This is a genomic window from Bartonella sp. AP20NXHL, from assembly GCF_042196165.1.
In the GTDB taxonomy this organism is placed as follows: domain Bacteria; phylum Pseudomonadota; class Alphaproteobacteria; order Rhizobiales; family Rhizobiaceae; genus Bartonella.
Genome location: NZ_JBHIPV010000002.1, coordinates 1 through 57,671, shown reverse-complemented (window position 1 = coordinate 57,671; position 57,671 = coordinate 1). Strand labels below are relative to the sequence as shown.

Annotated in this window: 47 protein-coding genes, 1 tRNA gene and 4 pseudogenes (1 of these 52 running past the window's edge); 22 read left to right on the top strand and 30 right to left on the bottom strand. The window is 36.5% G+C overall.

Annotation, left to right across the window (positions count from 1 at the left end; translation table 11 throughout):
• Window positions 1-1,061 carry the 3' portion of an HlyD family type I secretion periplasmic adaptor subunit gene (locus tag ACFILL_RS01480; protein ID WP_375643141.1) on the top strand. 265 nt of this gene lie to the left of the window's left edge, so only the last 1,061 of its 1,326 coding nucleotides appear in the window; the start codon falls outside the window, past its left edge; it ends in the stop codon at window positions 1,059-1,061.
• Window positions 1,061-1,456, top strand: a complete 396-nt coding sequence (locus ACFILL_RS01475) for a toxin-activating lysine-acyltransferase (protein ID WP_375643142.1) — start codon at window positions 1,061-1,063, stop codon at window positions 1,454-1,456. Before ACFILL_RS01480 ends, ACFILL_RS01475 begins: the two co-directional genes overlap by 1 nt.
• A gap of 300 nt (window positions 1,457-1,756) precedes the next feature.
• On the opposite strand, the gene ACFILL_RS01470 is transcribed toward ACFILL_RS01475, so the two are convergent.
• Window positions 1,757-1,831, bottom strand: a tRNA-Gln gene (locus tag ACFILL_RS01470).
• Between the two features lie 869 nt (window positions 1,832-2,700).
• Here ACFILL_RS01470 and ACFILL_RS01465 point away from each other — a divergent pair.
• Entirely contained in the window at window positions 2,701-3,303 is a 603-nt protein-coding gene (locus ACFILL_RS01465; protein WP_273791618.1) for a superoxide dismutase, read from the top strand.
• An 82-nt stretch (window positions 3,304-3,385) separates the two neighbouring features.
• On the opposite strand, the gene ACFILL_RS01460 is transcribed toward ACFILL_RS01465, so the two are convergent.
• The gene (locus ACFILL_RS01460) at window positions 3,386-5,479 is read right to left on the bottom strand and encodes a S9 family peptidase (protein WP_375643144.1); all 2,094 of its coding nucleotides are present in this window, start codon (window positions 5,477-5,479) and stop codon (window positions 3,386-3,388) included.
• An 853-nt stretch (window positions 5,480-6,332) separates the two neighbouring features.
• Between ACFILL_RS01460 and ACFILL_RS01455 the strand changes: the two genes are divergently transcribed.
• Complete coding sequence (locus ACFILL_RS01455) at window positions 6,333-6,770, top strand: MucR family transcriptional regulator (protein ID WP_012754848.1); 438 nt, start codon at window positions 6,333-6,335, stop codon at window positions 6,768-6,770.
• Window positions 6,771-6,868: 98 nt separating this feature from the next.
• Here the strand turns inward: ACFILL_RS01455 and ACFILL_RS01450 are convergent, their stop codons facing one another.
• Together ACFILL_RS01450 and ACFILL_RS01445 are read right to left on the bottom strand one after the other, a co-directional pair.
• The gene (locus ACFILL_RS01450; RefSeq protein WP_375637421.1) at window positions 6,869-7,279 is read right to left on the bottom strand and encodes a SufE family protein; all 411 of its coding nucleotides are present in this window, start codon (window positions 7,277-7,279) and stop codon (window positions 6,869-6,871) included.
• A gap of 108 nt (window positions 7,280-7,387) precedes the next feature.
• A pseudogene (locus ACFILL_RS01445) lies at window positions 7,388-7,763 on the bottom strand (DUF5330 domain-containing protein).
• A 1,038-nt stretch (window positions 7,764-8,801) separates the two neighbouring features.
• Here ACFILL_RS01445 and ACFILL_RS01440 point away from each other — a divergent pair.
• Window positions 8,802-9,635 (top strand): peptidoglycan-binding domain-containing protein, encoded by an 834-nt coding sequence (locus ACFILL_RS01440; RefSeq protein ID WP_375643145.1) that lies wholly within the window; start codon window positions 8,802-8,804, stop codon window positions 9,633-9,635.
• 1,741 nt (window positions 9,636-11,376) lie between these two features.
• On the opposite strand, the gene ppdK is transcribed toward ACFILL_RS01440, so the two are convergent.
• The 3 genes from ppdK to ACFILL_RS01425 form a co-directional block, all read right to left on the bottom strand.
• Complete coding sequence (ppdK, locus tag ACFILL_RS01435; RefSeq protein ID WP_375631392.1) at window positions 11,377-14,043, bottom strand: pyruvate, phosphate dikinase; 2,667 nt, start codon at window positions 14,041-14,043, stop codon at window positions 11,377-11,379.
• Window positions 14,044-14,220: 177 nt separating this feature from the next.
• Window positions 14,221-14,880 (bottom strand): DsbA family protein, encoded by a 660-nt coding sequence (locus ACFILL_RS01430; protein ID WP_273791562.1) that lies wholly within the window; start codon window positions 14,878-14,880, stop codon window positions 14,221-14,223.
• An 82-nt stretch (window positions 14,881-14,962) separates the two neighbouring features.
• On the bottom strand, window positions 14,963-15,463 hold the full coding sequence (locus ACFILL_RS01425) for a DUF721 domain-containing protein (protein WP_273791561.1): 501 nt from the start codon (window positions 15,461-15,463) through the stop codon (window positions 14,963-14,965).
• A 203-nt stretch (window positions 15,464-15,666) separates the two neighbouring features.
• Between ACFILL_RS01425 and mutY the strand changes: the two genes are divergently transcribed.
• Window positions 15,667-16,725 (top strand): A/G-specific adenine glycosylase, encoded by a 1,059-nt coding sequence (gene mutY / locus ACFILL_RS01420; protein ID WP_273791560.1) that lies wholly within the window; start codon window positions 15,667-15,669, stop codon window positions 16,723-16,725.
• 756 nt (window positions 16,726-17,481) lie between these two features.
• Here the strand turns inward: mutY and ACFILL_RS01415 are convergent.
• On the bottom strand, window positions 17,482-18,570 hold the full coding sequence (locus ACFILL_RS01415; RefSeq protein WP_375613050.1) for a site-specific DNA-methyltransferase: 1,089 nt from the start codon (window positions 18,568-18,570) through the stop codon (window positions 17,482-17,484).
• A gap of 372 nt (window positions 18,571-18,942) precedes the next feature.
• Here ACFILL_RS01415 and ACFILL_RS01410 point away from each other — a divergent pair, with 372 nt between their 5' ends.
• From ACFILL_RS01410 to ACFILL_RS01370, 9 genes are all read left to right on the top strand, one after another.
• The gene (locus ACFILL_RS01410) at window positions 18,943-19,638 is read left to right on the top strand and encodes an HAD family hydrolase (RefSeq protein WP_375643146.1); all 696 of its coding nucleotides are present in this window, start codon (window positions 18,943-18,945) and stop codon (window positions 19,636-19,638) included.
• A 430-nt stretch (window positions 19,639-20,068) separates the two neighbouring features.
• Window positions 20,069-20,242, top strand: a complete 174-nt coding sequence (locus ACFILL_RS01405; protein WP_375643148.1) for a hypothetical protein — start codon at window positions 20,069-20,071, stop codon at window positions 20,240-20,242.
• A 273-nt stretch (window positions 20,243-20,515) separates the two neighbouring features.
• Complete coding sequence (locus ACFILL_RS01400; protein WP_273791557.1) at window positions 20,516-20,749, top strand: hypothetical protein; 234 nt, start codon at window positions 20,516-20,518, stop codon at window positions 20,747-20,749.
• 896 nt (window positions 20,750-21,645) lie between these two features.
• On the top strand, window positions 21,646-22,002 hold the full coding sequence (locus tag ACFILL_RS01395) for a hypothetical protein (RefSeq protein ID WP_273791363.1): 357 nt from the start codon (window positions 21,646-21,648) through the stop codon (window positions 22,000-22,002).
• A gap of 174 nt (window positions 22,003-22,176) precedes the next feature.
• A complete protein-coding gene (locus tag ACFILL_RS01390) occupies window positions 22,177-22,539 on the top strand; it encodes a hypothetical protein (protein ID WP_375643149.1) in 363 nt (120 codons plus the stop codon).
• Between the two features lie 216 nt (window positions 22,540-22,755).
• Window positions 22,756-23,118, top strand: coding sequence for a hypothetical protein (locus ACFILL_RS01385; protein WP_273791361.1), 363 nt, complete (start codon window positions 22,756-22,758; stop codon window positions 23,116-23,118).
• A gap of 636 nt (window positions 23,119-23,754) precedes the next feature.
• Window positions 23,755-25,152, top strand: a complete 1,398-nt coding sequence (gene thrC / locus ACFILL_RS01380; protein ID WP_375643150.1) for a threonine synthase — start codon at window positions 23,755-23,757, stop codon at window positions 25,150-25,152.
• An 82-nt stretch (window positions 25,153-25,234) separates the two neighbouring features.
• Entirely contained in the window at window positions 25,235-26,509 is a 1,275-nt protein-coding gene (locus ACFILL_RS01375) for a M16 family metallopeptidase (RefSeq protein ID WP_375631389.1), read from the top strand.
• A 398-nt stretch (window positions 26,510-26,907) separates the two neighbouring features.
• The gene (locus ACFILL_RS01370; protein WP_375643152.1) at window positions 26,908-29,793 is read left to right on the top strand and encodes an EAL domain-containing protein; all 2,886 of its coding nucleotides are present in this window, start codon (window positions 26,908-26,910) and stop codon (window positions 29,791-29,793) included.
• A gap of 42 nt (window positions 29,794-29,835) precedes the next feature.
• Here ACFILL_RS01370 and ACFILL_RS01365 read toward each other — a convergent pair whose 3' ends face one another.
• Window positions 29,836-30,420 (bottom strand): YqgE/AlgH family protein, encoded by a 585-nt coding sequence (locus ACFILL_RS01365; RefSeq protein ID WP_375631387.1) that lies wholly within the window; start codon window positions 30,418-30,420, stop codon window positions 29,836-29,838.
• A 71-nt stretch (window positions 30,421-30,491) separates the two neighbouring features.
• Between ACFILL_RS01365 and ACFILL_RS01360 the strand changes: the two genes are divergently transcribed.
• Window positions 30,492-31,370: a protein-disulfide reductase DsbD domain-containing protein gene (locus tag ACFILL_RS01360; RefSeq protein ID WP_375643153.1), complete on the top strand. Its 879-nt coding sequence runs from the start codon at window positions 30,492-30,494 to the stop codon at window positions 31,368-31,370.
• Window positions 31,371-31,396: 26 nt separating this feature from the next.
• On the opposite strand, the gene rnhA is transcribed toward ACFILL_RS01360, so the two are convergent.
• The 4 genes from rnhA to cyoE all read right to left on the bottom strand — a co-directional run bounded on the left by rnhA (window position 31,397) and on the right by cyoE (window position 35,002).
• On the bottom strand, window positions 31,397-31,864 hold the full coding sequence (gene rnhA, locus ACFILL_RS01355; protein ID WP_273791355.1) for a ribonuclease HI: 468 nt from the start codon (window positions 31,862-31,864) through the stop codon (window positions 31,397-31,399).
• Window positions 31,865-31,869: 5 nt separating this feature from the next.
• Window positions 31,870-32,829: a homoserine kinase gene (locus ACFILL_RS01350; RefSeq protein WP_273791354.1), complete on the bottom strand. Its 960-nt coding sequence runs from the start codon at window positions 32,827-32,829 to the stop codon at window positions 31,870-31,872.
• Window positions 32,829-33,884 (bottom strand): 4-hydroxy-3-methylbut-2-enyl diphosphate reductase, encoded by a 1,056-nt coding sequence (gene ispH / locus ACFILL_RS01345; RefSeq protein WP_375631385.1) that lies wholly within the window; start codon window positions 33,882-33,884, stop codon window positions 32,829-32,831. Before ispH ends, ACFILL_RS01350 begins: the two co-directional genes overlap by 1 nt.
• Before the next feature lie 182 nt (window positions 33,885-34,066).
• Entirely contained in the window at window positions 34,067-35,002 is a 936-nt protein-coding gene (gene cyoE / locus ACFILL_RS01340; RefSeq protein WP_375643165.1) for a heme o synthase, read from the bottom strand.
• A 344-nt stretch (window positions 35,003-35,346) separates the two neighbouring features.
• On the opposite strand from cyoE, the gene ACFILL_RS01335 reads away from it, so the two are divergent.
• Together ACFILL_RS01335 and tldD are read left to right on the top strand one after the other, a co-directional pair.
• Window positions 35,347-35,886 carry an invasion associated locus B family protein gene (locus ACFILL_RS01335; RefSeq protein WP_273791352.1) on the top strand — a complete coding sequence of 180 codons (540 nt, stop codon included), beginning with the start codon at window positions 35,347-35,349 and terminating at the stop codon, window positions 35,884-35,886.
• 110 nt (window positions 35,887-35,996) lie between these two features.
• Window positions 35,997-37,421, top strand: coding sequence for a metalloprotease TldD (gene tldD, locus ACFILL_RS01330; RefSeq protein ID WP_273791351.1), 1,425 nt, complete (start codon window positions 35,997-35,999; stop codon window positions 37,419-37,421).
• A gap of 518 nt (window positions 37,422-37,939) precedes the next feature.
• Here the strand turns inward: tldD and ACFILL_RS01325 are convergent.
• The 8 genes from ACFILL_RS01325 to ACFILL_RS01290 all read right to left on the bottom strand — a co-directional run bounded on the left by ACFILL_RS01325 (window position 37,940) and on the right by ACFILL_RS01290 (window position 46,558).
• On the bottom strand, window positions 37,940-39,193 hold the full coding sequence (locus ACFILL_RS01325) for a class I SAM-dependent RNA methyltransferase (protein ID WP_375643154.1): 1,254 nt from the start codon (window positions 39,191-39,193) through the stop codon (window positions 37,940-37,942).
• Window positions 39,190-39,933: a TlyA family RNA methyltransferase gene (locus ACFILL_RS01320; protein WP_375643156.1), complete on the bottom strand. Its 744-nt coding sequence runs from the start codon at window positions 39,931-39,933 to the stop codon at window positions 39,190-39,192. Before ACFILL_RS01320 ends, ACFILL_RS01325 begins: the two co-directional genes overlap by 4 nt.
• Window positions 39,934-39,949: 16 nt before the next feature.
• Window positions 39,950-41,857, bottom strand: coding sequence for a 1-deoxy-D-xylulose-5-phosphate synthase (gene dxs / locus ACFILL_RS01315; protein ID WP_273791348.1), 1,908 nt, complete (start codon window positions 41,855-41,857; stop codon window positions 39,950-39,952).
• Between the two features lie 236 nt (window positions 41,858-42,093).
• Window positions 42,094-42,348, bottom strand: a complete 255-nt coding sequence (locus ACFILL_RS01310) for an exodeoxyribonuclease VII small subunit (RefSeq protein WP_273791347.1) — start codon at window positions 42,346-42,348, stop codon at window positions 42,094-42,096.
• A gap of 7 nt (window positions 42,349-42,355) precedes the next feature.
• Window positions 42,356-43,459, bottom strand: coding sequence for a 3,4-dihydroxy-2-butanone-4-phosphate synthase (gene ribB, locus ACFILL_RS01305; RefSeq protein ID WP_375631382.1), 1,104 nt, complete (start codon window positions 43,457-43,459; stop codon window positions 42,356-42,358).
• 15 nt (window positions 43,460-43,474) lie between these two features.
• Window positions 43,475-44,563, bottom strand: coding sequence for a chorismate synthase (gene aroC, locus ACFILL_RS01300; protein ID WP_375631381.1), 1,089 nt, complete (start codon window positions 44,561-44,563; stop codon window positions 43,475-43,477).
• Window positions 44,564-44,709: 146 nt separating this feature from the next.
• On the bottom strand, window positions 44,710-45,528 hold the full coding sequence (gene fabI, locus ACFILL_RS01295; protein WP_273791344.1) for an enoyl-ACP reductase FabI: 819 nt from the start codon (window positions 45,526-45,528) through the stop codon (window positions 44,710-44,712).
• A gap of 127 nt (window positions 45,529-45,655) precedes the next feature.
• The gene (locus tag ACFILL_RS01290; protein ID WP_273791343.1) at window positions 45,656-46,558 is read right to left on the bottom strand and encodes a J domain-containing protein; all 903 of its coding nucleotides are present in this window, start codon (window positions 46,556-46,558) and stop codon (window positions 45,656-45,658) included.
• A gap of 323 nt (window positions 46,559-46,881) precedes the next feature.
• Between ACFILL_RS01290 and pdxH the strand changes: the two genes are divergently transcribed.
• Entirely contained in the window at window positions 46,882-47,505 is a 624-nt protein-coding gene (gene pdxH / locus ACFILL_RS01285) for a pyridoxamine 5'-phosphate oxidase (protein WP_375643158.1), read from the top strand.
• A gap of 237 nt (window positions 47,506-47,742) precedes the next feature.
• Here the strand turns inward: pdxH and ubiA are convergent, their stop codons facing one another.
• Window positions 47,743-48,747, bottom strand: coding sequence for a 4-hydroxybenzoate octaprenyltransferase (ubiA, locus tag ACFILL_RS01280; protein ID WP_375631380.1), 1,005 nt, complete (start codon window positions 48,745-48,747; stop codon window positions 47,743-47,745).
• Window positions 48,748-48,837: 90 nt separating this feature from the next.
• Between ubiA and purD the strand changes: the two genes are divergently transcribed.
• On the top strand, window positions 48,838-50,121 hold the full coding sequence (gene purD, locus ACFILL_RS01275) for a phosphoribosylamine--glycine ligase (protein WP_375643160.1): 1,284 nt from the start codon (window positions 48,838-48,840) through the stop codon (window positions 50,119-50,121).
• Window positions 50,122-51,195: 1,074 nt separating this feature from the next.
• Here purD and ACFILL_RS01270 read toward each other — a convergent pair.
• From ACFILL_RS01270 to ACFILL_RS01260, 3 genes are all read right to left on the bottom strand, one after another.
• Window positions 51,196-51,723 (bottom strand): DUF6101 family protein, encoded by a 528-nt coding sequence (locus ACFILL_RS01270; RefSeq protein WP_012754813.1) that lies wholly within the window; start codon window positions 51,721-51,723, stop codon window positions 51,196-51,198.
• Window positions 51,724-51,867: 144 nt separating this feature from the next.
• The gene (locus ACFILL_RS01265; protein WP_375643161.1) at window positions 51,868-53,277 is read right to left on the bottom strand and encodes an FAD-binding oxidoreductase; all 1,410 of its coding nucleotides are present in this window, start codon (window positions 53,275-53,277) and stop codon (window positions 51,868-51,870) included.
• Window positions 53,278-53,279: 2 nt separating this feature from the next.
• Window positions 53,280-54,242 (bottom strand): L-threonylcarbamoyladenylate synthase, encoded by a 963-nt coding sequence (locus ACFILL_RS01260; RefSeq protein ID WP_273791338.1) that lies wholly within the window; start codon window positions 54,240-54,242, stop codon window positions 53,280-53,282.
• A 282-nt stretch (window positions 54,243-54,524) separates the two neighbouring features.
• On the opposite strand from ACFILL_RS01260, the gene ACFILL_RS01255 reads away from it, so the two are divergent.
• On the top strand, window positions 54,525-54,806 hold the full coding sequence (locus ACFILL_RS01255) for a type II toxin-antitoxin system RelB/DinJ family antitoxin (RefSeq protein ID WP_375643162.1): 282 nt from the start codon (window positions 54,525-54,527) through the stop codon (window positions 54,804-54,806).
• Window positions 54,807-54,813: 7 nt separating this feature from the next.
• Window positions 54,814-55,095, top strand: coding sequence for a type II toxin-antitoxin system YafQ family toxin (locus tag ACFILL_RS01250; protein ID WP_273791336.1), 282 nt, complete (start codon window positions 54,814-54,816; stop codon window positions 55,093-55,095).
• A 60-nt stretch (window positions 55,096-55,155) separates the two neighbouring features.
• Here ACFILL_RS01250 and ACFILL_RS01245 read toward each other — a convergent pair.
• From ACFILL_RS01245 to ACFILL_RS01225, 5 genes and pseudogenes are all read right to left on the bottom strand, one after another.
• Window positions 55,156-55,375, bottom strand: a pseudogene (locus tag ACFILL_RS01245) (hypothetical protein).
• Window positions 55,368-55,574 carry a hypothetical protein gene (locus tag ACFILL_RS01240; RefSeq protein ID WP_375643163.1) on the bottom strand — a complete coding sequence of 69 codons (207 nt, stop codon included), beginning with the start codon at window positions 55,572-55,574 and terminating at the stop codon, window positions 55,368-55,370. The pseudogene ACFILL_RS01245 and the gene ACFILL_RS01240 overlap by 8 nt, the downstream one beginning before the upstream one ends.
• The gene (locus tag ACFILL_RS01235) at window positions 55,507-55,722 is read right to left on the bottom strand and encodes a hypothetical protein (protein ID WP_375643164.1); all 216 of its coding nucleotides are present in this window, start codon (window positions 55,720-55,722) and stop codon (window positions 55,507-55,509) included. The genes ACFILL_RS01240 and ACFILL_RS01235 overlap by 68 nt, the downstream gene beginning before the upstream one ends.
• A gap of 66 nt (window positions 55,723-55,788) precedes the next feature.
• Window positions 55,789-56,076: pseudogene (locus ACFILL_RS01230) on the bottom strand (glycoside hydrolase family protein); the annotation flags it as partial.
• Window positions 56,071-57,083: pseudogene (locus tag ACFILL_RS01225) on the bottom strand (hypothetical protein); the annotation flags it as partial. The pseudogenes ACFILL_RS01230 and ACFILL_RS01225, both read right to left, overlap by 6 nt.
• Window positions 57,084-57,671: the final 588 nt, after the last annotated feature.

Below are 57,671 nucleotides of genomic sequence, written 5' to 3'. Positions count from 1 at the left end.
AAGCCCTCAATGAGTGCGCACGTGTTCAAGCAGATATCGCGCAACAAACCCTTCAAGCACAAATTGCAACAGCTATTTTAACAGCTTTGCATGAAAGTGATCCTTTGGATAAAGATTTTGTAACCAAAGGGCTTGCCTATCTGCCAGCTCCTCCTTCTGGCAACACGACTGCAAGAATAGAAGGGGAAAAACTCATTAGCGCTACCCTTCAATCTCTCCAAGATAAATTAAGAGCGCTAAAAGCACAGGCGGACCGCGTCGAGCGCAGCGGTGCAACACAACATGCGCAATTAGATAGGTTGGAAGATGATCGTCAATTAAGCCAAGGAAAATTAAAGGCTGCAAAAAGCCTGATGGAAACAAAAGTCATTAGCCAAGCCGTTTATTTAGAGCGTTTACATGATTTTAAAAATGTCGAGCATGAAATTTTAACCAATCAAAGACGTTTGGAAGAAAATGCCGCCGAAATAAACACCCTCCGCCAACAACGGAAAAGTCTCATTTCCGATGAAATCGCCCGCTATCGGCAACTTTCGCGTGAAACAGAACTGAATCTTCAAGGATTAAAAGCAAAGCTTGATAGCACTCAATACCATCTTGACCACTTATCACTCTATGCACCTGTTGATGGACGTATCGATGATTTAAGTATCCATACTTTGGGCGGCTTTGTAGAGGCTGGTAAAACTCTCATGCGCATTGTCCCTGGTGCGGGTGGTCTCATTATTGAAGCATTTTTTGATAATCGAGATATTGGTTTTTTAGAAAAGGGCCAACGTGCTTACATCAAGTTTTCTGCCTTTCCTCCTGAACGTTTCGGTGTTATCCACGGTACAGTCGTTAATGTAGGCGCTACAGCGCGCTATAATAAAGAAATTAATGGTGTCTACGCTGTTTTAATCAAAATTGACCAAGATCACATCACTTTGAATAACAAACAACTTAAATTTATCCCTGGCATGACTGTAACAACGGATGTCATTACCTCAAAACGACGTCTCATTTCTTATTTCTTTGAACCTATCACCAAAATTTTAGAACAATCTCTAAAGGAAAGATGATGTCTGTAAATGAAAATCCATCACCATCACTCATAGATCCTCTTACAGCGTTAGGAGCTATGGTTGTTTTAATGCTTACATCTCCCTTATACCGCCGCTGGCGAATCTGGGATATTGAACGCAACATAGGCCCCGCCTTACAGACTGGGCAATATAAACTCTATAAAAATGAACGTGGAGAATTTTGTGCCTTTATCACTTGGGCTTTTTTAGATGAGAAAAATCATCAATCTATGCTTGAAAAGGGAGAGCTTTTACCCGATGTCAATTGGCAGAATGGAAAATACGTATGGTTTATTGATTGTGTAGCACCCTATGGACATGCTTCTGGTATGGTACGTGACATGCAGCGACATGTGTTTCCACCAGCATTATTGCTACGCTGTTCGACGTAATGAAGATGGTGGGATACGGAAAAATTGCACGCTGGTGTTGCTATAGAGCGCAAAATCCAGCCAAATAGTTTTTCTAAAGCAAGTGCGCATAAATCATTTACCCCTCGTCTTATAGAAAAGAATCTTTTAAAAGAGTTCTTTGAGCGATAGCTATAGCAAGAGAACCTTAACATATTTAGAGCTAACCCACTATAAATAAGTGTTTCTCAACTTACCAGACTTGCTATGAATAGCAACACAGAGGTTAAGGGGGCTAATCCACTCTCAAGCTGAACTTTGATTAACTAATTTCACTAGAATTGGCTGGGGTACCTGGATTCGAACCAGGGAATGCCGGTACCAAAAACCGGTGCCTTACCGCTTGGCTATACCCCAAAAAAACACGCTTTATAGCGAATCCTGCACCTTATAGCGATTCCTGTGATTGGACGCAATATCTGAAAATCAAAGACCTTACTTTTTTATCATAAAATTTCTGAGTCTTGTATGGCATTGCATCAATACAAATTCGTAGCAGAAACTGATATACAGTTGTGCTTTTAACACAAGTAGAAACTATTTATCCACCAATTATTTTACTCTTTGTATTGATTTTTTAGGAACAGAAAATGAAAATCTTGCAGTTTACTCATTCTAATAAATTTGCATATGATTTACTTTTCTTGATATCTAAAATCTCATCTTGCTCAATTAAGATAAAAGCTGTCACCACATTGGCAACCGGTAAGTGTATGATAGTGCTGCAGTGCTCTTGCATTAAGCATAAAGATGGTAATGTCCACTAATTTTTACATTATATTATTCATGGGTAGCACCATAAAATAAAATCAAGCACATTGAAAAATATTTCCTAAAAAATAACACTTATTATTCTGTTGAAAACATTATGATACACCCATAAACTGGAAGAGTTTTGCAAAAATTAAAAACATTTTATATGGTATTTGAAAAAATAGAGATACAAAAACAAGGAATAATAGCTATTTCCATTTACTTTTTATTCAAAAGATAATGATATTTATTACCCACTCATAGATGTAAAAAATCTTCAGAAGCAATCTTTATGTAGACCAATACCCTTTTTGATTGATGAATATACATTTCCTAAAAGCTTCTTTTACAAAAAGAGAGACATTAAAACTATTTCATACAAACTAGGTATTCAACATTTGCTTTTAAATGCGGTAAATGGCAAATTAGGCTTATGAAATAAGCTTAACAATTAGAATCGAGGAGATTTTTAAATGGCTTTTGAATTGCCCCCGTTGCCTTATGATTACGATGCCCTTTCGCCTTATATGTCACGCGAAACGCTTGAATATCATCATGATAAGCATCACCTCGCTTATCTTACCAACACCAATAATTTTGTGAAAGAGTTAGGCTTAGAAAATGAAAGCCTTGAAGATATTGTTAAAAAAAGTTTTGGAAAAAATATTGGTTTGTTTAATAATGCAGCGCAGTATTACAATCATAACCACTTTTGGCTTTGGATGAAAAAAAATGGTGGTGGCCAAAAACTTCCTGAAAAGTTAGCAAAAGCTATTGACGCTGATCTAGGTGGTTACGACAAATTCCGCGCTGATTTTATTGCTGCTGCTAGTGCCCAATTTGGTTCTGGATGGGCGTGGGTTGCTGTTAAAAATGGCAAGCTTGAAATTATGAAAACGCCTAATGGTGAAAATCCCTTAGTGCACAATGCTCGACCTATTTTGGGTGTCGATGTGTGGGAACATTCCTATTACATTGATTATCGCAATACTCGACCGAAGTACCTCGAAGCCTTTGTAGACCATTTAATTAATTGGGACTATGTTTTGAAACTTTATGAAGAATGTGAATTTTAAACTGTCTCAATAATTTTTTAGTGTATGAAAGTCCCTATAATCCAATAAATTATCGGAGACTTTCATACAGAGGTATTATGGATTAGCAAAAGTCTTTTCCTGCTATCTTTAGAATATATGCATAGATATAGGCAACTTCTTCTAGCTTTGAAAAACGTCCAGCTGCACCAGCGTGCCCTGAATCCATATTAATACGTAATAAAATTGCATTATCGTCTGTTTTTAGGTCTCGTAATTTTGCCACCCATTTTGCAGGCTCCCAGTAAGTTACACGAGGATCTGTTAATCCTGCCATCACAAGTATAGGGGGATAGTTTTGAGCTTTGACATTATCGTAAGGAGAATAGGAAGCAATAAGCTTATAATCTTCTTCTGATTCAAGAGGATTCCCCCATTCGGCCCATTCTGGAGGAGTGAGTGGCAATGAAGCATCTAACATTGTCGCTAAGACATCAACAAAAGGCACATTTGCTACGATCCCAGCAAAATCCTGTGGAGCTATATTGGCAATGGCTCCCATCAACATCCCCCCTGCTGAACCACCATGAGCAATCAGCCGGTCGTGAGAAGTGAATGTATTGTTTACAAGGTAACGCCCACAAGCAATAAAATCTGTAAATGTATTGTGCTTAAAGAGATGTTTTCCTTTCTCATACCATTCTACTCCCTTTTCTTTTCCTCCGCGAATATGAGCAATAGCGTAAATAAAACCTCTGTTTACTAGAGAAAGTACATTACTATTGAAACTGGCAGGTATAGAGATCCCATAAGCACCATAACCGTAAAGCAGACAAGGCGCACCACCATCAAGGGGAGTATTTTTGTGATAAAAAAGTGAAATAGGAATCTTCTCACCATCGTCTGCTATTGCTGTAATACGTCGTGTTACATATGCATCTTTATTATACCCAGAGGGAATTATTTGCGTTTTTAAAAGCATTCGTTTACAACTTTTCATCTCATAATCAAACACTTGATCAGGTGTTGTCATAGACGAATAGGAAAAACGAATAGTTGGACTGTTATATTCTGCAACTCCTTGCAGACCTAAAGAATAAGCCTCTTCAGTAAAAGCAATGGAATTAACTTGTTTAGTGGTACGTTCCATTACTTTTATACGTGGAAGCCCCTCAAAACGTTCGATCCAGACAAGAAAATCTTGATAAGCATCATGGGATAATATTAGGCACCCAAGCTGATGTGGGACAAACTCAGACCAATTTTCTGATTGTGGAGATGTATATGGCGCTACCATAATTTTGAAATCTTTTGCATTATCTAAATTGGTCAGAATATAAAAGACATCACCACCTTCTGTAAGTGAATATTCAATACCTTTTTGTCGTTTCCGTACACATTGGGGAATAGTAAAAGGCGCCTCAGCAGGAATTAACCAGATCTCGGATGTTTCATGATCATGAATATTAATATAAATAACATCATTAAGCTTAGAACCGCTTACATCTAAGAAAAAACCTGGATTGTCTTCACGAAAAATAAGCTTATCTTGTGATTGATCTGTGTTTAATTGGTGATAATAGAGCTCTGAAGGTCGGTGGTTTTTATCCATCTTAGTATAGAAAAAACCTTCAGATCTAGCATCCCATACAATTTGACCAGATGTATCAGTAATTGTGTCCATACAGTCAGACAATGTCTCAAAATTACGAATTTTAGCTGTATAGAATTCTGATCCTTTGTCATCATAGGTCCATACCACATGTGTATGGTCAGGAGATTCTTGAACTGAACCAAATTTGAAATATTCTTTGCCTTCTGCCAAGACGTCACCATTAAGGTACACGTTTTTTTCTCCGCCATTCCTTGGTGTCCGAAAATAATGTGGTTGTTGGCCTCCGGTAACATAAGAGAATCCGTAAGCAAAAGGACCATGTTTTATAGGAACAGAACTATCATTCTCTTGGATCCTGTTTTTCATTTCGGTAAAAAGCAAATCTCGTAGTGGTTTTGTATCAGCCATTTGAGCTGATTGATAAGCATTTTCTTTTTCAAGATAATGTCGAATATTGAGATCAAGACAGTTAGGATTTTTAAAAACATCTTGCCAGTTAGACGCACGTAGCCAATGATAGGGATCATCACGAAAAATACCATGATATATTTCCTTATGAGTGATTCTAGATGCTTTGGGAGGAATTGCAAAAGTGCGAGTCATACACAATCCTATATTAAAATATGTTAACAGCTTCATTTATATGTTAGAATCACAATTATTGATGCAAGTGTACAAATCTATAAGTTCTATTCACTTGCAAAAATAGTGCCATGATAATTTTTAAACTAATACCTTTCTGTTCATTACATATCACAGCTATTGTTTTCTAGGGATATAATACCACTTTTATAATGAAAGTGACTGGTAAAACAATTAAACTATGAGAAAAAGAATTGATTTTTTTTGAAACAGTATAATCGCATAATTTTATAGAAATGAATAAATATATCATAAATATTATTATTACTTTATAAAAAATAAAAATATTCTATGTCGTTTTAATGAATAGTTTTATATTATAAACAATGCTATTGTGTCATGTTTGTAATATATATTGTTTTTTATTATTAAATTTAATAAATATAAATAATAAAAATAAATTTGAAATTTATTAAAAATAAACTTACTAAATTATAAGTATTCAAAACATAAAATAATAATTTATATATTATATTTTTATAATTAGTAATTTTATTTTTACGTTCTCAAAAAAATAAATAAATTTCATCCTATATCTTTTTATATTTGTGATGTATTATATATTATGTATGATATGTTATAGGCTAAAAATATATTTTAGCATGTAATAATTTCGTTTTTCTTATTGTATATTATGACAAAAAATGGGTATTTATTTGATTTTTTTGTGTTTTGGCAATTTTATAGAATAATTGAATTGACAAAAAAGATTTTTGTACAATATGAAACTCATGTGCATGAGATCTTTATATCATGAGTATATGCACTATATCTCGATTTTGAATTACTCAATTTTAAATTAAAGGAAACAAGAATGGAACATCGTGCAGTCTTAGAGACTGAAAGCAATTTAGTTATTACATTGGTTGCTGATATTGTTGCTGCCTACGTGAGTAATAATTCTATTCGACCGACTGAAGTGCCAAGTTTAATTGCTGATGTCCATGCTGCTTTTCGTAAAGCAGGGAATCTAGAGTTAACAGAAGTCGAAGTTGAAAAACAAAGGCCTGCCGTTAATCCAAAACGTTCAGTATTTCCTGATTATCTCATTTGCCTTGAAGATGGAAAGAAGTTTAAATCTCTAAAGCGTCATCTCATGACGCATTATGGAATGTTGCCAGAGGAATATCGTGAAAAATGGCAGTTAGATAGTTCTTATCCTATGGTGGCGCCTAATTATGCAAAAACACGATCGGCTTTGGCCAAAGAAATGGGTCTTGGACGCAAAAGCAAACGGAAAAAAACTAAATAATCTTATTTTGCGAAAAAATGGTTTCGTGTATAAAGTTGATTTTAGTATACATGTGTTGTGTGAAGCTTTTGTATATATAGCAATTTCTATCAAGGGGATTACATATAGCTTTCGTTACGAATCCGTTTAATCATTGATTTCAAACCATTTGATCGTTGTGGTGTAAGATTTTCATTTAAACCAAGTTTTTCAAAAAGCTCTTGAGCATCAGAATTGCGAATTTCAGAAGCTTTTTTGCCTGAATAAAAAGCAAGAAGTATATAAATGAGTCCACGCACAATATGAGCATCGGAATCACCTTGAAACGTCAATATTGGATCTTCTGAGTTATTACGTGAAGATAAAAGCCACACTTGGCTAACACAACCAGGAACTTTGTGAGCATCATTTCGAGCGCTTTCCGGAAAAGGTGGCAATTCATAGCCAAGCTCGATGACATAACGATAACGATCTTCCCAATTATCCAAAAGCGAAAAGTTCTCTATAATAGTACCGATTTTTTCCGCCATTATTTTAGTCCTGTTTCGTTTGAATAATCATTCTTGAATACACTTATAAAAAATAAATATTTATTCTTCCTAACATAAATAACACGAAGAACGTTAAAAATCCTTATTTCAAGATAACATTTCATGGTTTTGTAAGAACTCTTGTATTTCTATTTTGTAAGAAACATTAGGGGAAGTCTCTGATATTATTTTTGTTCCCTAATATGTTCCCTAAATATTCATAAGCAGCTCTTGCACCGTAATATGCGCGTTCGCCAAGTGAACTTAAAAAAGATTTTCCTACTTTACAGGTTTTTATATTACGGTCACAAAATGCGCCTAAATCATTTAAGGCTTCCTTAAAAGCAATAATCACATCGCTCGTTGTTGTCTCATTATTTTTGGGGCTAGAAGAATGATTACTGCTTGGATCTGCTACAAAAAATGAAATAATGACAAAAATAAAAAATAATAATAATAATAATTTGATTAAAAAACGTATCATGGATAATCAATGTAGCGCAGTGGTAAATACAATAAAAGAAGCATTTTATATACTGTTGCTTTATAAACAATTTATAAAATGTGCTTTTTATAAAATTGAGTATTCATGTATTGGGTCTATATCATTGGCTTTTTTATAAATATGGCACAATTCCGCCGTATAAAATAGGATACATTGTCTATTCAGTAAAAAATTAACATCAAAATTATACACTTACAGGCTGATCATGTTAATGAACATACTATGGTAAAAAATGAGAGATATAATTATGTCGTGTACATACTTATTTTAGATAATAGCTCACCATCTTAGCTTAGTTGAAAAAGCTAAAAAGAGTAAAATTCTGTTATTCTGACTCTAGTGTCGATAAAATATTTATATTATCTATAAAATTTTTACTAGCACATCATAAACATGATCAACATGTCGATCAAAATATTAAACAATAGATGCATCTCTTACAACTCCATCTAAAGATCTCAAGACCAGTTTTTCTATAACATTGTAAATCAATTTAATTGATACGAAGTTATTTACACTAAAATATAATTATATTAAGAGATAATTATATTTTACCAAACCGTTTATGGATAAGTAACCATCTATATGTAAATTATAAAGAATAGATAATGATTGTCATCTGTTTAGTGTTATAGGCAAATATTTTCAATTTTATTTTAAATAATAGGCAAACATATGCCCCAAAATGAAGAATAACGTGGCATTATTGTTTAGATAATTATATGTGATAATGCAGTTTGCAAACACCAAAATGATCTTGAATGCTAATCATTTGGTGCTCTCTTTATACACATTAAAGACTTGTCAAAATGAAATGAATAAAAGTTGCCAAGAACTCTTGTTGATTTATCAACTTATAAATTGATATAATGAAGCTGCTCATTTTAGGAGTTTGAAAGGAAAAATCAATAATGTCAATGCACTTCTCTCTGGCTGGAAGTAAGAACTGATTCATATTCGTTTCCTAATTTATATTTGTTTCTTTGTAAAAAATAAACGCAACTGAAAATAAAAGTAATGGCAACAAAACGAAAGACATACCGAAAAAAAACTGTAAAACACCGTAAATACTATAGTAGTATTGTTATAACACTTCTTCTTATAATTTTTCATTTTATTTTTTGGAGTGCAAAAACTCTTTATTTCTATACGCGAAAAAATACTTTATTTTTTGTTGGATCTCTTCTTTTTAGCATTAGTTTTTTATTTATTTCATTTAATGCTTTATTTTCGCAAATGACAACGCATCAAAATATTTTAACTCAAATGAAATTTTCCTCTGTTCAAAGTATAGGTAAGAGCTCTACTTTATCGGAAAAAGAAGAAAAATCACAAGAACTCTCCCGTGTAACTTCTGTACATTCTCAAAATCATAACCACACAAATTCATCTTTATCCTCTCAATCAGCAAGCATGCTGGAAAAGCAAAAAGAACTAGCAAAATTAGGCCTTTATGATGGACCCTTAGATGGATTGGAAGGACCTAAAACACGCCGAGCCATCACTTTATGGAAACAGCAAACTGCTCAGAGAATGCAAAAGAATGTTCTATCTAATCCCGCAACAGATGAAATCGCGATATTAATTAAGCAAAGCGAAATAGAAACAAACAATACAAAAAATATGACACACTTAAAAGAAGCTATTTTAGAGCCTTCTGTTGAAGATATTATACAAGTGCAAAAAGCTTTACATATTTTTGGGAATGAAGAGGTTATTGTCACAGGAATAGAAGATCAAAAGACGATAGAAGCTTTAAAACAGTTTCAAAAAATATTTGATCTTCCTGTAACAGGTAAAATTAATCACACAATTTTAATGAAAATGCGTGAAATTGGTTTATTTAATTGAAGCTAATCATCTACATTATAAAAATAATCTCTTAATTTATAATGATAATTCATCTTTCGTTTGTTTAATGCTCCCCTCAAAAATTCCTTCATCTCAAGCCCTCTTATATTCAATCAATCAGAATGGTTTTCTTACACATTACATATTGAGCCGTATAATTTGCTGCAAGAAAACCACAACCGATTGCAGAAAAAAGAAATATTGCAAAATAGAAAACGCGCTTGTTCTAGCATTTTTATTGCTTCTGATGATAAAAGGACACGAAATTTTTGTAGTATCACGTAAACCTTTCATATTATCGAACCACGAATTGTCCATATATTATCGTCAATTTGATCTTTATAAATATGATGCAAAGAATTTATGCAAACACCTGTAAGGATAAGTAGACGTAAAGCTAGTTGTGTTATGGTTGTTGTTTTGCAAAGTATCTGAAAAAAACAGCACTTCTCTCCAATCTATTGCTGGAAAATTATGTGTTTTATGACATTGTTTTCCTAAGATAGCGTGTGTGTTTAATATTGCCTATAAATCAACATCTAAATTTAACGCAGCAGTATATTTGAAACAAATGTTAAGACAGTTTAGTACTTTTCTCAGCTGTTATAGCTTTTGTATGCCAAATGGAGGCAAGAATATTGCGCATCTCTGTTTGTATAATCTCTTAAAACAGGGAGACAGCCTAATTTGGGAAGAATATGAAATTTTAAGGTAAAAACCAGTTTTCATCTTTGCCATTTCCTTTTAATTCAGCTTTACGCCTTTCAAAGACATCTAAAGCAATATCTTTAAAATAATGGAGATTACCTATTGCCTCATGCTTTTATTTATCACATGTCTTTTTGAACTCACTCCCCCCTCACGCAAAACAAAATGTCCCAAACGAAATACACTTGGATTGCCATTCACGGGCTTTCTTAAAAAAACATCTCTTAAAGCACCCAAGACCATTTCACAACAACGCCCGTGAATAATAGCAGCCCCTACTGCGCGCGCGCTATTATTTTTACACTTGTGAAAAAGCAAGCCAGCACCATTACACACTGTACCTACCTTCAATTTGTGACAACTCTTGACACTTGAGACGATTCATAAGAGGCATATCCTTGCTTTATTTTTTTATCCACAGACGCTCATCCCGCCTATAACATGCAAAAAACATGGTTTTGATTGATTCATTATAAAAGAAGTTGAAATGAGAAGATCTTATGATATTTACAGCTTTTGTTCAATATAAGAAATAAAAAAATATCATTATAAATCAACATATTGTATAACTTTGATATTCCTTCATAAAGGTAAAGATGGTAGCGTATAGTGGAGTTTATAAACTTACGGGGAGTTTACATAATCCCCATTCCACGAATGTCAATGTGAAATGGACATCCACTGAGAGATGTCTATCTCAAACAGCATGATGTGCAAAAAAAATACATTTGTTTGGAGCATTCTATTTTGCGTGAGGAGCTCATTCCCCCATAAAAAAGCAAACGCGTAAATTGACTGCACAATAACACGTTTCTCTCTATCAAGAGGTTCTTCAATAGAAAGTGTATTAATAATACATCTTTGTCTATCCTGCTTTATATTTTTTCTTATAAACTTCTAAAAAAAGCACTTTCTCGCGTAACATAACTTATCGTGCATTTTAGAAGCATTTTTATTCCCTTTATTAAAGAAAATAAAAGAATATATAAAAATTTATTTCAGTAATAACGATACAACAAAAAATATTAACCCATTACATCCTTTTTGCTATTGCGGCCTGAGCTGCTGCTAAACGAGCAATTGGTACTCGAAAAGGAGAACACGAAACATAATCTAAGTTATTTTCTTCGCATAAAGTAATAGAAGCAGGATCGCCTCCATGTTCACCGCAAATTCCCAATTTTATTTTTGCACGCTTTGAACGTCCACGCTGTGCAGCAATGGTAATAAGTTCCCCTACTCCATCACGGTCAATAGACACGAAAGGATCTTGCTCTAAAAGACCTTTTTGAAAATAGGTTGCTAAAAAAGGAGCAGCATCATCACGGGAAATCCCAAAAGTAGTTTGTGTCAAATCGTTTGTTCCAAATGAAAAAAATTCAGCAGTTTCAGCAATTTCATCTGCTCGAAGCGCCGCCCTTGGAAGTTCAATCATCGTCCCAACCATATATTGAATAGTGCTTCCCTTTTCTTTCATCACTTCTTCAGCAACCTGATCAATACGCGCTTTTACAAAATCGAGTTCAGATTTAAGCGCAACCAGTGGCACCATAATTTCAAGCATAACAGGAGATCCAGATTTTTGGGCAGCTTCTGCTGCTGCTTCAAAAATCGCCCGCGCTTGCATTTCTGCAATTTCAGGATAAGTAATAGCTAAACGGCATCCTCGTAATCCAAGCATAGGATTAAATTCGTGCAACTGCTGAGCGCGTTCAGCAAGAACTTCAGCAGAAACCCCCATAGCTGTTGCAACATCAAGAATTTCTGCTTTCGTTTTAGGCAAAAATTCATGTAATGGTGGATCTAGCAAGCGGATAGTAACAGGTAAACCACACATAATTTCAAATAATTCACTAAAATCTGAACGCTGCATTGGCAAAAGCTTATCTAGTGCTTTACGACGACCACTTTCATCATGACTTAAAATCATTTCACGCATAGCAACGATACGTTCATCAGAAAAAAACATGTGCTCCGTACGGCAAAGACCTATACCTTCAGCCCCAAAAGATCGCCCCATACGGGCATCAGATGGTGTATCAGCATTAGCGCGAACTCTTATACGTCGCATCCCATCAGCCCATTCCATTAATTTTGCAAAGTCTCCGCAAAGCTGAGGCTGCAACATTGCAACTTTCCCTTTGAAAATTTCTCCACTTCCACCATCAATTGTGATAACATCACCTTTTTTTAAGCTTTCTCCTGAGGCAAACAACGTATTTGTGTTATAATCAATCCGCACACTGCCAGCACCAGAAATACATGGTTTTCCCATCCCCCGCGCAACAACAGCAGCGTGACTTGTCATACCGCCACGCGTTGTTAAAATTCCTTCTGCAGCATGCATACCATGAATATCTTCTGGGCTTGTTTCTACACGGACCAAAATAACTTTGCGACCTTCCGCCGACACAGTTTCTGCCTCTTCTGAAGTAAAAACAATTTCACCAGTTGCGGCTCCAGGAGAAGCAGGTAAACCACGTCCTATAACAAAACGTTCTGCTTTAGGATCAAGTGTTGGATGCAAAAGTTGGTCCAGCGACTTTGCATCAATACGCATCACAGCCTCTTCACGGTTTATTAACCCCTCCTCAACCATTTCAATTGCCATCTTGAGAGCCGCACGAGCCGTGCGTTTTCCTGAACGAGTCTGAAGCATCCATAATTTACCTTTTTCAATGGTAAATTCGAGATCTTGCATATCCCGATAATGCTGCTCAAGCTTCTGCGCAATCTGACATAATTTCAAAAAAGCCTCAGGCATAATTTTTTCTAACGACGGTCTATTTGAACCAGCAACAATACGCGCACTTTCTGTAATATTTTGAGGCGTTCGAATGCCCGCCACAACATCTTCCCCTTGCGCATTAACTAAAAATTCACCATAAAGTTCTTTTTTCCCTGTCGATGGATTGCGTGTAAAAGCAACACCTGTTGCTGAATCTTCTCCCATGTTACCAAAAACCATAGCTTGCACATTAACTGCCGTTCCCCAACTTTCAGGAATGCTATGTAAACGGCGATAAGTAACTGCGCGTGCCGTCATCCAACTTGAAAAAACGGCTCCAATTGCCCCCCATAACTGTTGTTCAGGATCTTGTGGAAAAGGGGTTCCTAATTTTTCTTCAACATAGGCTTTATAAGAAATAATAACATTCTTCCAATCATCTGCTGTCATTTCTGTATCAATAGTGTAACCATTGCATGCCTTTGCTTCATCAAGAATCTCTTCAAAATACGAATGGTCTAGCCCCAAAACAACGTTAGAATACATTTGGATAAAACGCCGATAACTATCATAAGCAAAACGTTCATTATTGGCTTGTAAAGCAATGGCTTTTACAGTCTCATCATTCATGCCAAGGTTAAGCACTGTATCCATCATCCCTGGCATAGAAGCCCTAGCCCCTGAACGAACAGACAGCAAAAGTGGCTTTTGCTCACTCCCAAATTCACGTCCTGTTTGTTCACCAACACGTCTTAGTGCTTGCTTAACAGATTCCTGTAGCTCTTCTGGATATGATTTGTCATGAGCGTAATAAAAATTACAAACTTCTGTTGTCAGCGTAAATCCTGGCGGTACGGGCAAACCAAGATTACTCATTTCTGCCAAATTAGCCCCTTTACCTCCGAGAAGGTTACGCTCACTTGCACTTCCTTCTGCCTTTCCATCTCCAAAACTATAAACCCATTTTTTCACTGTACAAATCCTCCCATATCAGCATCAAAACATCATTCAACCGAGGCTCATTTAAAAGCAATGATTTGATTCAAAATTGGCTCAAAAACAATATCGCTTCATAAATGCATAATATTAATCCTTCCAAAGGAGATAATGGCCAAAAGTATCACTATCCATCTTCTGGAAGATTAAGATTCAGTTTTTAAGAAAACTATCAATCACCGAAAAAAATTCTTCTACTTTCATGGCACCTTCATATTTACTACCATTAATAAAGAAAGTAGGTGTTGCTGTGACACCAAGCTCTTTACCGCGTTCAAAAGATGCATTTACTTCATCTAAAATGGACTGATTTTTCAAACAAGCAGTAAAACTTTCATCTGTAAAACCAGCCATTAAGCCAATTTTTTTCAATGGTGTTAGAGCATTTTTTCCGAAAGCCCATTCATTTTGTTTTTGAAATAAAACTTCTATCAAAGGAAAATAGCGATCTTCTGGTGCACACCGTGCCAACATAAAACCTGCTGTTGCCCGAGGATCAAAAGCATATTCTCGGAAAATAAGTTTTACTTTTCCTGTTTTGATATATTTTTTACGAATTTGGGGAAGTATATCATTATAAAAATGCGCACAATGGGTACATGTCAACGAAGCATACTCAACAATGACGACTGGTGCATCCGCCTCTCCCTCAAAGCGATCCTTTACTTTACCCGATTGGAGAAGCTCTGCCATATCAACAGTTGTTGCCACTGGTTTGGGATCACGCGCTAAAGCAACTGTTACACTGTTTTGTACAATCGTTATGAAGAGAAAAATTATCCCGAAAGATAAAAAAGAACGATATTTTACCATAAATAATACTTTTCTGTTGTTATTAACAAATAGGAATCCAATGCTTTCTCATATATTAAAGAAAAATATATAAAATATCTTTCTATTTATTATTTTTTTCCAAGAAAATGCAACAGCCAAGTTTATAAAGTGCTTGGTGCAAGCTTTTATCTTCAATTCCTTCAAGCATTTTTTCCACGCATTTTTTGTCTTGTTCACTCAAAGGCGGTTTTAGAGGCAAGTGATTCATAAAAACCGACATACTCCTTTGCTCAATCTTGATGCGATCAATAGCAATGTAGCCAAAAAATCCGTTAATTCTATGAAGTAATTCCTCTGTTTCATGCATCAATTTTAACGCAGCAAATCCTTCACATGCGACAACAAGTGTTGCTGGCTGAAAAACTTCATCTTGATCTGCACGACGTTTCCAAATAATTTTAAGCGGCATTGTATGTTCACTGATATCATAGCCCGCAATCTGTGGCCAATGTTCTATAAGCGCTACATTAAGCCCTGTCCGTTTGCGTAAAACTGGATCAAGTATTTTGTATACCGTCTCAGAAAGAGAATAAAAGATACGTTTTTTAAGCTGTTTTCTCATTTTTAGATCATTGTTCAACCGCTTACTAAATTAAAATCATTTGTTTCATCTAGAAATTGTTGCCTCCTCAATTTATGAAATATCAACAAAATAAAAAGCCTTTTCTCACCAGAGCCTTGACAATAAAAGAGCAAAAAACATGAATTACAAAATAAATAATTTTTTCTTTTGCATTTTATATCTCCCTATGCTTGAAAGCAATCATGTATGAAATTTCTTCGCACCTCCTTGCTTGGTACGATCAAAATCACAGACATCTTCCATGGCGGATTACCCCTGAAAAGCAAAAACAAGGTATCCGTCCTGATCCTTATCAAGTTTGGCTTTCTGAAATCATGCTTCAACAAACAACCGTTGAAACAGTTAAGCCTTATTTTAAAAAATTTCTAAAACTATGGCCTGATCTTTTCTCTTTAGCAAAAGCCTCACAAGATGATATCATGAAAGCATGGGCTGGACTTGGTTATTATTCACGCGCACGTAATCTTAAAAAATGTGCGCGACAGCTTGTTGAAAACTACGCGGGACAATTTCCACAATCTGTAAAAGAATTGCGAACTCTAGCCGGTATTGGAGATTATACTGCCGCAGCCATTGCTGCGATTGCTTTTAACCACCCTGTAGCAGTGGTTGATGGTAATGTCGAACGTGTGGTAGCGCGACTTTTTGCTATCACTTCAATATTGCAAAAAGCAAAAGTTGAAATTAAAGAAAAAACACAAAAAATTACTGCTTTAAATCGTCCTGGTGACTTTGCTCAAGCAATGATGGATTTGGGAGCAACAATTTGTACTCCACGCAAACCATCTTGTTATACCTGCCCTCTTCAATGTTTATGCAAAGCAGAAAAGATGCAACAACCGGAGTCTTTTCCAGTTAAAGCCCCTAAAAAAGAACGCCCTTCAAAAACAGGTATTGCTTTTGTGGTCCTTAATAAAAAGAGACAAATTTATTTGGAAAAACGACAGACGCAAAAGCTCCTTGGTGGAATGACCCAAATTCCTAACAATATTGGCATAAACAACGAAAATGGGCTCCAAAACGCACCCTTTACTGCCAATTGGCAATTCAAGGGACAAATTACACATGTTTTTACTCACTTTTCTCTAAAACTCGATGTTTACTATACCGAAGATGTTCATGAAATGAATTGTGAAAATGGTTGGTGGTGTAACATTCAACATCTTACCGAAGAAGCATTACCTACTGTTATGAAAAAAGCCATTTCCGTAGCACTTCCCAATTCTTTCAGATTTAAATAACCTTCCCTATTCATAAAAATGTTTTCTAACAGAGACTTTTGTATCTCTAGCGATTATTTATTAATCTGCAAAAGAAAAATTAAAAAAATGAAATAACCAATTTTTTCTACAGATAAGAATTAAGGAGGGATAGAAAAGCTTAAAAATCTTAAATTTAAATTTCAGGTTCTATCCTTTTTTCGCTTATGAAGGAGTAAGTCGGCTCCATCGTTATATTTACCAGCCCCCTCAACATCCCTTGGTACGTGAAACGGTTCATAAGAGGTACTTTTAGTTCTTTCGTTAACAATTTTTATTCACACGCCAACCCCGTTTATGACATGCAAGCAAGTAATTTTCATCGATTTAATATGGAACAAGTTTGAAATGAAAAAACTTGACGATATTCCGAGGGCAATTCAATATGAGTTGCGTTAAATTATCTTTATAAATAAATACATTTTACGCACTTTACAGATGTACGTATTCAAAAAAGCACTTAATTTGGAACTTCTGAATGAACCTTTTAATTCTGATATTTCATTTTTATAAGCTTATATTGAAATTTTACTGTCTTGGAACTAAAACTAGAACATAGAGTGAAAATTTCTCATTTTAATTTCTTCTACAAGAAGCATAAAAATACTCGCTTGCCGCTTACAAGCGAGATTAGTGTGTCAATAAAAAACATCTAAGAAAGGCATAAAACGCCCTCACGTCCATCTTAATCAAGATCAGGTACATTGGTGGTCAATAGAATGAAGCGATCAGCTTAGTTCATAAAACACCCGTTTTTAACATTTGTGAACGTATGATCATTCTTAAATGATCTATGGACTTCAACCGTCCATTTTCCTCATAATACCAAAAGGTCCAACCATTACAACTCTGCGAATCTTGAGCCTTTCTTCCCATTGCGTGAATTGAACCCGCTTCACCACCATGCATAATCGTACCATCAGCTCTTACAATAGCAGATACTTGCTTCTTACGATCATAAAGAACTTCTCCAGGATAGAGTAAACCTGCTTCAAGCAAACTGTTGAATGCTACGCGCGGTTCTGCTTTTTTTCTATCCAAAATCGCTAGTTCTGGTTGCGCTAAAGGTTGAACCGCCGCAATTCTCTCACATGCTGCATCGATGTAATCTTGCTCGCGTTCAATCCCAACAAAATCACGCCCTAAAAGCTTGGCAACAGCACCTGTTGTTCCCGAACCAAAAAACGGATCGAGAATAACATCACCAGGTTTACTAGAAGCCATAATAATACGCGCTAATAACGCTTGCGGTTTTTGTGTTGGATGCAATTTACGCCCTGAATCATCCTTTAAACGTTCAGCTCCAGTGCAGAGAGGGAAAAGCCAATCTGAACGCATTTGTAGATCTTCATTTGCCGCTTTTAAGGCATCATAATTAAATGTGTACTTTTTATCTTTTTGATCTCGCACGGCCCAAATAAGCGTCTCATGAGCATTTTGAAAACGGCGCCCTCGAAAATTAGGCATCGGATTATTCTTGCGCCAAATAATATCATTAAGCATCCAAAAACCTAAATCTTGTAATGCCGTCCCAACCCGAAAAATATTATGGTAAGATCCGATAACCCAAAGTGTTCCGTTGGGTTTTAATACACGACGACAAGCAAGCAACCATGCACGGGTAAAAGCATCATAAGCAGCAAAACTCTCAAACTGATCCCATGCATCATCAACCGCATCAACAAGCGAATGATCTGGACGGTATAAAGCTCCATCCAATTGCAAATTATAGGGTGGATCTGCAAAAATCATATCAACAGAATGTTTTGGAAGTTTTTCTAGAACGGAAACACAATCTCCTTTAAAAATTTTATTGCGCCATGGCATTTGTGAGGGGATACGAAGGAAATCTTTTTGAAGCTGAATAACTGTCATGAAAAACCCAACAAAATTAACTAAATTTGCCCTATAATCAACTAAAATAGTTTATAGGCCCGCATTACCAATCCATATTTACAAAATAGCGTAAACGTATCGTTAAAATTCTACAAAATTGATAATTGTTTTTGTTTTTTTAGTAAAAAAAAACTTTCACATGAATGAAACCTTAATTTTCTTTTTTTCAATGTACTGTTCCCATATCTTTTATTTCGTAAAAGAATTAAGAATCATTTTCAAAACTTATTTTTATGAAATAAGATCCTCTCAATATCGTTTTCATGAAAGTTGTCCATCTCGTAACATGTAAAGGAATATCTTATGCCTCAGATAGATCTTATTATTTTTGATTGTGACGGAGTTCTCGTTGACTCTGAATATCTTGCAGCAAAAATTGGATCACAATTGCTCAAACAAACAGGATATGAAATATCACCCGAAGAATTGAGTGAGCGTTTTGCAGGGCTTATCTTTCGCGATATTCTTAAACACGTTGAACAGGAAACAGAAAAACCAATTTCTGCTCATCTCATAGACCAAATGACTAATATTTTTCGTACACAAATAAAAACTAAATTACGGGCTATTGATGATGTAAGAGAAGCTGTAGAAATTATTCAAACACGCTATCCCTACTGTATCTGCTCTAATGCAAAAAGCGTAGATATAAAAGAGATGCTCACCACGGTTGATCTCTATGACCTTTTTGAAGGTAAAATATTTTCAGCACCTGAAGTTGGAACAAAAAGAACGAAACCGGCCCCTGATGTTTTCCTTTTTGCCGCACAACAATTACAAGTAGAGCCCCAAAACACTATCGTTATAGAAGATTCACTTCATGGTGTACACGCAGCTATAGCAGCAGGCATGCGCGTCATCGGCTTTACGGGAGGATCACATAGCTATCATGGCCACTCTAATGCACTTGCAGAAGCTGGTGCAGAAACAGTTATCGCAAAACATGCTCATTTAGGAGAAGTTTTAGAAGCAATGGCAATATGGCGCGATCTATTATAAAAAAAATCTCTTGAATATATTAGTTTGTAAACTCTTGTAAGAAGAATTTTTACTCAAATGTCCTTCTCTTCTCGTTGCTCCTTTTATAATAACTTCAATAAATGCGTATCACGACACGGGTGAATTGCATCTCAATGTGAAGGAAAAATATAGCGCCTCATTGAAATCATAAGTCTGTTAACCATTGCACGTGCTTTAAAAAAAGCAAAAAACAGGGGTGCCAACTCATAAAAATTAAACCCTGCTTATCTATCTCAACTCCGATATCCCACTCCCAACCTCAGCAGCTCATCCTGATAAATTATTATATTTGTCAAAAAAGGAATATTACGATGCCTTGCTCGATAAGATGTGAGAATTGCTAGCCTCTTTCATCTGATCAAAAAAATCACATACTATGGTAAAATTGTAAGGGATGTGCCTATTGATCATGGAAAAAAATATTAAAATTCGCGGAATCTATGGAACACAAGAGTTTATTGAAAATGATAAAAGCGTCCTTGTTGAGTTACACGGGCTTATATTTGCTCAATCCAAATCTCGTAAACTTGTTGAAGGCTTATTTACTTTGCTGCTTAAACAGTATTTTAACAGCATCAATTAGTACAACCTCCCTAAGATTACAAAAAACAAAAAGAATACATTTTTATGAAAAATGTGCCTTTTATAAAAAACATTTCATACCAAGTAATTTACAGACAACATGTTGATTTATAATCAATAATTAATCATTATTCAAATTAAGCAAAAAAACCGAATATTGTAAGATCCTCTCATTTAAAATCTGGATATGCTGAATTAAAGAAATAAAAATTCCTTTTAATGAATTATCTCAAAAGGCAAAAATTAGTAGCAACATTAGGAGCGAGCAAAGTGTATGGCACTGCCATCTTTCTTCTTTATAAACGTCAAAAATTCTGATGTCCTAAGAATTTTATATTATGGGACTTTATCATCATATATAGCGTTGCAAAATAGGCTTGAGTACCTTGAGAACGGTTTCTTTAAAAAAGCACTTAAATATGAAACATACAATCATGTTAAACAACGTACAGAGATACCAGTAGTTGCTCAAAATTTTCCAAAAGCACTTAATAGACTTTTTAAATAAGCAATGAAATCAGATCTTTTCAAAAGTAATCCAACTTTAGGAAAAACACCCTTTCTAAAAATAAAAGCGGCTTTTCAGTTTGGAAAGAAGAAAATGTCGAAAAATATTATCCAATGCTGATCTTTCGGCACTCATAAATATGTCTGAATTGACATTCTTCTATACACTTTGCATCATAGTAATACGCCGCTCACATTGGCGAGAAAAAGATAATATCATTTATCTCTATCCAATTCGAGCTCTACTTTCCACTATGAGAGAGCTGTATATTTTTTAGTATCTATAACATATTATTATCTATAAGATAAATGTATATAATTAATAGTTAAGTAAGCAGTAGTATTATGCTATCATGATGCAATTAATAATCATTGAATAATAACTTAATAATATCTATATAACACATATTATTAAAATAATGACTATCTATAATAACTCATATAAATAATAATATTTTAGCATGTCCATTAATATTTTAATTTTTAAGAATATTTTTATAAATACATCATAATTTTTATGTTTTTATTATAATATCTATAATAAATAAATTTATATATATTTATTATGTAAAAAGTTTGATCAACTTTATTATTTATAATTGTATTAAAAAAAATAATATTAATATCATTTTATAAAAATCATACGATAACCACGTGTTGTTTTATATATAACACATAATAAGATATTTTATAAAATTTTTTAAAAAATATTTTTGTAATTATTACTGTTACTTTTTTACAATAATGTTTATAAAAAATTACAGTTATATTTTTATATGTATTTTTATTATTGACTAAAAATACATATTGAAATATATAACTTATATATAGTGTGAGATACATAAACATTATGTATATTTCTTACATATATAACTTAAAAATATTTGAGGTAAAGTTATGATAAAAATATTTAAAAATTATATCTTAAGCATTTTTATAGCGAGCACTTTTTTTATTTCACAAACTGTAAATGTTAATGCAAACTATTTGAAAAATGATACTCCAAAAGAGGAACTTTCTGTTTTCCCAATGGAACAAGTAAAATATGCGACATCCGATGTAGTTTCTACGACTGCTTTCTATGTTCCATCTGTAAATTATCAAACAGAAAATGGAACAACTGGTGAAGGAAAATTAGAAAAGGTCGTTGAGCCTATAACTATAGGAATGGGACTATTGTTTACTGGATATGCAATGAGCTTTATAGGATCGATAATAAGTTGGATAAAGGACATAGTATTGATGTTCAAATAATTCAACCTCATCTAGAACTCTAGAATATTAGCTTCATTATGTGTCTATAATTTATTGTAAATAATTACATAATGAAGCTCATCTTTCTACAAAATATAAATGTTGTAGATTATATCCAAATATCCAAAGTATAAATTTACGCATATATATAGTATAAAATATTTGAGGTAACTTATGATTAAATTATTTAAAAATCATATATTAAGTATTTTCATTATGTCTGCCTTTTCTCTTTCTCAGGTTGTAAATGTACATGCAAACTCTTTGCAAAATAGTACTCATCGTGAGAATACTTTTGTTTCTGCAATAAAGCAGAAAAGAAAGGATGTAGTCCATACCGTTTCTCTCTATAGACCCAGTCTAAATCGTGGAGTGAGTAATGAAACTACTATTGAAGGAAAATTTGAAAAGGTCGTTGAACCTCTTACAATCGGGGCTTTTGGTATGGGGATGGCACTTGGATATGCATCAAGTACGATAGGCATGTTTTTAGGATGGATAATAAGTAAAATAATATCGTGTTTTAAATCTCGTTAGAATTGAAATTTCATCAGAATAAAACCTTCTCATATGAAATATAAACTATGGATATATTCTGTGTTGATCGATTGTTGATGACAAAAAACTAATGAATTATCACACTAAGAATGAAAAAAGCTTTAAATGCTTCTGTTTCTCTCAATGTGCACTAATTCTGCCGACGAATCTATTCAATTCAGATTAAAATAAAAGTAAAAGTAGTGGTGAAAAATTATGATTAAAGTATTGAAAACTTACGTATTAAATATTTTAATAGCAGTTTCTTTTTTGCTTTCACAAGTTATAAATGTTCATGCCAATCATTTGAACAATGATACTCAATGGGAAACTGTCTCTTTAATAGAACAAGGAAAGAAAAAAGCTATCGATATAGCGGCTCTTTATGTCCCAAGTTTCACTCATAAAGCAAAAAGTGAATCTGCCTTTGAAGGAAAATTTGAGAAAGTGTTTGAACCAATTACGCTAGGAATTTTTTCTACAGTAGGAGCTTTAGGTTTTGGATTCTTGACTGGATTTGTTATGTCCATATTTAGCGGGATAATCGGATGTGCAATAGGAAAAATTAAAGGAAAATAATTCAAAGATACTCAGTATTTTTTCTATTAAAAATGAGAATACTTTACAGCCTGCTTCACATCATTTAGCAGGCTGTTGTATGTTTTCTATGGATAAACTTTAAGTTACCATACTGTATAGCATAAATATAATATCTATTATTATACAAAATGATAAATTATGCTAAAAAAAGATTATGCAAAGTATAGATTTGCGCACGAAATGCCATAAAATTACCTTATAAATCTTCCAGTGTGAATTCTGAGATGTATCATTTTAACATTCGGTTTAGCAGATGTAATTGTTACAAAGTATTAAGAGCATAAAATAACTATGAATGATTGAGTTTTATACAAAAGTTCTTCAGTAACTACCATTCTATCTATTTAATTTTATTATTTTAGAAGGTGCACAAGTGAAGATACGTTGTAAAATTTAAGTGAGTGAATAATAGAGAGGAAATTTTCGTCTGCAACAGATTTTCTGTGAACATTTGACGTTTATATCTTAAAAATAAAAATGCTTAAGACTATTTCCTTTCATTATTGAGTTAAAAAGAAGAAAAGAAGCTCTATCCATTTAATAATTTAAATATTATGAAAAACGTGAAATAAATAACTTCACCAATTTGCCAGAAATAAAAAAAGGATAAGACTTATGGAATATATCAGCACGAGAGGTGAAGCTCCTGCTTTAAGCTTTACGGAAACAATCATGACAGGGTTGGCAAATGATGGGGGACTTTATTTGCCAGATAAATTTCCTCAGCTATCATTTGATGCGTTACGAGCACTTCGTGGTCAGTCCTATACAACAATTGCTAAAACTATTCTGTGGCCCTTTGTGAATAACGAAATCGAATATACAGCTTTTGAAAATATGATCGCTGAATCTTATGCAACCTTTCACCATCCAGCAATCTGTCCGTTACGACAAACTGGAGCAGATGAATTTATCCTTGAACTCTTTCATGGTCCTACTTTAGCTTTTAAAGATGTAGCAATGCAGTTTCTTTCTCGACTGATGGATTATGTTTTGACTGAAAAAAATAGATGTGCAACGATTATTGCTGCAACATCAGGTGATACAGGTGGAGCTGCGATACAAGCTTTTGCTGGAAAAGAACACTCAGATATTTTTATTTTATTTCCTAAAGGACGTGTATCACCTGTTCAACAACGGCAAATGACAACCAATCAATGTTCAAATGTTCATGCCATTGCCATTGAAGGAAATTTTGATGATTGCCAAGCCCTTGTCAAAGCAATGTTTAATGACCACAATTTTCGTACAAAAAGAGCACTTTCAGGTGTGAATTCTATAAATTGGGCGCGTATCATGGCGCAAATTGTTTACTATTTTTCATCTGCACTTTCTTTAGGAGCTCCTGATAGAGCTGTTTCATTTACTGTTCCTACTGGAAATTTTGGTGATATTTTTGCAGGTTATGTCGCAGCCCGTATGGGATTACCCATTGCTCAACTGGTCATCGCAACGAATGATAACGACATCCTTGTACGTACATTGACCAGTGGTACTTATGAAACACAACCAATAGTCCATACAACATCACCTTCTATGGATATTCAGGTCTCTTCTAATTTTGAACGTTTGCTCTTTGAAAGTGGCAATCGTGATCCAATCTGGATTCGCAATGCAATGGAAAACTTGAAAAAAACGGGGCTCTTTACTCTTGATGAAAAGCAACTCAAAAATATTCGTTCCCTATTTTCCGCCGGGAAAAGCAACATGGCTACAACAGCTCAAACAATTGATAGTGTCTATAAGGAAAGTGGCTATCTTGTTGATCCACATACAGCGGTTGCTCTTCAAGTAGCGCGTGAAAACAAAAAACCGCATATTCCAATGATCGTTCTTGCCACGGCTCATCCAGCTAAATTTCCTGATACGATTAAAAGCGCTTGTGGCCTTCATGCTCCATGGCCATCTCATCTCAATGATGTAATGAAACACGAAGAACATTTTATAAGTCTTGCTAATGATGAAAAAATAGTAAAAGATTATATTTCTTTAAAATCGCGTGCATCTTATTAAAGTTAGCTGCATTAATTTAAATCAAGAATATTCTAATACCTTTACAATGAGGTATTTAGCTTATTAATGGAGTTGTAAATACATGGATGTAGATATATGTCGCCTTAGTAATGGTTTGACTATAGCCACACATACAATGCAACAAATTGATAGTGTTGCCCTCGGGATATGGGTTAAAGTGGGCTCACGCAATGAAACCTCCACACAGCATGGTATTGCTCATCTTCTTGAGCATATGGCTTTTAAAGGAACCGAAAACCGCACTGCTTTTCAAATTGCAACCGATATTGAAGATGTTGGCGGTGAAATAAATGCTACAACCAGTATTGAAACAACAGCTTACTTTGCACGTGTACTTAAAAGCGATATCCCTCTTGCTATAGATATTTTAGCCGATATTTTAATGCATTCAAAATTTGACGACAATGAACTAGAACGAGAAAAACAAGTAATCTTTCAGGAAATTGGTGCTGCCCATGACACTCCTGATGATATTGTTTTTGATCATTTTACAGAAACAGCCTTTCGTCATCAATCCCTTGGGCGCTCTATTTTAGGAACAGCTAAAACTATTCAATCATTTACATCTACTGATCTCCATGATTTCATCAATAAACAATATAGTGCAGATCGTATGATTGTCGTTGCAGCAGGAGCTGTAAAGCACGAAAGTTTCGTGCGAGAAGTTGAAAGTCGTCTTGGTACTTTTCGCTCCCATTCAACCGCACCTCTTACTAATCTTGCAAATTATGTCGGTGGCGACTTTCGTGAATATCGCGATTTAATGGATACACAAGTTGTTCTAGGGTTTGAAGGACGCGCTTATCACGCGCGTGATTTTTATGCGGCCCAAATTCTTTCAATCATTCTTGGTGGTGGTATGTCTTCACGTCTTTTTCAAGAGGTAAGAGAGAAACGTGGATTATGCTATTCTATTTATGCTTTTCATTGGGGATTTTCAGATACTGGACTTTTTGGTGTTCACGCTGCTACCGGACAAGAAGGGCTCAAAGAACTTATTCCTGTGATTCTTGATGAACTTTCCAAGGTCAGCAAAAATATTCACGCTAATGAACTACAACGAGCACAAACGCAATATCGTGCGAACCTGACAATGTCACAGGAAAATCCTTCTAGTCAAGCACATCTCATTGCTCGCCAAATACTCCTTTATGGTCGACCAATTCCAATATCGGAAACAATTGAACGCCTCAATCTCATTACTCCTAAAAGATTAACTGATTTAGCACATCGTCTTTTTACAAACTCCACACCAACACTAACTGCTGTCGGACCTGTAGGACCCCTCATAAATTTTGATGATTTAACGTCAACTCTTTCATACAAGCTAAAGTAAAAACTTCTTTTCAAAGCAGCATCACAATAACATCACATATTTTATCATAAAATTTACCACAAAAGCTCTTCTCATTAAATAAGTTTTGGAAATATTGGGCAAAGAGGCGTACAAAACTACCCAATTCATACTTCATGTGATAAAGATTCTAATGAGTGAAGGTATATCCGTGAAATCTGGAAATTTATGGTTTAACTTTGCCCTTTTAAAATATAAAACTTCATTCGCTTCAAGTTCTATTGGAGCAAATGGGTATGTGGTTTATTTGTATATAAAATCACACAACTTAAGAAAAAGTGATAACAATTTATTATGTAAATAAATTATAAAAGGTGGACGTTTTTTCTCAAAAATCGAAATGAAAATTAAACATCCTAAAATATTGAGAGTGGGACATTGTGAAGAGTTTGCGTAAAATAATTGACATCATTTTCATTGTAGTCGTTAGTTCTTTTGTCCATCTTACATCAGCACAAGCAATTGATCCAGTTAAAATTTCTTCTCAAGATGCTGCTCTTGATCTCTCAAAAGCAATTGAAATTCACCATACAAACAACTCTATTTTTCAAACAAGTACAGCGCCAGGACCAGATGGTATTGTATGGCGTATTGAAGTGCAGGCAAAAAATGAAAAATTTTCCGGAAATTGGGCAGTTTTTTCTCTTGCAAATCCAACAGATGAACAAGTTGATCGTCTCATTGTTGCCCCCCATTACCGCATGGCACGTTCTGGATTTTTTTGGCCAGACCTTGGATCAGCAAGGATTCAATCCATAACGCCAAGCGAAGGTTTTTCCCTCGATCGTCAACTTAGTGCAAACTCTGATATCTTTCGTATTACTCTTAACCCTGGTGCTGTTGTTACATTTGTGGCCGAACTTAACTCTGCAAATCTACCGCAAATCTATTTATGGCAACCTGAAGCTTATAAAGATGCAATTAATTCTTATACGCTTTATCATGGTATTCTTCTTGGGATATCAGGTCTCTTAGCGCTTTTGTTAACTGTTCTCTTCGTCGTCCGTGGAACAGGGCTGTTTCCTGCAACAGCTGCTGTTGCTTGGGCAGTGCTTTTTTATATTGGTATTGACTTCAACTTTTTAAATAAATTCTTTGCAGTTACACTCACAACACAACCAATCTGGCGTGCTGGTACAGAAGTAGCTCTTACTGCTACACTCTTCATTTTTCTTTTTACCTATCTCAGCCTTAACCGCTGGCATTATCATTTTAGTTACGGTGCTATCGCTTGGACCATTGCCTTTTGCAGTCTAGGAGCCTTTGCTATTTATGATCCCATCAGAGCAGCTGGAATTGCGCGTTTGTCTTTTGGCCTTACCGCTGTGCTTGGTATAATATTAATCATCTATTTCTCAATCAGAAGCTATGACCGCGCTATTATGCTTATTCCAACATGGTTGCTCATTAGCTTTTGGTGTGTTGGAGCCTATGCTTGCATAGCTGGACATTTAAACAATGATATTATCCAGCCAGCATTAGCGGGGGGATTAGTGCTCATTGTTCTTCTCATAAGCTTTACTGTCCTGCAACAAACTTTTTCTAATGACGCTTTCCATGAAGGAATATTTTCCGACCTGGAACAACAAGTACTCGCAGCAAAGGGTGCTGGAAATATTATTTGGGATTGGAATATCGAGCGTGACCGTATTGTTGTACATCCAAACATGGCAACCCTTTTTGGTACTGAAATTCATAACCTCAATGGACCTATGCGCAACTGGATTTCAGCCTTGCACCATGATGATCGTGAACGCTTTCAAGCTGTATTGGATATCATTCTTAAAAATAAAAAAGGGCGCATTGATCAAATTTTTCGTCTTTCTTCCGGTGGTGGTTATTATCATTGGTTTTCTCTTCGTGCACGTCCGGCTATGCAAAAAGATGGAAAAATCACACGTGTCATTGGAACCATTGTCAATATTACTAACCATAAAAAATCCGAAGAACGCTTATTGCATGATGCAATCCACGACAGCTTAACCGGACTTCCTAACCAACAAATTTTCTTTGATAGACTACAAAATTATACCTCTTTAGCGAAAGCAAATATCAAAATTAGACCGACTGTCTTTATGATTGATTTTGACAATTTTCGCCAAATTAATCGCAAATTAGGCATAGCAGTTGGGGATACTGTACTGCTTATAATCGCACGTCGTTTAAATCGTCTCATTAACTTTCAAGACACCTTATCGCGTCTTTCAGCAGACCGCTTTGCAATTATTTTACTTAGTGAAACCGAACCACAAAAAATTGCAGCATTTGCAGATCATTTGCACAAAACAATTTCAGCACCTATTTCACTTTCAGAAAACAAAATAATCCTTTCAACCTCTATCGGATTGGTTACATGGAGTGAAAGCCGATCGACGGCTAAAGATATTTTTAATGATAGTGAATTAGCGATGATTCGCGCAAAACAAATGGGTGGAAACCATATTGAACCTTTTCGTCCTAATTTTCGCACTTTGGGTCTCGAACATAATACTCTGGAGAAAGATGTTCATTATGCCATAAAACGTAATGAGATGAAAATCCTCTACCATCCTATTCTTAATTTATCAGACGGACATATTATTGGTTTTGAAACAATTGTAGAATGGCATCATCCCACTTATGGAAATTTAAATGTCTCTGATTTCATAAAAATCGTAGAAAATGAACAAATTGTTATGGATTTGTCACAGTTTATCATCGATAATGCCATTATTGATCTTATAAATGTACAAGAAAAGTTTTCCCAACAATCTTTCTTTATTTCAATTAATTTACCAAGCGCAGAAATGATTCATCCTCGTTTTATCAGTCAATTGCGTGCCGCTTTGCTTCGCCATCCGCTCCACAAAGGGCGTCTGATGATTGAAATATCTGAATTTGTCTTAAGAAATAATCCTGAACAATCAGCGCACTTTCTTGAACAAATTAAAACACTGGGAATGAATCTCGCACTCGATAATTTTGGAACAGGTTATTCGTCTCTGACCTATCTCGTACGTTATCCATTTGATATGGTTAAACTTGATCGTTCACTTATCTCAATCGACTCTCTTAAGAAGAAAATTGTTCTAAAGTCTATCATTAATATGGCAACAGATCTTAATTTGCAAATTATCGCAGAAGGTGTTGAAAATGAAAAAGAAGCAATCTTTCTTCGTCAAGAAGGCTGTAAATATGTTCAAAGTACACTTGTGACGAAACCGATTGCCATAGAAGAATTAATTACACTCGTTCAGAGCCATTTCCCTTATAAAATAAAAACATAATGGATAAAATAACGTGTAAAGTTAAAAAGCTTAGAAAAAACTCTACGCGTGTCCCATTTCAGAAGCAAGATAAGTTGGATCGATACCCATGCGTGTTAAACTTTTATCATACTTGCAGCTTAAATCGCTTTCAAAAAGAAAACTAGGTGATGTAGAACTGATTAGCCAACCATTTGTAGAAATTTCTGCCTCAAGTTGCCCCGCTTTCCATCCAGCATAGCCTAATGCGACCAGTGCATGTTGCGGACCTTGTTCGCAACTGATCGCTTTTAATATATCAATTGTCGCAGTAAAACAGATCTTATCTGCAATAAAAACAGTTTCTTCACAAGCATAATCATCTGAATGAAGGACAAAACCACGCAAAGGATCAACAGGACCACCATAGCGAACTGGAAACTGTTTTATTGGTTCAGAAAGACTTTTTTTTTGGCCACTGTCTATGACTCCCAAATGAAGCAAAAGCTCTGGAAAATCAATATGATGCAATTGATTAAGAATGATGCCCATCGCACCGGCATTAGAATGCGCACAAATATAAATAACAGAACGAATAAAGCGTTTGTCATTCATCCCAGGCATTGCTATGAGTAATTGTCCACCTAAAAAGCCATTACACCGCTTCATTAATCTGTTATTCTCCATAATTTACATGATAAAAGTTTGTTCATTTAGCACACTAGGAAAATAAAACTCCAATGAAAAAAAGTCGTATATTTACAAATTTACAAAATATCGCAACTTTCTTTTATAAAAAGCTTTTAGTTACTTTAAGCTTAACATTCATAGTTTTAGAATTACTTAACATTCCTGTAAATGCTCAAACAGAACAAAAACTCCAGCTTTTCGCAACATCTTGGTATGAATCAGATGGTGGTCGTATCCGATTAGCGATCACTGAACCTTCTCTTTCTGGAATAAGAGAAGGCATTATTGAAATTGAGCTTAAACCAGGATGGAAAACTTACTGGCGTAATCCAGGTAATTCTGGCATGGCACCATTTTTTAATTTCAACCAACAGATTTCTTATGAAATCTTCTATCCTACTCCACAGCTTTTTGAAACAGAAAATGATTGGTCATTAGGTTATAAAGATAAAGTAATATTGCCCTTCAATCTTTCTGGTTCAAGCAAAAATTTAAGTGGTACTTTCACTCTTGGATTATGTAATAAAATCTGTCTTCCATTTACTATTAACTTTGATTTTTCGCCATCTGCTCTTAAAAATAAACATCTTCCTGCTTCCTTCTTAAAAAAGGCGCAAGATTCTTTGCCCCGCATGATGCAGAATGCACTAAAAATAAGTGCCGAAAAAAATAACAGTACCCTTCTTATAAAAATACAAAATAACAACAAAACTACACCTTCCTCTCTCTTTTTAGATGGAGGAGAAATGCAAATTGGAGCAGCAAGAAAAGTCAGTGATAACGCAGAATATACACTCTTCAGTGCTCCACTCTATTTCGCACCAGAAGAAATAAACCAAAAAATTTTTTATACAATTTCTTTTAAAGATCACGCCTTAAGTGGAACATTCATATTCCATACGCAGCCAACCCCGCTTGCGACTCCGTGATAAAAGAAAAAGCTCCCAAACAGCAATTATGCTGGAAAACGTCCATTTTCACGATATTGAGTAATTGCTTTGCGAGCAAGGGCATCTGCGCGTTCATTTTCTGGATGTCCCGCATGCCCTTTTACCCAGTGCCATCTGACTGTATGACAAGAACTAGCATCCTCAAGAGCTTGCCATAGCTCCATATTTTTAACAGGACTTTTTGATGCGGTGCGCCAATTATTCTTTTTCCAATCTTCAATCCACTTAGATATACCGTTACGCACATAAACTGAGTCTGTATAAAGATCGACCAAACAGGGCTCTTTAAGCGCCTTTAATGCACAAATAGCCGCCATGAGTTCCATTTGATTGTTTGTCGTATGAACCTTACCGCCATAAAGCTCCCGTTCATGACCATTCCAGCGTAAAATTGCCCCCCATCCTCCAATTCCAGGGTTCCCTGAGCAAGCACCATCTGTATAAATTTCAACGACTTTTTGTTGAGTTGCCATAAAATTTAAAAACCTAATTCACTTAGCGAATTTACATTACTGAAAAAACAAAGCTTGTGCCAATACTCCCATGGATCTTTCTTAATAACAAAGCTATTAGGCGGTGTATTAAACCAATCATATAGACGTGTGAGTAAGAAACGTAGAGACGCACCACGAGCTAATAAAACCATCTTGTCCAATTCTAAAGGAATCAATGGTCTTATTTTTTGATAACTTTCCAATAACTTACGTGCTTTGGTAAGATTATAGGAATGATCAGGCTCAAAGCACCAAGCATTTAAACAGATCGCTAAATCATAAGCAAAAAAGTCATTACAAGCAAAATAGAAATCTATCATCCCAGAAAGACGATGATTCACAAAAAAGACGTTATCATTAAATAGATCTGCATGAATAATGCCTATTGGTAAATTGAACGGCCAATTTTTCTGTAAAAAAGCCAATTCCAACTCAATTTTTTGTCCAAATTCTTTTAACAATGCATCTTCTTTGGTTTGACAACGTTGCCACAAGACCTTCCAATCCATAACAGAAAGAGTATTTTTACGACTAAGTGTAAAATCCTGTCCTGCTAAATGTAATTGTGCGAGCCCCATCCCCACTTCGCCACAATGATCTATATTGGGCTGGCGGATCCACTCTCCTTCCAGAAAAGTAATAATAGCGGCAGGACGTCCTGCTAATTCACAGATCATCATTCCATCATTTTGAATAACAGGTTGAGGACAAGGAATTCCACGCTGTCCTAAATGCTGCATCAAGCGACAAAAAAAAGGTAAATCATCTTTTGAAATACGCTTTTCATAAAGTGTTAAAATAAATCGCCCTTGTGTTGTCTCTAACATAAAATTAGAATTTTCAATCCCCTCCTCTATACCTTGATAAGACAAAAGTGATCCTATTGCATAACGTGTTAAAAACACTTTTAAATCATTTGGGTGAATATCTGTATAAACGGCCATTATTCTGCTTTCGTTGTAGATATGTTTGTATTCTGATTTTCATTTTTTGCATTATTTGCTTGACCATTGACGAAAGCCATATCTTGAGACGTTAAAATGACGTCACGTAATTCGCGACTCACTAAAAATTTTTCCGTTTCTACCGCTGTTTCAGCTAATTCTATTGTGACATCATAACGCTCACGAAATGCTGAAATAATTTCATCAATAATAATTTCAGGAGCCGAAGCCCCTGCTGAAAGACTGACAATAGAAAGAGATTTTAGGTTTTCAAAATTAATTTCATCAGCGCGCTGAACTAAAATAGCTTGCCGCGCACCAGACTTTTCGGCAACCTCTACTAAACGTCGTGAATTAGAAGAATTTGGTGCTCCAACAATCAAAAACAAATCGCTCCCCTTTGCCGCTGCTTTAACCGCATCTTGTCGATTCGTTGTAGCATAGCAAATTGACTCAGCCGCTGGGGCTGCTAATGTAGGAAAACGTTGTTGTAATATATCGATAATTCCTGCAGTATCTTCAACAGAAAGCGTTGTTTGTGTCACAAATCCTAATTTATCTGGATCATTGGGTTGATAATGCAAAGCATCTTCTATCGTTTCAATAAGCGTCACAGCCCCTTCTTCAAGCTGTCCCATTGTCCCTATCACCTCAGGATGACCAGCATGACCAATCAATATAACATGACGACCATGACGTTGATGTCGTATCGCTTGTTTATGCACTTTCGAGACCAACGGACATGTTGCATCGAGATAAAACAAATTATAGCATCGCGCTTCTTCTGAAACAGATTTTGGTACACCATGAGCAGAAAAAACAACCGGTTGATTGCGATGTTCTTCTGGAATCTCATCAAGTTCTTCGACAAAAACAGCTCCCCGTTGCTGTAATCCCTCAACCACGTAGCGGTTGTGTACAATTTCATGACGAACATATACTGGAGCACTATATTTTTTTAATGCAAGCAGAACAATCTGGATAGCACGATCAACCCCTGCACAAAATCCACGTGGACCACAAAGACGTATCGTTAAAGGGGGAAGTCCAGACATAAATCATCCTTAATCTCTATAGTTTTAGCTATATATTCAAACAACCTATTATTATACATGAATAAGCAATGTAAAAAAACGCGCAATATCATCTTTTGCATAAGAACAGACTCTATCGTGTTTTCTTACAGAATTTTCTTGAAGAAAAGCTCTTTTTAAATTTGCTTTTTCATTTTATTTGCCTAAAGAGCGATAAAATACCAAACAAGAGATTCAATCAAAAGAACTCCAAAGATAGCTGCCAAATAGAGTAACGAAAAGAAAAACGTTTTTTTGGCCATCAAAATAGTTTCATTATGTGTATCAGCTTTCCATAAACGATAGGCAAAATAAATAAAGATAATGCTTAAAATTGTTGAAAAAATAGCATAAAAAATTCCGCCAAGACCAATAAAGCAAGGAGCAGCAGCACATAATGCCATCAAAATAGTATAAAATAAAATCTGTTTTTTTGTTGAATGTTCACCTCGTACATTAGGCATCATAGGGATGCCTGCAGCCTCATAATCAAGAGATGAAAATAAAGAAAGAGACCAAAAATGGGGGGGGGTCCACATAAAAATGATCAAAAATAATAAAAAGCTATCAATACTCACTGTCCCTGTTGCCGCGGCCCATCCAATCATTGGTGGAAAAGCCCCAGAAGCACCACCAATAACAATATTTTGTGGTGTGATACGCTTTAACCAAATTGTATAGATAACGACATAAAAGAAAATCGTAAAAGCAAGAAAAAATGCCGCAAACCAATTAATGAAGCTCCCCATAACCAATACCGAGAGCATAGAAAGAACCATGCCAAAAATAAATGCCTTTTGAGAGCTGATTTTACCCATGGGAATGGGACGCTTTTTAGTCCGTTCCATCACAGCATCAATGTCAGCATCATACCACATGTTCAGTGCTCCCGCACCACCGCCACCAGCAGCAATACATAAAATTGCTAAAAAACCATACCACGGATTGATAGGAACAGGAGACACCATCAAACCAACTAAAGCCGTAAAGATCACAAGAGACATAACACGTGGCTTTAATAATGTGATATAATCACTAATAGTGGATTTTGGTGGCGTTGGTTTACCATTCACAACCGATAACTTTTCTGAAACTGACATTCCACTCAAAGCCCTTTTCCATTTCTGTCATTCACAAACCCAATATTATCTGACAAATATTATCTAGCGTATGGAAATGACCAATTAAGACCAATCGTATTTTTGAGAAAATATGAAATATCTCTTTCGCACGTATACCCTAAAAGTAGATGAAAATACTGGCAATAAAAACACATTTTTTCAATCAACGTTCTTTCCCATATTACAAGTGTATCATAAAAATATATCCTATGAATTAATATATTTGGGTAAATACTGATTTTGTGTTATAGTTTTTTATAGGGAATTCATTTTTTATGTAAATCTATGCATGGTTGTGAGTGTTAAGTCGGATAGGATTTTCTGTGATACTTTATAAATTACTCAAAAAAACTTTTTTTATTGGCACTGTTTTTTACACACTTTATAGTAGTTTTATCAGTCATGCATTTGCACAAACACCCTATGCGCAAAGTGTCCCTGCTCCACAAACCTATGGTGCATGGACAAAAGTTTGTTCTCTACCACCAGGTACACCTAACATGCAGTGTGAAGTTGTACAAAACGTTCACACACAAGGGCGTCAAGATATTACCTTGCGCGTTACATTTTATAAACTTCCTCAAAAGCAAGGTGCCTTGATGCGTGTTTTTGTTCCGATTCGCGTTGAATTACGTCCTGGCGTTGGAATTAAAATTGACGATAAAAATATGGGCAGAATGGAATATCGTCGTTGTCTTGGTGATAATTGTGTTGCTGAAGCCTTTCTTAAAGAAGACATATTGCAGCTCTTTTTAAAAGGAAAAATGGCAACCTATTTTATCTTTACAACTCCGGAACAAGGGATTGGAGGTTTTGTTGACCTTCATGGTCTTGGCGACGCCTATGCAACCTTACCAACATGAGTGAAATCAATACACTTTAAACGATTGAAATTTCATCGTATATTTTGAAAGATTCTTAAAATTAGATTGATAAAAATCTTCTAAGCCCCCATAAAAATAGGATAATTCTTATGAAATCGCTGATTGATCATTTTGATATTGCTTCCTCTAAAGTGCAATCACTTGTACAGGAAACACTTCATCATGCTGATGATGGTGAGCTTTACCTTGAGTACACAGAAAGCGAAGCTCTTTTATTTGATAATGGGCAGCTTAAAAACGGCTCATTTCATCAAGATATGGGATTTGGACTACGCGTTGTTGCTGGAGAGGCTACTGGATATGCTCACTCTAGTGAGTTATCAGCTGCTGCACTCAAACGTGCCAGTGAAGCTGCTAAAGCTGTTACCTATAATAATCATGCAGGGCCTTATAGTATAGCACCTCAACAAACAAACAAAAGACTTTATCAACCGCATAATCCCCTTGATGCTCCATCATTTGAAGAAAAAAGTGCTCTTTTGCAAAAAATTGATGCCTATTTACGTGCTAAAAATGATAAATTGCATCAAGTGACTGTTTCTCTTTCCGGCTCGCTACAACATGTTGAAATTTTACGTGCAGATGGTTATTTGGTTCGTGATATTCGTCCCCTTGTGCGACTTTCTATATCTGTGGTCGTAGCTGAAGGCAATCGACGTGAAAATGGTTTTTATGGGTGTGGAGGGAGACAAGCATTTAACCAATTTATTCATGAAGACAATTGGAAGAAAGCTGCAGATGAAGCCTTACGTATGGCTTTAACAAATTTAGAAGCAGAAGCAGCACCTGCTGGATCTTTTGATGTTGTCTTAGCCAACGGATGGCCTGGTGTTATGCTCCATGAAGCCGTAGGTCATGGTTTAGAAGGTGACTTTAACCGTAAAAAAACATCCGCTTTTGCTGGACTTTTAGGACAACAAGTTGCAGCAAAAGGTGTTACAGTTGTTGATGACGGAACAATTCCACAATGCCGTGGCTCTCTCACTGTTGATGATGAGGGGACCCCTTCAGGATATAACGTTCTCATTGAAGATGGAAAGCTCGTTGGTTTTATGCAAGACAGGCTTAATGCACGGCTTATGGGAGGTAAATCAACTGGAAATGGACGGCGTGAATCTTATGCTTATGCACCAATGCCACGAATGACCAATACAATCATGCTAGGAGGAGATAAAACACCTGAAGAAATCCTTTCTTCACTTAAAAGTGGTATCTATGCTGTTTCATTTGGTGGAGGACAAGTTGATATTACTTCTGGAAAATTCGTCTTTGAATGTACTGAAGCATACCGAGTAGAAAATGGTAAAATTTGTGCACCAATCAAAGGGGCAACTCTTATTGGAAATGGACCGGATGCTATGAAACGTATCACAATGATTGGTAATGATAGTAAACTAGATAATGGTATTGGTATGTGTGGAAAAGCTGGCCAAAATGTCCCTGTTGGTGTTGGCCAACCTCACCTTCGAATCAATAATATGACAATCGGTGGAACTGCGCTTATAGAGGAATAAGCTTGCTCATTCCTTCCCCGTATTGCTTCCTTCTCGTCTATTACGACCATTTTGTGAGGGGGTACAATGCATTGATTTATAAAGATAATCTAGCGTTATTCATATTGTATTAGAACCTTGAATACCGTAAGATTCTCTCATTTTAAATCTGTGTCTGTTGAACCAATCAAAATCATTCGTTTATACATTACAGGCAGGGAGAGTTATATGGATAAAAACTGTACAAGAAAGAACTAAAGATTCTTCTTATGGACCGTCTCAAGTACCAAGAATTTTAGAAACATTGGGAGATGGCAAATATAACGATGGAACAGGCTTATTCAGATACATATTCTTCGTAATCCATTCGTCTTTTTTGTGGTTTTTTTGTGTGGGGTAACTTGTCTTTTATATTTCATAATAAAAAAGCACTTTCTACATTCAGTGCTCTTAGATCAACGAGAAAAAGGTTATTATTATAGATAAATTTTGGAGAGATTTTATAATAATACTCAGGTAAACTTTTAAAAAAAATTAGGCTAAAGTTTCCAACCTTTCTTTTTTTTCTTTTTGCTCAAAACAGCAACAATTTCGACATGTGGTGACCATAAAAATTGATCGATCGGTATGATTTTTTCTACTGTATACCCCCCTGCAACAAGAAGAGATAAATCACGAGCAAATGTAGTAGGATTACAAGAAATTGCCACAACACGTGATACTGTTGTCTTCGCTAATTCACGTACTTGTTGCTCTGCACCAGCACGGGGAGGATCCAAAACAACACTCTCAAAACATTCAAGTTCCTTTACAGAAAGGGGATGTCGGAAAAGATCACGTTTTTCACAAGTGACCGTTTTTAAACCAGTCGCAAAACGTGCTGCTGTATTTAGATTTCTTAATGCATCTTCATTATTTTCTACTGCATGAACATTCATCTTTTTTGCCATACGCAAGGTAAATGTTCCTACCCCTGAAAACAAATCAACAGCATTCTTTGCTTTTTTTAAATGAGTCAAAATAATATTGCCCATTATATTTTCCGCTTCACAAGTTGCTTGCAGAAAACCACCAGAAGGAAATTCAACACGGACATCTCCAAAGTAAATCTCTGGTTTTTCTCGTTCAACCAAAACTTCACCGTCAACAGATAAACGTATAATCCCATATGAAAGAGCAGCACTGATCATTTTCTGACGAAGTGATTCATGGTGTATAATGCAACCGCTTAAAGCAACATCTAAACCATTTTCAACACATGTTATCGTAACATGAAACCGTTTGGCAGAGCTCTTTAGAAAAGCACAGAGCTCTCTGATATTATGCAACTGAGAAATAAGCTCTGGACGGCTTACTGGGCATTCCTCAAGAGCTACAATCTCATGAGAGAGATAACGGTTAAAACCAACTTTTTGCCCCTGTGGGGTCATGGATGCTGTTAGAGTAATCCGCCGTCGGCTATAAGGTTTACATTCTATTAAAGGTGCAACAACATTATTAAGTCCATAATTTTTAAGCGCCTCAACAACCAATTGTTGTTTCCATACGCGATAAGCATCCATATGCCAATGCTGAAGAGTACACCCTCCACATTCTCCAAAATGCTGACAAAGAGTATCAATGCGTTCTGATGATTTTTCTTTTAATGCTATATATGTTGCATATTTTCCATGAACAGTAATTTCAGCACACTCTCCTGGTAAAGTAAAAGGAACAGAAACGAAGCCGTGAGACATCTTAGCAATACCATAACCATTTACTCCGATATGATCGATTATGACATTGTCATTCACTCTTGTTTTTCTCCGAATAGTAAATATTCCACGTTGCCATCACCACCTGTAATAGGGGAAGAAATTAAACCTTTTGCACTCCACCCTGTTTGTGTATTTAACCAAACAAAAAGTGCCTCAGCAGTTTCTTTAGCACTTGATGGACTTAATATTCCTCCCTTACTAAAATGTTTACGACCAACCTCAAACTGAGGCTTTACCAGTAAAACAGCTTGGGCTCCCTTCTTGGCTAAAGACAACACGGGAGGCAATGCAAGTTTGAGCGAAATAAAGCTAACATCTGAAACGATAAGATCAATTTCTCGCCCACCTAAATGTTCCTGTTTAAAATCTCTGACATTCAAGCCTTCTAATAACGTTATAGCACTGTTGCCCAATAAACGTTTATCAAATTGATGATGCCCAACATCAACGGCAATAACATGATCTGCTCCACGCTCTAAGAGAACTTGCGTAAAACCACCTGTTGATGCACCAACATCAATGGCTGTCACTTTATCTGTTATAATTGGAAATGCATCAAGTGCAGCAATCAATTTTAACGCTGCCCGAGAAACATAATTCTGCGCTGGATCACAAACGGTAATCTCTGCATCATCAAAAACGATTTGCCCAGCTTTAAAAACGATTTCTCCGTTAACTTTAACAGTTTGGCGCATAACAGCATCACGTGCGCGTGAACGTGTCTTAAAAAAGTTTTTTTCAACTAAAAGAATATCGAGTCTTTTTCTGGCAGCCATCTCATACTCGAATTTTTTATCCTGTTCGAATCTCGCGGTCCAAAGCTGTAAAAACCGTGTTGACAATGCCCATAGCATCAAGCCCGATACGTGAAAGAACTTTTTCTGGTGAGCCGTGATTCAAATATTCATCTGGAAGTTGTAGTGTACGAACTTTCAAACCATGCTCTAAGAGCCCTTCTTGCGCTAAAAATTGTAATATGTGCGCTCCAAATCCACCGATTGCCCCTTCTTCAATTGTCACCAATACCTCATGCTCACGTGCCAAACGACGCATCAAATCTTTATCTAAAGGTTTTGCAAACCGTGCATCTGCAACCGTTGTAGATAACCCTTCAACCTCCAACGCATCAGCAGCTTGCAACACTTCTGACATCCGCGTTCCAAAACAAACCAAAGCGATCTTATTCCCTTCACGCAGAACGCGCCCTTTTCCAATTTCTAATAACTCACCACGTTGCGGTAAATCTATACCAATCCCCTCACCACGCGGATAACGAAAAGAAATTGGTCCCTGATCATAAGCTGCAGCTGTACGCACCATATGCATCAATTCAAGCTCATCAGAAGGTGCCATAACAACAAACTCAGGAAGAGTGGACAAAAAAACAATATCAAAACTTCCAGCATGTGTTGCGCCATCTGCCCCCACAAAACCTGCTCGGTCAATAGCAAAACGTACCGGTAATTTTTGAATTGATACATCATGAATAATTTGATCATAAGCACGCTGTAAAAAAGTAGAATAAATTGCAACAAAAGGCTTATACCCTTCACAAGCAAGTCCTGCCGCAAAAGTTACGGCATGTTGCTCAGCGATACCAACATCAAACATTTTTTCAGGAAATTTTTTCGCAAAAGAATCAAGACCTGTCCCTGTTGGCATCGCTGCTGTTATGCCAACAATCTTATCATCATGGTGAGCTTCTTCTATTAAAGCTTTAGAAAATACCTTGGTATAGGGTAGAATATTACTTGATGCTTTAACCTGTTTTCCTGTCGTGACATCAAAACGATTAACACCATGATATTTATCAGACGAGGCCTCTGCAGGTGGATATCCCTTTCCCTTATGGGTTACAACATGCACCAAAACAGGACCATTAGGATATTCACGAACATTTTTAAAAACAGGCAATAAATGCCCCAAATTGTGCCCATCTATGGGTCCAACATAATAAAAGCCGAGCTCATCAAATAAAGTTCCCCCAACCAAAAGTCCACGCGCAAATTCCTCTGAACGACGGGCCTTATCCAAAAAAAACTTTGGCAATTTTTCGCTCAACATCTTTACGCGTTCACGCAAATGACGATAAGAAGGACGAGACACTAATCGTGCAAGATGTGCACTCATAGCACCTGTAGGTGGTGCTATAGACATATCGTTATCATTAAGAACAACAATCAAGCGCGCATTCAAAACACCAGCGTTGTTCATTGCTTCATATGCCATACCCGCAGACATTGCACCATCACCAATGACAGTTATGATATTGCGTCTTGTCTCTGCTTTCAAAGCACTTGCCACCGCCATGCCAAGCCCCGCTGAAATAGAAGTAGATGAATGCCCCGCTCCAAATGGATCATACACACTTTCTGAACGTTTTGTAAAACCAGATAATCCGCCCTCTTGACGTAATGTGCGAATTTTTTCTCTACGCCCCGTTAAAATCTTGTGTGGATAGGTTTGATGACCAACATCCCAAATAATCCTATCCTCTGGTGTATTAAAAATATAATGTAATGCAACAGTGAGCTCAACAACACCAAGTCCCGCCCCAAGATGACCACCTGTTACAGAAACCGCATCAATTGTTGCTGTCCGCAACTCATCAACCAACTGTACCAAATCAGACTCATGCAATGCCCGCAAATCTTGCGGAAAACAAACACGGTCAAGCAATGGTGTTAGGACCTGAGACAAAAAAAATCCTTTCTATTATCTTAACTCAAGAAAACGCAACGAAATACATCTTCTCTACTCTTATTTACAGTTTTGCATCTTTTTTTACTGAAAAATGCTCTTTTCTATTGAGATGAACTATAATTTCCTCATTTTTAAATTATTATATAAAAAAGAAATCAATAAATTTTTCTGTTTATAAACTAAGGTTATTGCATCTCTTAAGTCCCACAATAAATATCCAAAAAGATTTAATATTATTTAGCATCAAGTGGTTCTACTCCTTCTGGAGAACCTTCTTCTGAAAACTGGATTTTTTCAACTTTAGCTTCAGCAACTCTTAAGAGTTTTTCACAATGCTTTTTAAGCGCTTCACCGCGTTCATAAATATCAATGGATTGTTCCAAAGGCACATCGCCACGTTCCAAATTTTCGACAATAACTTCAAGTTGCTTAAGCGCTTGCTCGAAACTTAAGGTCGTAATATCTCCCTCTTGTATCTCTTTTTTCATATGAACCTCAAAAAATATCTGTTCTGGATATACGAATTCCAAAACCTTCCAAACCTACATAATGGCGCTCTTTAGAAGCATAAACAATAACAGAGCCTATTCCTAAATATTTTAAAATTTGTGATCCTAAACCAATTTTGCGCCATTCTTCTTCGCGTTCAATCGCCTGCACATGGTTTTCTGAACTGTCTCTTGCCATGTTTTGAATATCAATAGTTGATTGTATAACAGATCCTTCACGCAAATAAATAAATACGCCACGTTTTTCTTTTTCCATCATACGCCGCATCATCACCATAATATCTGAAGTTTGACAAAAAACGTCATTTATAATGTTTTCATGATGTAAATACACAGGAATATCCTCCCCCTCACGGACATCACCAAAAACAATTGCAATATGCTGAACGGCTTCCCAAGGGAGTTGATAACTTTGAATAATAGCGGGACCTACAAATGTTTCAATAGGCATTTCTCCAACATTTTTGATCAATATTTCCTTACGTTGGCGGTAAGCAATTAAATCTGCAACCGTTATAATATGCAACCGATGTTCTTGCGCAAATTTCATAATCTGATCGCCATGTTTAACGCTTCCATCATCATTAACTAACTCACCGATAACACCAACCGGCGGCAAATTAGCTAATTTACATAAATCAACAGCCGCCTCTGTGTGACCTGAACGCATGAGCACCCCCCCTTCATGCGCAATCAAAGGAAAAACATGCCCTGGACGAACAAAATCATCCGCACTTGCATTTGAATTCGCAAGATTACGTACAGCTAATGTACGGTCATGTGCTGAGATCCCTGTTGTTATGCCGTGTTTAAAATCAACAGTAACCGTAAATTGTGTCCCATGTGCAGAGTTATTATCTGGTACCATAGGAGAAAGATTAAACCGTTTTGCTTCTGTTTTTGGCATAGGTGTGCACACAATACCTGTTGTGTGACGAAGAATAAACGCCATCTTTTCTTCTGTACAATGCGCTGCAGCAACAGTTAAATCACCCTCATTTTCACGGTCATCATCATCTGTTACCACAACAATTTCACCGTGTTCAAAAGCTTTAAGTGCAGAAACAATTTTTTTTTCATCATACGCCATTGTTCACCTTCTCAATCACCCAACTTGACCGCGATGTCTTAGATAATGGTCAGCAATAGCACAAGCAACCATCGCTTCACCAACAGGAACGGCACGGATCCCAACACATGGATCATGACGCCCCTTTGTTATAACGTTTATATCATGACCATCAACATCAATAGAGCGACGAGGTGTTAAAATTGATGAAGTAGGCTTTACAGCAAAACGTGCAACAATTGGCTGTCCACTCGATATTCCCCCTAAAATACCTCCCGCATGATTTGATAAAAAAAGCGGTTTTCCATCATTTCCCATTCGCATTTCATCGGCATTTTCTTCTCCACTCAAGCGGGCTGCCGCAAAACCATCACCAATTTCCACACCTTTTACCGCATTAATCGACATAAGTAACGAGGCAATATCTTGATCAAGCTTTGCGTAAATAGGGGCTCCTAAACCTGCCGGAACATTTTCTGCAACGATCTCAACAACCGCTCCAACAGATGTCCCCTCTTTACGGAGTTTACTGATATAATCACTAAAAATGTGAACCATCTCTGCATCAGCTGTAAAAAAAGGATTATTATCAACCTCTGACCAATCCCAACGATCACGATTAATATTATGAGGACCAATTGCTATCACTGCTCCTCGTACAATCAAACCAGGAACGATTTTACGAGCAAATGCACCAGCTGCAACACGTGCTGCCGTCTCCCGTGCCGAAGCACGTCCCCCGCCTCGAAAATCACGAATGCCATATTTAATATCATAAGTATAATCCGCATGTCCTGGACGATACTGATGGGCAATCGAGCTATAATCCTTCGAACGCTGATCTGTGTTTCGAATCAACAGAGAAATTGGTGTACCTGTTGTCACCAATGTCGTCCCATCGTCTTGAACAACAACTCCTGAAAGGACCTCTACTTTATCTGGTTCTCGGCGCTGCGTTGTATATTTTGATTGTCCTGGTTTGCGTTTATCAAGATAAGCTTGAACTTCTGCAAGAGTAAAAATAATTCCAGGTGGACAACCATCAATGACACAACCAAGAGCAGCACCATGACTTTCACCCCATGTTGTTACACGAAACAAATGACCAAATGTATTATGCGACATGAAAAAGATCCGTTTCTCTGTCAAATATTACAACGACAACGCATGTTGTATGCTATACACAAGGTAGCTCTTTGCGCTCAAATACTCTTAGCCACTTTAAATTTGGTCAAATTACTGCTGTCCAATAAAATCCTATAAACCAAACTTTATTCTTTAACGACAGAAATGTCTGGTGCATCAACGGCTTTCATACCTATGATATTATAACCCGAATCGACATGATGGACTTCACCAGTAACAGAACGAGACAAATCTGAAAGAAAATAAAGCGCAGAATCACCAACCTCTTCAATTGTTACCGTACGACGTAATGGAGCATTATATTCATTCCATTTTAAAATATAACGAAAATCACCAATACCAGAAGCTGCTAACGTTTTAATGGGTCCAGCAGATATAGCATTAACACGAATATTTTGAGGACCTAAATCTACCGCTAAATATTTCACGCTCGCTTCAAGAGCCGCTTTAGCAACCCCCATTACATTATAATTTGGAACAACCTTTTCTGCTCCATAATAGGTCAGTGTCAAGATTGAACCACCATCTGGCATCAATTTTTCTGCACGCTTCGTTAGAGCCGTTAGGGAATAAACGGAAATATTCATGGTCATCATAAAATTTGATTCGCTGATATCAATATAACGACCACTTAATTCATCTTTATCAGAAAAACCAATAGCATGAACTAAAAAATCGAGTTTTCCCCATTTCTTCTCTATTTCTTTAAAGACCGTATCAATAGAGACACTGTCAGAAACATCACAATGTCCACAAACAAACCCCTTTAATTCTTCAGCCAAAGGCTCAACACGCTTTTTCATTGCTTCACCCTGATAGGTAAAAGCAAGCTCTGCCCCTGCGCTACTTGCCGCTTTAGCGATTCCCCAAGCGATGGAGCGATTATTGGCCAACCCCAAAATTAAACCACGCTTACCGTACAATAAACCATTACCCTTAGCCATCAGCACTGCCCCATTGTTACTTAAAATTAATATTATTCATCTGCCTATGACACAGGTCAACTTTTTCTTCAAGCAATTGGTTTAAAATCAAACAAAAACTACGCTTTTATATATAAAAATTTTAAAATTAATCTTGTTGCATTTGCAAAAACTGTTCTAGCGCGGCATTTTCACCTTCCGGCAACATAATGCGAACATGCACATAAAGATCATCTCTTGTACCATTTTTTAAACGAAGCCCTTTCCCTTTCAACCGTAAAACGCGATCAGAACTTGACCACGCAGGAATCGTTAAAACCACACGTCCCTCCAACGTCTCAACTTCTTCTTTTGCTCCCAAAACAGCATGTTTAAGAGAAACTGGTAAATCAAGATGAAGTGCTCTTCCTTCAACCCGAAAACGAGGATGTTTTTGAATCTGAATGGTTATCAACGCATCTCCTGCTTGCCCAAGAGCTACCTCTTCTCCCTGACCTTTTAAACGAATAACCTGTCCGTCTTCAATATAATATGGAAGTTTAATTTTTAACTTTTTTCCATTTGGAAAAACAGCTTCCACCTTTTCTGCGCCAACCATCTGCTCTAGTGTTATGGCAAGATTAGCACGAACATGTGCTCCTTGTTGGGGACGGTTATAGTGTGTGGAATTCGAAAAGCTACCTCCTCCTCCAAACAGATCCCGAAAAATATCACTCGCATCAAAACCTGCACCACCTGAAGAGGAAAAATCAAATCCCTTTGCTCTTCCTGAAAAGGGATTTTGTTTATTGCTAAAATTTTCACCAGTACCATAGGCTTGATAAAGCGGTTTTCCTTCCATATCAATTTCACCGCGGTCAAATTGTGCCTTTTTATCTTTATCACCTATAATTTCATAAGCTTGATTAATTTCAGCAAATTTTTCTTTAGCCTTTGCATCATCTCTATTATGATCTGGATGATACTTCTTTGCTAATCTTCTAAATGCCGATTTAATCTCTTGCGATTTTGCGGTACGTGCCACACCCAGAATCGTGTAGGGATCACGCATATTGCCCTCTTTTCAATTTCTTCGTTTTCAAAATATCAACTGATACGTTGTTAATACCCTTATAACTTCATCAATCTATTCTAGAGAATAATTTCTTCTTTTCTCTTTATATGTCTATCAATAAACTAAAATACCAGATAAAATGAGATATTTATTTAATATAGCTCCTTGTAGTCTATGCTAAAGTAAAAATAATTAAACTACCATAGAAATACACGATAGCATTGGCTTTTTGAAAATAAGGAAAAATGGTACTGTGACTTCTTGATGATAAAGTAAATGAGAAAATGCCTCACCCATGCTCACTGATATTTGGAGAAACTATGAGCAAAAAAATACCAATAGATGATCATTTTATGCAAATGCAAAAACCTTTTGAACTTTTCGCAAAGTGGCTTGAAGAGGCAACGATAAGTGAAATAAATGATCCGAATGCTATGGCATTAGCAACAGTTGACGAAACAGGACTCCCTAATGTTCGTATGGTTCTCCTCAAAGACTACAGTCCCCAAGGCTTTGTCTTCTATACCAATTATGAAAGCTGTAAAGGACAAGAAATTTTAAAATCAATGAAAGCATCCTTAGGTTTTCATTGGAAATCGCTCCGTCGTCAGGTAAGAATTAGAGGAATTGTTGAAAAAGTAAGTCAACAGGAAGCCGATGCCTATTTCCAATCACGACCACGTGGTAGTCGAATTGGTGCATGGGCATCTAAACAATCTCAACCTTTAGACAATCGTTTTGTGCTCGAAAAAGCAATTGCTCAATATACTGCGCGTTATGCTCTAGGTAATATTCCACGACCACCTTATTGGTCTGGGTTTCGTGTTAAACCCCTTTCTATAGAGTTCTGGTGCGATCGCCCATTTCGTTTACATGATCGTCTGCTTTTTACACGCGATTGTATTGAAAACAATGATTGGAAAAGACAAAAACTTTATCCCTAATCCTTCAAACTTCATCGTTATGAAGATTTTTTCTTCCCAACAGTTAAACAAATATTTTTTATTTGAAAAATTCTAAAAGAAGATGATTTATTTTATTTAAATAGAAGAATTTCATTTCCACTGTAACAGTTGATTAGTAATATTTTCTACTGTATCGCTTAAAAATAGATTAGCAACAAGCTTATTTTAAAAAACATACTGTATTCAGTAGAAACTATGATTTTAGCTAACTTATTTTTAGACCGCAGGATAAAATATCGTCCATATACCCCCACATACTAAACCAGCAAAAATCACAAAACCAATAAGCGAATTAGATTTGAAAAGCCTGAGGCATTGTGAACTGTCATCTATATCAATGACTTTAATTTGAATAAACATATGGATGCTTGCCACAAAAATCCCCAAAAAACTAAGAACAGGGACTCCAGCTAAATAAAATGCTAGACTAATGAACATCACAAAACCACCATACAAAAATACTAAAGCACGCTTGGTTGCTTTACCAAAGAGAAGAGCCGTAGAACGGACACCAACAGTAACGTCATCTTCTTTATCTTGATGTGCGTAGATTGTATCATATCCTATGGTCCACAAAATTGATCCTACATAAAGCAAGATTGGTGCCCAGCTTAAACTTCCAAAGACAACAGCCCACCCCATTAATGCCCCCCAATTAAACGCAACGCCTAAAAAAAACTGCGGCCAATATGTTACGCGTTTCATAAAAGGATAAAATGCAACAGCTATCAATGACGAAATACCTAGAAAAAAACTAAACCTATTAAATTGTGATAAAACAACTAAACCAACCAAACATTGCACAAGTATAAAAACTCTTGCTTGAAACCGACTCACATGACCTGTCGGCAATGGGCGAGAACGTGTCCTTTCTACCTGAGCATCAATTTTATGGTCAATAAGATCATTCCAAGTACATCCTGCCCCTCGCATAGCAATAGATCCCAGAAAAAAAAGAAAAAGATACCAAACCCAATGAAGAAACATTGATAAAAGAGTATCGTAATGCATTTTATAAGAGAAAAAAGCCATTGTTGTTGACCAAAAACAAGGCCACATCAACAATTGCCATCCAATAGGCCGATCCCAACGCGCCAATTGCGCATAAAACCATAAAGAACAGGGAAGGAAATTGTAGACCCATTGTTTGGAAGATGCATCCATAACCCGTCCTTGGCTATCATAGGACTGAACATGCGCGATATTTTTATTTTTTTTCATCAAATGATTTACCTTTGGTCTTGCGATAGAGACATTTCATTCTTATGAGAAGGGGATGAGATTAATCATCTTTTATGAGAGGAGCAAGCAATGAATATTCTTCTTATTGGCTCAGGTGGACGAGAACACGCTTTAGCATGGAAAATAGCAGCATCACCACTGCTAACAAAGTTATACTGTGCTCCTGGAAATCCTGCAACAACAGAATTTGGTGAAAATATTAATTTAAACATTGATGACCATTCCCTTGTTATTAATTTTTGTAAAGCACATTCTATTGATCTTGTAATTGTAGGACCAGAAGCACCATTGGTTGCGGGTATAACAGACTCTCTTAATAGCGCTAACATCTGTGTATTTGGTCCTACTCAAAAAGCTGCTCAACTAGAAGGTTCAAAAGCTTTTACAAAAGATTTATGTCGTAAGAATAACATTCCTACAGGAAGTTACCAATGCTTTAATGATGCCTCTAAAGCTAAAGCTTACATTCAGCAACAAGATGTTCCCATTGTTATTAAAGCTGATGGCTTAGCAGCTGGCAAAGGTGTTGTGGTTGCAACAACTATGGAAGAAGCATTTAACGCAGTTGATGCCTGCTTCAAAAGTACATTTGGAGATGCAGGAAACAAAATTGTTGTAGAATCTTTTCTTGAAGGTGAAGAAGCAAGCTTCTTCTGCCTTTGTGATGGTAAAGTTGCTCTTCCTTTTGGATCTGCTCAAGATCATAAACGTGTAGGTGATGGGGATATTGGAGCAAACACCGGTGGTATGGGTGCTTATTCACCAGCGCCCATCATGACCAAAGAAATAGTGAATCGTACTCTCAAAGAAATTGTTGAACCAGCTTTAAAAAGCATGAAAGAAATGGGCGCTCCCTTTAAAGGTATTCTCTTCGTCGGATTAATGATAACGCAAAAAGGACCCGAATTAATTGAATTTAACGTACGATTCGGTGATCCTGAATGTCAAGTTTTAATGATGCGCCTCAAAGATGACATTTTGCCAATTTTTCTTGCTGCTGCTCAAGGAAAACTTGAAAATAAGCCTCTTCGGTGGTCTGAAAAAGCTGCTCTCACCGTTGTTATGGCTGCTAATGGTTATCCAGACTCTCCCAAAAAAGGTACTGTTATCCGTAACGTTGATCAAGTAAACTCTCTTCCCGATGTGAAAGTTTTTCAAGCTGGTACAGTGTTGCGTGATGGAGAACTCATTGCAAATGGTGGACGTGTTCTCAATATAACTGCAACAGGAAAAACGATTACGCATGCACAAAAACGTGCCTATGAAGCTGTTGATTGTATTGATTGGCCAGAAGGTTTTGTTCGTCGTGATATCGGATGGAGAGCCGTTGCGCGAGAAAATAAAATCCTTTGAATATTCTTTTTCACGATTTTATTATTTTATATAAGAGCATGACACACAAATTTTCTCACTGTTTTACGTTGACCATAATTTTGAAAAAATGAGTGTGCTTTCCTTTGAACAATCAAATATTATAAATAGAATATTTACTCATGATAAAATAGGAAAATTTTTTGAATCTGAAAATGTAATATAAAATGATCATTTTACTGTTACTTTAAACGTATTTTCTCATCATTTTTATAAACACTTTCTTTCTTATAAAGTCCTGAAGAAAAACATATATACTATCATTTCTTTTATCTATCGCGTTTTTAATGAAATTCCGCTTTTACAAAAAATAAAATGCCCAAAAAAGATAGTTATATTATTCACATACAAATTCTTAAACAATACCTCTCATGCTCATCACTCCCATTTTACGACACTACCTGCAAATAGTATAAATCCACTCTTCCATCTTTCTGGAATAAAAATAAAAACCGATACCATCTTTGTATTTTCCAACTCTCAATATTACGATAACCCTTTCTATCTAAATGATTTTGATTATAAGAGAGAGAGATGAAATAAGAATATTCTGCAATATTCAAAGCTCTCATTCAACATGGAGAAATTATTTATAAAAAAATTCAAAAACACTTCCAGCAATCTGCTGGTGTTTTTATGATGTGGCAAAAACCCAAAATTATACCGCCAAAAAAAAACAGTTTCTATTGTTATGAAAACCGTTTTTACCTCTCCGAAAAAAGCGTTTTACATAATCGATTCCTGCTGCCAATGTATGGTGTCAAAAAACTCTCATTTACAATCATTGACTTCCTCTTTTTGTTTTCAAGAACCAAAAGTCACACCAAATCCCGTCTGTAAAGGTCTGGATTCTCATTGAGCGGGTTCCTCTTGCTTCCCACTCCTATGCTGCACTTACACAAATACCTACAAGCAAACTTAAGAATATTTGCCATATCTCCTAAAACACTTCATGTGTGAAGTTTACATGCCTTATATTACCGCTCCAAACAACGATGTTTTACAGCACAACAAGATAAATGCTGACGGTAGTACAAAAATAAATGCATGTTAATATTACTGGAGTGCAATTCGATTCGCAATCACCAAACGCAAGCCTAACGGATTGCTATAACGAAGTAAAAAACGCTTTTGTTTAGAATGTGCTGTTGTACCAAAAAATCGATGTAAATCAGAACGATCTTTTACAACCAGAATGCGATTATCTTCATTGATCATAAGCATGGGAAGGCCATAAGTATCCGCCCATAATCGCCAATCCAGAAGAACATTATTCAAATCTCTGGAAACCAAAAGCGGTATACAAGCTTCCTCATCGGCATGAAGTAATTCTAATGCAACAGCTCTTTCTCCTGAACGCGTTTTTACGGTACGTGCTGCAATTCCTTGGAAATGATAAGGGGGTATTAAATGCGATAAACTTGAAGGCATATCCGTTTTAAAAGAAACACCACGCTCATTTAACGAACAAATAACCTGATTACCCGTTTTGGATGAAAAATATGTCGTCGTTTGTGGCAAATGGCACGGATCTAACCGAAATTCAAGCACCGCTTTTGCCTGATTAAAGCATTGATTAGCCATATACATTATCCCAATTTATCTTAAATAACATACACCCTTTAGCAGCTTTTTCTCATTGGATTATTAAAAGTTTGAATAAAAAACAACTGGTTTCTTTTTTGGTTATTAAAATCTAAACAAAAATACATGATCACCATTCTTGAATTATAATACTTTTCCAGGATTCATTATCCCTAAAGGATCGAGCGTTTTTTTAATCCCTTGCATAATATCCAATGCGACAGGCGATTTAAAAGAACGAAGTTCTTCGCGCTTAAGCTGACCAATTCCATGCTCAGCAGAAAATGCACCTCTATAGTCCACCACTAAACTATGAATGCGATGATTCATTGTTGACCATAACTGCAAGAACACTGTCGTATCAGCTCCTACAGGTTGTGTAATATTATAATGTAAATTTCCATCACCCATGTGTCCAAAACAAATCACCCGTGCTCCTGGAGCAATATCTTCTACAATAAGCGCTGCCTCAGCAATAAAATCAGGAATAGAAGCAAGTGGGATTGCAATATCATGCTTAATGGACCCTCCTGCTAACTTTTGTGCTGATGATATACTTTCTCGTAATTGCCAAAAAAAATCTTGCTGTTTTAAAGATTGCGCAACAACTGCATCTTCTATCACCGCATTCTTTAAAGCTTCTTCTAAAATAGTACTCAATACCGATAATGCCTCATCATTGCCTTGCAACGATGAAATGTTCATTAATACATACCATTCATGTTTCCGCTGAAGAGGAGGCTTCTCACACATCTTATAATCTAAAGCCATTTGCAAACTGAGATTTCCCATGAGCTCAAAACCTGTCAACATCCCTCCTCCATATTCTTGAGCCAGAGATAAAAACTCTAAAGCCTTCGCCGGACTATATAATCCCACCAAAGCAACAGCTTTTCCTTTTATTTTTGGAAACATCTTCAAAACGGCTGCGGTTATAACTCCCAATGTGCCTTCTGCACCAATAAAAAGATCTTTTAAATCGTAACCGCTATTGTCTTTTTTAACAAAACGCAAATCATCTAAAATACGCCCATCCGGTAAAACAACTTCTAAACCAAGACAAAGATCACGCATATTGCCATAAGCTAAAACAGCTGTCCCTCCAGCATTCGACGAAAGATTGCCTCCTACTTGGCAAGAACCTTCAGATGCCAAAGAAAGAGGGAAAAAACGACCTGATTCATCCACTTTTTTCTGTAAATCCTGTAAAATAACACCAGCCTCTACAACAACAAAATTTCCCTCAAGATTTATAGCTCTAATCTTATTTAATCGCTCCATGGATAAAAGAACGCTCCTTCCTCTTTCATCTGGTTGTTGTCCCCCCACAAGCCCTGTATTTCCACCCTGTGGCACAATCGGTGTGCGCGTTTTGCTCGCTAACTGCATAATCGATGAGATCTCTGCGCAAGAAGATGGACGTAAAAGTAAAGGTGTTTTTCCATGAAAAATCCCACGCTCTTCAAGCAAATACGGCGCAATCAACGCTTGATCTGTTATAGCATGCTTAGCACCAACAATTTCCCTAAACCCCTCAATTAATTCCTGCTCCATGTTCATTTCTCCTTTGGAGCTGCAGCCCGTATAAGACGATCATTGATAGCCTCCCCTAATCCGTATGATGGAATAGGTTCTACTGCGATACATCTCACTTTAAATGAATCTAATTCCTTCATATATTGAAATAAATGAGAGGCTGCCTCTTCCAACTTTCCATCTTCGCTAAGGTTTAAAATAGAAACGGCATTTTCAGCCCCCATAACACGCTTTGAACCAAATGCTAAAAGCGCTTCACCATTTTCCACCTTTTCTACATTCAAACGAACCGTGGCATTGGGGGCATAATGCGATTTTAACATCCCAGGAGCTTCAATCGCCGCCCTTTGATCTATCCGTTTTAAAGACTTCCCCACAACTTCTTCAATTTTATCAGCCGTAAGCCCCCCTGGACGCAAAAGATAAATATTTTCACCACAAATTTTAATAATCGTTGATTCTAGCCCTATTTTAGCAGGTCCTCCGTCCAATATTAAAGGAACAGATTCCCCCAAAGATGCAAAAACAGCCTCAGCTGAAGTAGGGCTAAGACGCCCCGATTGATTCGCACTAGGAGCAGCAAGTGGACGGCCAAAATGTTGTACCACTTCCGCAAAACGACTGTCTGGAAAACGAACAGCCAAGGTATTCAAACCAGAGGTTGTTAAAGGATGGATATTATGCTGTTCCTTTAAAGGCAAAACCAATGTCAAAGGCCCTGGCCAAAATTCCTCCATTAATTGGCGTGAAAGAAAGTCAATTTCAACATAACGTTGTGCCATTTCGATGCCGCTGACATGCGCAATAAGAGGATTAATTTGCGGACGACCCTTTGTAGAATAAATAGAAGAAATTGCCCTCCCATTGGTTGCATCGCCCGCTAATCCATAAACAGTTTCCGTTGGTAACGCTACTAACTTCCCTTTTTCAAGAAGCGCTATTGCTTCTCTTATCGAAGCACTATCGAGTGGTAGAATCGTCATGATACATCATTTCTATAACACTCTTTTAGTGATATTATGCTCTTTTTTATTCATATATCACATTGATTTTATATAGTTTTTTTTAAAAGTGCGAGGTTCATAAATAAAGGTTAGGGAATAGGATTTTCCAATATTCTTCTACAAAACATATCTTATTCTGCCAACTTTCTCTAATCATTTTTTGAATTTTGCTAAGTTCTCTTGTGAAAAGCTATTGTTGAAACTCTTGACATAAACTTAACGTGTAGGACATTGTACTACAATTGAATAGGAGGTTTAGCAATGGGAAAAATTCAAGCCCGCATACCTGATGAAGTTCAAGAAATTGCAAGTGCAGTTATTAAGTCTACGGGTTTAACTGTATCGGATGCAGTACGCATGTTTATGACCCGCATTGCTAGAGATCGAGCATTACCGCTTGATCTATTCCAACCAAATCCGGAAACATTACGAGCTATCGAGGATGCTGAAATGGGACGCATCGAACATACATCATTAGACGGCTTAAGGACCATGATACGGGAAGATAGAACCGAAATGCGTAAATCTGAAAAGCAAACCTAAGCTTGCTATGCGGGAAATTGTCTATACGCGTTCATTCCGGTGTGATCTTAAACATGAAAGCAAAGGTAGGTATGCTAATGCACTAGAGGAGAATTTACTGCTTGTAGTCAAAGCGTTAGCGGAGAATGAACCGCTAACGGCGCATTGGAGAGATCATGCACTAACATGTCAATGGCGCAATTGTCGTGATTGTCATATCAAGCCAGATTTAGTTGTGATCTATCGAAAGCCAGATACCAAAACACTAGAGCTCTTACGACTTGGTTTGCATTCTGAACTACGCTTATGATTGGATCTCCAATTCATAGTAAAAAGAATTTTTCGTAGTTTTGCTTGTATGACAGTTTTCCTAATTCTTTGAGAACCATTGTTTTAAATGTGCAATGACATTATCTAGCGCATCCATGAGGCGTGCAAAATCAAGGATAAGCAAAAAAAAGAAAAAATGCTATCCACTTCATCAAGCGAGACATCATTTTCACGCTTTGATAGGTGATGATCATTTCTTGAAGCATTTCTTTTCTACTTCTGTAATTTCTATATCGTCTTGTGTTTTTTTTTCTAATCATGTTTCCAACCACACAAGCGTTCACCTAGATTATTGTGCTTTAAGATCTCTCTTGCTAAGTTTGAACTGATGGCGTTCAGATCTTGCTGGCTTAAATAAATAGGTAACCAACCAACACAAGAAGAAACATATTTATTTGTCGCGCAACCAATCAGAGAGAGCAGCACGCACATCAGCATCACTTTTTTGATTAACTTCACTTTCCACCTCCAGCCGTGTTGTGGCTGCTTTTAAAGCTTTTTCTGTTTGCTTTTGTTGCTCTGCTTTTTTCCCAAGAGTAAAAGCTCTTGCCAAGGCAATAAAAAAAGCGGCTAAAGCCGCACCTGTTACCATCAAGTTTCTTTTCATCCATAAGATCCATAGGCGGTGCTCCTGAAAGCGTTTAGCAACAAAGAAAATGCCAGTACATGCGGCTCAAACCATAATGGCGGCTAAAGCCCATTGAATGGGTCCATTGCCCACTAAAAATCCACCCAGACCTGAGAAAGAACCAATAATCGGTGCCAATGCTTCTGCTTTACCCCCCCGTTTCTACTGTTTGATAATTAGCAGAAGCACAAGCCCCTTTCGTCCATAGCCCTGCCTCTGATACACGCCGGAGTACAAGACCTTGTAAACGTTTGCCTCTTGGCTTTGGTCCATTTTCTGCAATTCGGTTGGTACAGCTTCATAATCACCCCGATTAAGCCTTTTAAGCAATGTTCTATAGCCTTCTTGAGGGCTTAACGTGTTGCCTATGATTTTCATGGCAAGATCTGGATATTGTGTGAGTGCTTGCGCATCTTCATCGCTATACCCTTTAGAGCGTAAAAATTGCAAAGTTTGTTTATGTTGTGCGTGTTCCTTGTTGCCCTGCCGCATAAGGATAGATGCATTTGAAAAACTTTCTTGTGGTGTCTTTCCTAACGCAAGCCCTGCAAAAAAATCCATTAAATGCTCGGAAAATTCTGATTTTCTAAAACGCTCCCATAAGCTACTTGGATTTGCTCCTGTCTGAACAAAGTTATCAAGTGACTTGATATAATCTGTTTTTTGTTCAAGATCACCACTTGCTTTTAAATGTTCCTCTTCTGGTAAGTGTGCATTCAAATGTTTTTCTTCTCCTATAGGTGCCTCAAAAAGCTTTTCCTCATCATTTCCAGAATCGTTTTTCAAAGAGTTTTCCGCTATAGATTTCTCATTAAGTTGAGCAATATAATCCATCACATCTTTTTGCTGTCGCCCAGCTTCATCCCCACTAGACTAATCAATGTTCGCAACAAGTGGAGATTGAGGAATCATTGATGCAACACCTCCCTGCTCTGAGAAGTCATGCTTTTGTTGCTCTGGCGCCTCTTGTATCTTAACAGTATCCTTTGAAACATCCGGTAATAGAGGCATTTGGCGCTTTAAATCATCTGTAGACATAATCAATTCTGCTGGCGTTTTTTCCCAGCTTGTTCTGTCCCTGCTTGAGAACCACGAATAAGCTCTGTAGGACTCAATTTTTGTGGAGTATTATCCCCATTGCTCGCATCAAAAGGGTTTGTGCTAAAAGCAGCACGTTCTAAAAAACTTGGCTTGTATCGCCCTTCCAACGGCGTGCTTGGAGGCGTAGAAAGCTGTTCGAACAAATGCTTTGGCAATTGAGGCATGACCTGATACATCAAGGGACGCAAAAATTTTGGATCAAACAACTTTAAAAGAGAATTTGTGTTTTCTTGTTCCATCACTGCACCCTTTCCATCTCAAAGCCAAGCTTGCTATAATCCACATGCAAAAAACCTGTCGCCTTATGCAAGAAAACAGCTTCTGGCTTTGACTTCAAAACATCCTGTGCCATCACCCAGCGATAGCGCTCTGGATAACCCTTGTAATTATACTCATAGAGTTTGTGTCCATTTCGCTGCCCTACTCGTACAATATTTTCTTTCGATCTGATGTCGCTAAGCCCAGCAAAAGTACCAAGGATAGTTCCAACATTTTCAACAATCTCTCATGGATTAGGTTTTGGCTACAACAATATATTGATTTATAATGATAATTTACTGTTTTGTATATTGAATTAGAGTCTCGAATAACGTAGGATTCTCTCATTTCAAATCTGTTTATGTTGAATCAACTAAAACCACTTACTTGCACATAACAAGTGGGATGAGTGTGTGGGTAAAAACTGTACAAGAAAGGAGTAAAAATGGTTCTTATGAACCGTCTTAATGCAAGGGCTGTCGCAACACCCACGAGCTGGCAAATATAATGATGGTGCCGGCTTGCTTCTCCATAAGCGTAAAGATGGTGGTGCTCAATGGCTTTATCGT

Coding starts and splice junctions, on each gene's coding strand:
- ACFILL_RS01350 (WP_273791354.1), bottom strand. CDS start 32,829: ATGGCCGTTTATACAGATATTCACCCAAATGATTTAAAAGTGTTTTTA.
- ACFILL_RS01375 (WP_375631389.1), top strand. CDS start 25,235: ATGGATGTAGATATATGTCGCCTTAGTAATGGTTTGACTATAGCCACA.
- ACFILL_RS01260 (WP_273791338.1), bottom strand. CDS start 54,242: ATGACGATTCTACCACTCGATAGTGCTTCGATAAGAGAAGCAATAGCG.
- ACFILL_RS01360 (WP_375643153.1), top strand. CDS start 30,492: ATGAAAAAAAGTCGTATATTTACAAATTTACAAAATATCGCAACTTTC.
- ribB (WP_375631382.1), bottom strand. CDS start 43,459: ATGGCGTATGATGAAAAAAAAATTGTTTCTGCACTTAAAGCTTTTGAA.
- mutY (WP_273791560.1), top strand. CDS start 15,667: ATGTATGAAATTTCTTCGCACCTCCTTGCTTGGTACGATCAAAATCAC.
- fabI (WP_273791344.1), bottom strand. CDS start 45,528: ATGGCTAAGGGTAATGGTTTATTGTACGGTAAGCGTGGTTTAATTTTG.
- ACFILL_RS01465 (WP_273791618.1), top strand. CDS start 2,701: ATGGCTTTTGAATTGCCCCCGTTGCCTTATGATTACGATGCCCTTTCG.
- ACFILL_RS01235 (WP_375643164.1), bottom strand. CDS start 55,722: ATGAAAAGAAACTTGATGGTAACAGGTGCGGCTTTAGCCGCTTTTTTT.
- ACFILL_RS01460 (WP_375643144.1), bottom strand. CDS start 5,479: ATGACTCGCACTTTTGCAATTCCTCCCAAAGCATCTAGAATCACTCAT.
- ACFILL_RS01430 (WP_273791562.1), bottom strand. CDS start 14,880: ATGGTAAAATATCGTTCTTTTTTATCTTTCGGGATAATTTTTCTCTTC.
- ACFILL_RS01270 (WP_012754813.1), bottom strand. CDS start 51,723: ATGGCTAATCAATGCTTTAATCAGGCAAAAGCGGTGCTTGAATTTCGG.
- ACFILL_RS01475 (WP_375643142.1), top strand. CDS start 1,061: ATGTCTGTAAATGAAAATCCATCACCATCACTCATAGATCCTCTTACA.
- aroC (WP_375631381.1), bottom strand. CDS start 44,563: ATGTCGCATAATACATTTGGTCATTTGTTTCGTGTAACAACATGGGGT.
- ACFILL_RS01395 (WP_273791363.1), top strand. CDS start 21,646: ATGATAAAAATATTTAAAAATTATATCTTAAGCATTTTTATAGCGAGC.
- ACFILL_RS01385 (WP_273791361.1), top strand. CDS start 22,756: ATGATTAAAGTATTGAAAACTTACGTATTAAATATTTTAATAGCAGTT.
- ACFILL_RS01290 (WP_273791343.1), bottom strand. CDS start 46,558: ATGCGTGATCCCTACACGATTCTGGGTGTGGCACGTACCGCAAAATCG.
- ACFILL_RS01455 (WP_012754848.1), top strand. CDS start 6,333: ATGGAACATCGTGCAGTCTTAGAGACTGAAAGCAATTTAGTTATTACA.
- pdxH (WP_375643158.1), top strand. CDS start 46,882: ATGAGCAAAAAAATACCAATAGATGATCATTTTATGCAAATGCAAAAA.
- ACFILL_RS01405 (WP_375643148.1), top strand. CDS start 20,069: ATGGAAAAAAATATTAAAATTCGCGGAATCTATGGAACACAAGAGTTT.
- purD (WP_375643160.1), top strand. CDS start 48,838: ATGAATATTCTTCTTATTGGCTCAGGTGGACGAGAACACGCTTTAGCA.
- ACFILL_RS01365 (WP_375631387.1), bottom strand. CDS start 30,420: ATGAAGCGGTGTAATGGCTTTTTAGGTGGACAATTACTCATAGCAATG.
- ACFILL_RS01450 (WP_375637421.1), bottom strand. CDS start 7,279: ATGGCGGAAAAAATCGGTACTATTATAGAGAACTTTTCGCTTTTGGAT.
- thrC (WP_375643150.1), top strand. CDS start 23,755: ATGGAATATATCAGCACGAGAGGTGAAGCTCCTGCTTTAAGCTTTACG.
- ACFILL_RS01410 (WP_375643146.1), top strand. CDS start 18,943: ATGCCTCAGATAGATCTTATTATTTTTGATTGTGACGGAGTTCTCGTT.
- ACFILL_RS01400 (WP_273791557.1), top strand. CDS start 20,516: ATGGCACTGCCATCTTTCTTCTTTATAAACGTCAAAAATTCTGATGTC.
- ACFILL_RS01250 (WP_273791336.1), top strand. CDS start 54,814: ATGCGGGAAATTGTCTATACGCGTTCATTCCGGTGTGATCTTAAACAT.
- ubiA (WP_375631380.1), bottom strand. CDS start 48,747: ATGAAAAAAAATAAAAATATCGCGCATGTTCAGTCCTATGATAGCCAA.
- ACFILL_RS01320 (WP_375643156.1), bottom strand. CDS start 39,933: ATGGCTGCCAGAAAAAGACTCGATATTCTTTTAGTTGAAAAAAACTTT.
- ACFILL_RS01390 (WP_375643149.1), top strand. CDS start 22,177: ATGATTAAATTATTTAAAAATCATATATTAAGTATTTTCATTATGTCT.
- tldD (WP_273791351.1), top strand. CDS start 35,997: ATGAAATCGCTGATTGATCATTTTGATATTGCTTCCTCTAAAGTGCAA.
- ACFILL_RS01310 (WP_273791347.1), bottom strand. CDS start 42,348: ATGAAAAAAGAGATACAAGAGGGAGATATTACGACCTTAAGTTTCGAG.
- rnhA (WP_273791355.1), bottom strand. CDS start 31,864: ATGGCAACTCAACAAAAAGTCGTTGAAATTTATACAGATGGTGCTTGC.
- cyoE (WP_375643165.1), bottom strand. CDS start 35,002: ATGTCAGTTTCAGAAAAGTTATCGGTTGTGAATGGTAAACCAACGCCA.
- ACFILL_RS01440 (WP_375643145.1), top strand. CDS start 8,802: ATGGCAACAAAACGAAAGACATACCGAAAAAAAACTGTAAAACACCGT.
- ACFILL_RS01415 (WP_375613050.1), bottom strand. CDS start 18,570: ATGCCATGGCGCAATAAAATTTTTAAAGGAGATTGTGTTTCCGTTCTA.
- ACFILL_RS01255 (WP_375643162.1), top strand. CDS start 54,525: ATGGGAAAAATTCAAGCCCGCATACCTGATGAAGTTCAAGAAATTGCA.
- ACFILL_RS01265 (WP_375643161.1), bottom strand. CDS start 53,277: ATGGAGCAGGAATTAATTGAGGGGTTTAGGGAAATTGTTGGTGCTAAG.
- ACFILL_RS01425 (WP_273791561.1), bottom strand. CDS start 15,463: ATGAGAAAACAGCTTAAAAAACGTATCTTTTATTCTCTTTCTGAGACG.
- ispH (WP_375631385.1), bottom strand. CDS start 33,884: ATGTCTGGACTTCCCCCTTTAACGATACGTCTTTGTGGTCCACGTGGA.